Source organism: Streptomyces sp. NPDC086080 (assembly GCF_044540255.1).
Taxonomy (GTDB): Bacteria; Actinomycetota; Actinomycetes; order Streptomycetales; family Streptomycetaceae; genus Streptomyces.
On record NZ_JBITRU010000042.1, the window covers coordinates 1 to 51,730 of the forward strand.

Annotated in this window: 45 protein-coding genes, 1 tRNA gene, 2 pseudogenes and 1 riboswitch; of the genes and pseudogenes, 23 read left to right on the top strand and 25 right to left on the bottom strand. The window is 72.5% G+C overall.

What is annotated here, in order from left to right:
• Positions 1-155 precede the first annotated feature (155 nt).
• Positions 156-2,903, bottom strand: a complete 2,748-nt coding sequence (aceE, locus tag ACIF9R_RS33380) for a pyruvate dehydrogenase (acetyl-transferring), homodimeric type (protein WP_399986162.1) — start codon at positions 2,901-2,903, stop codon at positions 156-158.
• Between the two features lie 405 nt (positions 2,904-3,308).
• Here aceE and ACIF9R_RS33385 point away from each other — a divergent pair, with 405 nt between their 5' ends.
• The 6 genes from ACIF9R_RS33385 to ACIF9R_RS33410 all read left to right on the top strand — a co-directional run bounded on the left by ACIF9R_RS33385 (position 3,309) and on the right by ACIF9R_RS33410 (position 7,796).
• Complete coding sequence (locus ACIF9R_RS33385; protein ID WP_181007479.1) at positions 3,309-3,746, top strand: DUF3052 domain-containing protein; 438 nt, start codon at positions 3,309-3,311, stop codon at positions 3,744-3,746.
• A 109-nt stretch (positions 3,747-3,855) separates the two neighbouring features.
• Positions 3,856-4,314, top strand: coding sequence for a peroxiredoxin (locus ACIF9R_RS33390; RefSeq protein ID WP_399986163.1), 459 nt, complete (start codon positions 3,856-3,858; stop codon positions 4,312-4,314).
• Positions 4,315-4,426: 112 nt separating this feature from the next.
• Positions 4,427-5,002: a calcium homeostasis/redox stress adaptation protein gene (locus ACIF9R_RS33395; protein ID WP_399986164.1), complete on the top strand. Its 576-nt coding sequence runs from the start codon at positions 4,427-4,429 to the stop codon at positions 5,000-5,002.
• Between the two features lie 133 nt (positions 5,003-5,135).
• On the top strand, positions 5,136-5,711 hold the full coding sequence (locus tag ACIF9R_RS33400; protein ID WP_399986165.1) for a TerD family protein: 576 nt from the start codon (positions 5,136-5,138) through the stop codon (positions 5,709-5,711).
• Positions 5,712-5,782: 71 nt separating this feature from the next.
• On the top strand, positions 5,783-6,922 hold the full coding sequence (locus ACIF9R_RS33405) for a DUF475 domain-containing protein (RefSeq protein WP_399986166.1): 1,140 nt from the start codon (positions 5,783-5,785) through the stop codon (positions 6,920-6,922).
• A 136-nt stretch (positions 6,923-7,058) separates the two neighbouring features.
• Entirely contained in the window at positions 7,059-7,796 is a 738-nt protein-coding gene (locus ACIF9R_RS33410; RefSeq protein ID WP_399986167.1) for a Tellurium resistance, read from the top strand.
• A 39-nt stretch (positions 7,797-7,835) separates the two neighbouring features.
• On the opposite strand, the gene ACIF9R_RS33415 is transcribed toward ACIF9R_RS33410, so the two are convergent.
• Positions 7,836-8,777, bottom strand: a complete 942-nt coding sequence (locus tag ACIF9R_RS33415; protein ID WP_399986168.1) for a TerD family protein — start codon at positions 8,775-8,777, stop codon at positions 7,836-7,838.
• A gap of 172 nt (positions 8,778-8,949) precedes the next feature.
• Here ACIF9R_RS33415 and ACIF9R_RS33420 point away from each other — a divergent pair, with 172 nt between their 5' ends.
• Genes ACIF9R_RS33420 through ACIF9R_RS33430 form a run of 3 tightly spaced genes read left to right on the top strand, consistent with a single transcriptional unit; the run spans position 8,950 to position 13,888 of the window.
• Positions 8,950-10,119, top strand: coding sequence for an HpcH/HpaI aldolase/citrate lyase family protein (locus tag ACIF9R_RS33420; RefSeq protein ID WP_399986169.1), 1,170 nt, complete (start codon positions 8,950-8,952; stop codon positions 10,117-10,119).
• Positions 10,120-10,124: 5 nt separating this feature from the next.
• Positions 10,125-13,076, top strand: a complete 2,952-nt coding sequence (locus ACIF9R_RS33425) for a phosphoribosyltransferase (protein ID WP_399986170.1) — start codon at positions 10,125-10,127, stop codon at positions 13,074-13,076.
• A complete protein-coding gene (locus ACIF9R_RS33430; RefSeq protein WP_399986171.1) occupies positions 13,076-13,888 on the top strand; it encodes an HAD family hydrolase in 813 nt (270 codons plus the stop codon). Before ACIF9R_RS33425 ends, ACIF9R_RS33430 begins: the two co-directional genes overlap by 1 nt.
• 281 nt (positions 13,889-14,169) lie before the next feature.
• Here ACIF9R_RS33430 and ACIF9R_RS33435 read toward each other — a convergent pair whose 3' ends face one another.
• The 4 genes from ACIF9R_RS33435 to ACIF9R_RS33450 form a co-directional block, all read right to left on the bottom strand.
• Positions 14,170-14,970, bottom strand: a complete 801-nt coding sequence (locus ACIF9R_RS33435; protein ID WP_399986172.1) for a DedA family protein — start codon at positions 14,968-14,970, stop codon at positions 14,170-14,172.
• Between the two features lie 88 nt (positions 14,971-15,058).
• A complete protein-coding gene (locus ACIF9R_RS33440; protein ID WP_399986173.1) occupies positions 15,059-15,277 on the bottom strand; it encodes a zinc ribbon domain-containing protein in 219 nt (72 codons plus the stop codon).
• Positions 15,278-15,314: 37 nt separating this feature from the next.
• Complete coding sequence (locus ACIF9R_RS33445) at positions 15,315-16,760, bottom strand: hypothetical protein (RefSeq protein ID WP_399986174.1); 1,446 nt, start codon at positions 16,758-16,760, stop codon at positions 15,315-15,317.
• 71 nt (positions 16,761-16,831) lie between these two features.
• A complete protein-coding gene (locus ACIF9R_RS33450; RefSeq protein ID WP_399986175.1) occupies positions 16,832-17,638 on the bottom strand; it encodes a DUF4097 family beta strand repeat-containing protein in 807 nt (268 codons plus the stop codon).
• A gap of 241 nt (positions 17,639-17,879) precedes the next feature.
• Here ACIF9R_RS33450 and ACIF9R_RS33455 point away from each other — a divergent pair.
• A tRNA-Val gene (locus ACIF9R_RS33455) sits at positions 17,880-17,951 on the top strand.
• 77 nt (positions 17,952-18,028) lie between these two features.
• On the opposite strand, the gene ACIF9R_RS33460 is transcribed toward ACIF9R_RS33455, so the two are convergent.
• Positions 18,029-18,382, bottom strand: a complete 354-nt coding sequence (locus tag ACIF9R_RS33460; RefSeq protein WP_399986176.1) for a hypothetical protein — start codon at positions 18,380-18,382, stop codon at positions 18,029-18,031.
• 109 nt (positions 18,383-18,491) lie between these two features.
• Here ACIF9R_RS33460 and ACIF9R_RS33465 point away from each other — a divergent pair, with 109 nt between their 5' ends.
• Entirely contained in the window at positions 18,492-18,722 is a 231-nt protein-coding gene (locus ACIF9R_RS33465; RefSeq protein ID WP_399986177.1) for a DUF2277 domain-containing protein, read from the top strand.
• 303 nt (positions 18,723-19,025) lie between these two features.
• Here ACIF9R_RS33465 and ACIF9R_RS33470 read toward each other — a convergent pair whose 3' ends face one another.
• From ACIF9R_RS33470 to ACIF9R_RS33485, 4 genes are all read right to left on the bottom strand, one after another.
• The gene (locus ACIF9R_RS33470; protein ID WP_399986178.1) at positions 19,026-19,634 is read right to left on the bottom strand and encodes a DedA family protein; all 609 of its coding nucleotides are present in this window, start codon (positions 19,632-19,634) and stop codon (positions 19,026-19,028) included.
• A gap of 263 nt (positions 19,635-19,897) precedes the next feature.
• Positions 19,898-20,353 carry a DoxX family protein gene (locus ACIF9R_RS33475; protein WP_399986179.1) on the bottom strand — a complete coding sequence of 152 codons (456 nt, stop codon included), beginning with the start codon at positions 20,351-20,353 and terminating at the stop codon, positions 19,898-19,900.
• 251 nt (positions 20,354-20,604) lie between these two features.
• Entirely contained in the window at positions 20,605-22,257 is a 1,653-nt protein-coding gene (locus ACIF9R_RS33480; RefSeq protein ID WP_399986180.1) for an alkaline phosphatase D family protein, read from the bottom strand.
• Between the two features lie 91 nt (positions 22,258-22,348).
• Entirely contained in the window at positions 22,349-22,993 is a 645-nt protein-coding gene (locus tag ACIF9R_RS33485; protein WP_399986181.1) for an HNH endonuclease family protein, read from the bottom strand.
• A gap of 448 nt (positions 22,994-23,441) precedes the next feature.
• On the opposite strand from ACIF9R_RS33485, the gene ACIF9R_RS33490 reads away from it, so the two are divergent.
• Positions 23,442-24,023 carry a TMEM165/GDT1 family protein gene (locus ACIF9R_RS33490; protein WP_399986182.1) on the top strand — a complete coding sequence of 194 codons (582 nt, stop codon included), beginning with the start codon at positions 23,442-23,444 and terminating at the stop codon, positions 24,021-24,023.
• 205 nt (positions 24,024-24,228) lie between these two features.
• On the top strand, positions 24,229-24,891 hold the full coding sequence (locus ACIF9R_RS33495; RefSeq protein WP_399986183.1) for an HAD family hydrolase: 663 nt from the start codon (positions 24,229-24,231) through the stop codon (positions 24,889-24,891).
• 57 nt (positions 24,892-24,948) lie between these two features.
• Here ACIF9R_RS33495 and ACIF9R_RS33500 read toward each other — a convergent pair whose 3' ends face one another.
• On the bottom strand, positions 24,949-26,169 hold the full coding sequence (locus tag ACIF9R_RS33500; RefSeq protein WP_399986184.1) for a peptidoglycan-binding protein: 1,221 nt from the start codon (positions 26,167-26,169) through the stop codon (positions 24,949-24,951).
• A gap of 160 nt (positions 26,170-26,329) precedes the next feature.
• Between ACIF9R_RS33500 and ACIF9R_RS33505 the strand changes: the two genes are divergently transcribed.
• The gene (locus tag ACIF9R_RS33505; protein ID WP_399986185.1) at positions 26,330-28,417 is read left to right on the top strand and encodes a DHA2 family efflux MFS transporter permease subunit; all 2,088 of its coding nucleotides are present in this window, start codon (positions 26,330-26,332) and stop codon (positions 28,415-28,417) included.
• A 192-nt stretch (positions 28,418-28,609) separates the two neighbouring features.
• Here ACIF9R_RS33505 and ACIF9R_RS33510 read toward each other — a convergent pair whose 3' ends face one another.
• The gene (locus tag ACIF9R_RS33510) at positions 28,610-29,122 is read right to left on the bottom strand and encodes a GNAT family N-acetyltransferase (protein ID WP_399986186.1); all 513 of its coding nucleotides are present in this window, start codon (positions 29,120-29,122) and stop codon (positions 28,610-28,612) included.
• Positions 29,123-29,361: 239 nt separating this feature from the next.
• Between ACIF9R_RS33510 and ACIF9R_RS33515 the strand changes: the two genes are divergently transcribed.
• Together ACIF9R_RS33515 and ACIF9R_RS33520 are read left to right on the top strand one after the other, a co-directional pair.
• Positions 29,362-30,051 carry a hypothetical protein gene (locus tag ACIF9R_RS33515; protein ID WP_399986187.1) on the top strand — a complete coding sequence of 230 codons (690 nt, stop codon included), beginning with the start codon at positions 29,362-29,364 and terminating at the stop codon, positions 30,049-30,051.
• Between the two features lie 6 nt (positions 30,052-30,057).
• Entirely contained in the window at positions 30,058-30,651 is a 594-nt protein-coding gene (locus tag ACIF9R_RS33520; RefSeq protein WP_399986188.1) for a hypothetical protein, read from the top strand.
• Here the strand turns inward: ACIF9R_RS33520 and ACIF9R_RS33525 are convergent.
• Positions 30,640-31,109, bottom strand: a pseudogene (locus ACIF9R_RS33525) (DUF1992 domain-containing protein). The gene ACIF9R_RS33520 and the pseudogene ACIF9R_RS33525 overlap by 12 nt on opposite strands.
• Before the next feature lie 142 nt (positions 31,110-31,251).
• Between ACIF9R_RS33525 and ACIF9R_RS33530 the strand changes: the two are divergent.
• Positions 31,252-31,644 carry a hypothetical protein gene (locus ACIF9R_RS33530; protein WP_399986189.1) on the top strand — a complete coding sequence of 131 codons (393 nt, stop codon included), beginning with the start codon at positions 31,252-31,254 and terminating at the stop codon, positions 31,642-31,644.
• A gap of 395 nt (positions 31,645-32,039) precedes the next feature.
• Here ACIF9R_RS33530 and ACIF9R_RS33535 read toward each other — a convergent pair whose 3' ends face one another.
• Positions 32,040-32,717 carry an O-methyltransferase gene (locus ACIF9R_RS33535; protein ID WP_399986190.1) on the bottom strand — a complete coding sequence of 226 codons (678 nt, stop codon included), beginning with the start codon at positions 32,715-32,717 and terminating at the stop codon, positions 32,040-32,042.
• Between the two features lie 354 nt (positions 32,718-33,071).
• On the opposite strand from ACIF9R_RS33535, the gene ACIF9R_RS33540 reads away from it, so the two are divergent.
• Positions 33,072-35,126, top strand: a complete 2,055-nt coding sequence (locus tag ACIF9R_RS33540; RefSeq protein ID WP_399986191.1) for a phosphatase PAP2 family protein — start codon at positions 33,072-33,074, stop codon at positions 35,124-35,126.
• A 102-nt stretch (positions 35,127-35,228) separates the two neighbouring features.
• On the opposite strand, the gene ACIF9R_RS33545 is transcribed toward ACIF9R_RS33540, so the two are convergent.
• The 8 genes from ACIF9R_RS33545 to ACIF9R_RS33580 all read right to left on the bottom strand — a co-directional run bounded on the left by ACIF9R_RS33545 (position 35,229) and on the right by ACIF9R_RS33580 (position 44,361).
• Positions 35,229-35,648 (bottom strand): transglycosylase SLT domain-containing protein, encoded by a 420-nt coding sequence (locus ACIF9R_RS33545; RefSeq protein WP_399986192.1) that lies wholly within the window; start codon positions 35,646-35,648, stop codon positions 35,229-35,231.
• A 311-nt stretch (positions 35,649-35,959) separates the two neighbouring features.
• Positions 35,960-36,820 carry an ECF transporter S component gene (locus tag ACIF9R_RS33550; RefSeq protein ID WP_399986193.1) on the bottom strand — a complete coding sequence of 287 codons (861 nt, stop codon included), beginning with the start codon at positions 36,818-36,820 and terminating at the stop codon, positions 35,960-35,962.
• The gene (locus tag ACIF9R_RS33555) at positions 36,817-38,484 is read right to left on the bottom strand and encodes an ABC transporter ATP-binding protein (RefSeq protein ID WP_399986194.1); all 1,668 of its coding nucleotides are present in this window, start codon (positions 38,482-38,484) and stop codon (positions 36,817-36,819) included. The genes ACIF9R_RS33550 and ACIF9R_RS33555 overlap by 4 nt, the downstream gene beginning before the upstream one ends.
• The gene (locus tag ACIF9R_RS33560) at positions 38,481-39,599 is read right to left on the bottom strand and encodes an energy-coupling factor transporter transmembrane component T (protein ID WP_399986195.1); all 1,119 of its coding nucleotides are present in this window, start codon (positions 39,597-39,599) and stop codon (positions 38,481-38,483) included. Before ACIF9R_RS33560 ends, ACIF9R_RS33555 begins: the two co-directional genes overlap by 4 nt.
• 103 nt (positions 39,600-39,702) lie before the next feature.
• Complete coding sequence (locus ACIF9R_RS33565) at positions 39,703-40,344, bottom strand: SCO2322 family protein (RefSeq protein WP_399986196.1); 642 nt, start codon at positions 40,342-40,344, stop codon at positions 39,703-39,705.
• Positions 40,341-41,564: a prenyltransferase/squalene oxidase repeat-containing protein gene (locus ACIF9R_RS33570; RefSeq protein ID WP_399986197.1), complete on the bottom strand. Its 1,224-nt coding sequence runs from the start codon at positions 41,562-41,564 to the stop codon at positions 40,341-40,343. The genes ACIF9R_RS33565 and ACIF9R_RS33570 overlap by 4 nt, the downstream gene beginning before the upstream one ends.
• A gap of 131 nt (positions 41,565-41,695) precedes the next feature.
• Positions 41,696-41,767: riboswitch (cobalamin riboswitch) on the bottom strand.
• Positions 41,768-41,959: 192 nt separating this feature from the next.
• The gene (locus tag ACIF9R_RS33575) at positions 41,960-43,396 is read right to left on the bottom strand and encodes an endo-1,4-beta-xylanase (protein ID WP_399986198.1); all 1,437 of its coding nucleotides are present in this window, start codon (positions 43,394-43,396) and stop codon (positions 41,960-41,962) included.
• 257 nt (positions 43,397-43,653) lie between these two features.
• Positions 43,654-44,361, bottom strand: coding sequence for a TetR family transcriptional regulator (locus ACIF9R_RS33580; protein WP_399986205.1), 708 nt, complete (start codon positions 44,359-44,361; stop codon positions 43,654-43,656).
• Between the two features lie 317 nt (positions 44,362-44,678).
• Here ACIF9R_RS33580 and ACIF9R_RS33585 point away from each other — a divergent pair, with 317 nt between their 5' ends.
• The 3 genes from ACIF9R_RS33585 to ACIF9R_RS33595 all read left to right on the top strand — a co-directional run bounded on the left by ACIF9R_RS33585 (position 44,679) and on the right by ACIF9R_RS33595 (position 48,153).
• A complete protein-coding gene (locus tag ACIF9R_RS33585; RefSeq protein ID WP_399986199.1) occupies positions 44,679-46,205 on the top strand; it encodes a glycosyltransferase family 4 protein in 1,527 nt (508 codons plus the stop codon).
• On the top strand, positions 46,199-46,945 hold the full coding sequence (locus ACIF9R_RS33590) for a methyltransferase domain-containing protein (RefSeq protein ID WP_399986200.1): 747 nt from the start codon (positions 46,199-46,201) through the stop codon (positions 46,943-46,945). Before ACIF9R_RS33585 ends, ACIF9R_RS33590 begins: the two co-directional genes overlap by 7 nt.
• 137 nt (positions 46,946-47,082) lie before the next feature.
• Positions 47,083-48,153, top strand: a complete 1,071-nt coding sequence (locus tag ACIF9R_RS33595; protein WP_399986201.1) for a prenyltransferase — start codon at positions 47,083-47,085, stop codon at positions 48,151-48,153.
• A 9-nt stretch (positions 48,154-48,162) separates the two neighbouring features.
• Here ACIF9R_RS33595 and ACIF9R_RS33600 read toward each other — a convergent pair whose 3' ends face one another.
• Both ACIF9R_RS33600 and ACIF9R_RS33605 read right to left on the bottom strand, forming a co-directional pair.
• Complete coding sequence (locus ACIF9R_RS33600) at positions 48,163-48,456, bottom strand: hypothetical protein (protein WP_399986202.1); 294 nt, start codon at positions 48,454-48,456, stop codon at positions 48,163-48,165.
• Positions 48,457-48,556: 100 nt separating this feature from the next.
• Positions 48,557-49,339, bottom strand: coding sequence for a DUF2249 domain-containing protein (locus ACIF9R_RS33605; protein WP_399986203.1), 783 nt, complete (start codon positions 49,337-49,339; stop codon positions 48,557-48,559).
• 74 nt (positions 49,340-49,413) lie between these two features.
• Here ACIF9R_RS33605 and ACIF9R_RS33610 point away from each other — a divergent pair, with 74 nt between their 5' ends.
• Positions 49,414-50,112: a helix-turn-helix transcriptional regulator gene (locus ACIF9R_RS33610; protein WP_399986204.1), complete on the top strand. Its 699-nt coding sequence runs from the start codon at positions 49,414-49,416 to the stop codon at positions 50,110-50,112.
• Positions 50,109-51,730, top strand: a pseudogene (locus ACIF9R_RS33615) (hypothetical protein); the annotation flags it as partial. The gene ACIF9R_RS33610 and the pseudogene ACIF9R_RS33615, both read left to right, overlap by 4 nt.

The window sequence follows — 51,730 nt, forward strand, 5'->3', positions numbered from 1 at the left end:
CCCGGCGCCCCCCCGGGCCCGTGAGGGCGGCGGGGCGGGCGCCCGCGCGCCCGGGGGAGCGCGGCCGGGGTGCCCGGGGCCGCCCGGGGGGCGGGGGCGCCGGCGCGTCGCCGGCGCCCCCTCCCGCCTGTGCGCTTCCCGCCCCCGCCGGAGCGTTACGCGTCGCCGCCCGCCGCCCCCGGGTCCGCCGCGGCGACGTCAAGGAGCTGGTACCGGTCGATCGCCTGCTTCAGCACCGACCGGTCCACATGCCCCTCCCGGGCCAGTTCCGTGAGGACCGCCACCACGATCGACTGCGCGTCGATGTGGAAGAACCGCCGGGCCGCCCCGCGCGTGTCGGCGAAGCCGAAGCCGTCCGCGCCCAGGGACTGGTACGTCCCCGGCACCCACCGCGCGATCTGGTCCGGCACCGACCGCATCCAGTCGGACACCGCGACCACCGGCCCCCGGGCGGCGGCCAGCTTCCGCGTCACGTACGGCGTCCGCTGCTCCTCCTCCGGGTTCAGCAGATTGTGCCGCTCACAGTCCACGGCCTCGCGCCGCAGTTCGTTCCAGGAGGTCGCCGACCAGACGTCGGCCTTGACGTTCCACTCCTCGGCGAGGATCTTCTGCGCCTCGACCGCCCACGGCACCGCGACCCCGGACGCCAGGATCTGCGCCGGAAGCGAACCCGCCGTGCCCTCGCTGAAGCGGTACAGGCCCTTGACGATGCCCTCGGCGTCCACGTTCTCCGGCTCGGCCGGGTGCTGGATCGGCTCGTTGTAGAGGGTCAGGTAGTAGAAGACGTCCTCGCCGTGCGGGTGCTCCGCGTCACCGCCGTACATCCGGCGCAGCCCGTCCTGCACGATGTGCGCGATCTCGAACCCGAACGCCGGGTCGTAGGCGACACACGCCGGGTTGGTGGACGCCAGCAGCTGCGAGTGGCCGTCCGCGTGCTGGAGACCCTCGCCGGTCAGTGTCGTACGCCCCGCGGTCGCACCCAGGACGAAACCGCGCGCCATCTGGTCGGCCATCTGCCAGAACTGGTCGCCGGTGCGCTGGAAGCCGAACATCGAGTAGAAGACGTACACCGGGATGAGCGGCTCGCCGTGGGTGGCGTAGGCCGACCCTGCGGCGATCAGCGAGGCCGTGCAGCCGGCCTCGGAGATGCCGTCGTGCAGCATCTGGCCGTTCGGCGCCTCCTTGTAGGCGAGCAGCAGCTCCCGGTCCACGGACTCGTACTGCTGTCCGAGCGGGTTGTAGATCTTCGCGCTCGGGAAGAACGAGTCCATGCCGAACGTGCGGTACTCGTCCGGCGCGATCAGTACGAACCGCCTGCCGAGCTCCTTGTCCCGCATGAGGTCCTTCAGGAGCCGGACAAAGGCCATGGTGGTCGCGATGGACTGCTGGCCGGAGCCCTTCTTCACGGTCGCGTACGTCTTGTCCCCGGGCAGTGTCAGGGGCTTCGACCGCACCAGCCGCGTCGGCACATAACCGCCGAGCGACTTGCGGCGGTCGTGCATGTACTGCATCTCCTCCGTGTCCGGGCCCGGGTGGTAGTAGGGCGGCAGACCGGACTCGAGGTCCTTGTCGGCGATCGGCAGGTGCAGCCGGTCCCGGAAGTGCTTGAGGTCGTCGACCGTCAGCTTTTTCATCTGGTGCGTGGCGTTGCGGCCCTCGAAGTTCGGGCCCAGGGTCCAGCCCTTGATCGTCTTCGCGAGGATCACCGTCGGCTGGCCCTTGTGCTCCTGGGCCGCCTTGTACGCCGCGTAGATCTTGCGGTGGTCGTGGCCGCCGCGACCCAGGTGCAGGATCTGGTCGTCGGTCATGCCCTCGACCATCGCGCGCAGCCGGTGGTCGTCGCCGAAGAAGTGGTCGCGGATGTACGCGCCCGACTCGGTGGCGTACGTCTGGAACTGGCCGTCCGGCGTGGTGTTCATCCTGTTGACCAGCACACCGTCGCGGTCCTGGGCCAGCAGCGGGTCCCAGGTGCGGTCCCAGACCAGCTTGATCACGTTCCAGCCGGCGCCCCGGAAGACCGACTCCAGCTCCTGGATGATCTTCCCGTTGCCGCGCACCGGACCGTCGAGCCGCTGCAGGTTGCAGTTGACGACGAAGGTGAGGTTGTCCAGGCCCTCGCGCGCGGCGATGGTCAGCTGGCCCAGCGACTCCGGCTCGTCCATCTCCCCGTCGCCGAGGAACGCCCAGACGTGCGACCTGGACGTGTCCGCGATGCCGCGCGCGTGCATGTAGCGGTTCATCCGCGCCTGGTAGATCGCGGCGATCGGGCCGAGGCCCATCGACACGGTCGGGAACTCCCAGAAGTCCGGCATCAGCCGCGGGTGCGGGTACGACGACAGCGTGTACGGCGCCTTCGACTTCTCCTGGCGGAAGCCGTCCAGGTGCCGCTCGCTCAGCCGGTCCAGCAGATACGCGCGGGCGTAGATGCCCGGCGAGGCGTGGCCCTGGAAGAAGACCTGGTCACCGCCGTCGCCCTCGTCCTTGCCGCGGAAGAAGTGGTTGAACCCCACGTCGTACAGCGACGCGGAGGACGCGAAGGTGGCGATGTGGCCGCCGACGCCGATGCCCGGCCGCTGCGCGCGCGAGACCATCACCGCGGCGTTCCACCGGGTCGCGTTGAGGATCTTGCGCTCGATCTCCTCGTTGCCCGGGAAGAACGGCTCGGCCCGGGTCGGGATCGTGTTGACGTAGTCCGTGCTGCGCATCTCGGGAACCGCCACGCGCCTCGCGCGAGCACGTTCGATCAGCCGCAGCATCAGATAGCGGGCCCGCTCCCGGCCGCGCTCGTCGACCGCGGCGTCGAGGGAGTCGAGCCACTCCTGCGTTTCCTCGGGGTCGAAGTCAGGAACCTGACTCGGGAGGCCGCCAATGATGATCGGGTTGCGATCGGATGCGGAAGCCACGCTGTTCCTTACCTGTCGGAGGGCCGTGAAGGGCCGCCGTTACGCTGCCACGGCCCAGTATGCGCCGCTCCCCATGGTCCACCCCGGGACCGCCGGCGTCATCTCTACCGGGAGGTAAACCACGCGCGCGGCCAGTACGGTGTGTATGGGGCTCGTCCATTCGAGTCTTCGTACACAGAGACGGTTCCCACAGGGCCAAACGGGACACAAAGGTGTGGTCTGCGTCACTGCGGGCCATGATGATGTGCTGGAGTTGCGGTGACCCGGCCAGGATCGTCACCGTTTCGGCGGTCTGCACGGCCGGGTACTTGCGCGATCCGTCCCGCCCGTGTGGACTACGGCCAGCGCCGCGCGCACACGCGCGTGGCTGAGTTGTTCCCAAGACACATGATCAGGAGGCAACCCGTGAGCGCGACCGCGGACCACGCGGAGGAGCGGACGAACCCTGCCGCCAGGCTGGGGTTCCAGCCCGGGCAGGTGGTCCAGGAGATCGGCTACGACGACGACGTCGACCAGGAGCTCCGCGAGGCCATCGAGGGCGTCATCGAGAGTGACCTGGTCGACGAGGACTACGACGACGTGGCCGACGCCGTTGTGTTGTGGTTCCGCGACGACGACGGCGACCTGACGGATGCGCTGGTGGATGCCGGCACGTACATCGAAGAGGGCGGCGCGATCCTGCTCCTCACGCCGAAGACCGGCCGTTCGGGCTATGTCGAGCCGAGTGACATCTCGGAAGCCGCCACCACGGCGGGACTGACGGCGGCCAAGAGCGTCAGCGTCGGCAAGGACTGGAGCGGCAGTCGGCTCGCCACCCCGAAGGCGGCGAAGTCGAAGCGGTGAATCGTCACCGGACGGGCCGGCCGCGTTGTGCGGCGGCCCGTCCGTCGGCCTGTCGTACATCCTGCGTAGGGTGGTCGGAGCGAACCACCCCGAAGGGATGATCACGACGATGGCGATCCAGGTCGGCGACAAGGCCCCCGATTTCGAACTGAAGGACAACCACGGGGCCACCGTGCGGCTGTCCGACTTCCGCGGGCACAAGAACGTGGTGGTGCTGTTCTACCCGTTCGCCTTCACCGGCGTGTGCACCGGAGAGCTGTGCGAGGTCCGCGACAACCTGCCGCGGTTCTCCGACCGCGACACCCAGGTGCTCGCCGTCTCCAACGACTCCATCCACACCCTGCGCGTCTTCGGCGAGCAGGAGGGCCTGGAGTACCCGCTGCTCAGCGACTTCTGGCCGCACGGCAACGTCTCGCGCGCCTACGGCGTCTTCGACGAGGACAAGGGATGCGCGGTGCGCGGCACCTTCATCATCGACAAGGAGGGCGTCGTGCGCTGGACCGTGGTCAACGGTCTGCCGGACGCCCGTGACCTCGACGAGTACGTGAAAGCACTCGACACCCTGTGATTCTTCGTTTCCAGGGACTGCGAGCTCCGGGAACCCCTCACTAGGATCGACTCGTTGATCCGACATCCGACGCACTACGGGGCACCCCGCCCCTGGACACCAAGGAGGACTCGTGGGAGTCAGCCTCAGCAAGGGCGGCAACGTATCGCTGAGCAAGGAGGCGCCGGGCCTGACAGCGGTCATCATCGGGCTGGGGTGGGACATCCGCACCACGACCGGCACCGACTTCGACCTGGACGCCAGCGCCCTGCTGCTGAACAGCTCGGGCAAGGTCGGCAGCGACGCCAACTTCATCTTCTTCAACAACCTCAAGAGCCCGGACGGCTCGGTCGAGCACACCGGTGACAACCTCACCGGTGAGGGCGAGGGTGACGACGAGCAGATCAAGGTCAACCTCGCCGCCGTCCCCGCGGACATCGAGAAGATCGTCTTCCCGGTCTCCATCTACGACGCCGAGAACCGCCAGCAGTCCTTCGGCCAGGTGCGCAACGCGTTCATCCGCGTCGTCAACCAGGCCGGCGAGGCCGAGATCGCCCGCTACGACCTGAGCGAGGACGCCTCCACCGAGACCGCCATGGTCTTCGGAGAGCTGTACCGGCACGGCGCGGAGTGGAAGTTCCGTGCCATCGGCCAGGGCTACGCCTCGGGCCTGCGCGGCATCGCGCAGGACTTCGGGGTGAACGTCTGAGACGGTCACCCGGGCGGCGACGCCCGCCCCGGCCGCTGTCCGTGGCCGCACCGCCCGGCGCCGCACGGTTTACGTGCGGCGCCGGACGCGCACTACCACCCTGAGAAACACCAACCGGAGGGGGACCAGCATCATGGGCGTCACGCTTGCCAAGGGAGGGAACGTCTCCCTGTCCAAGGCCGCACCGAACCTCACCCAGGTGATGATCGGACTCGGCTGGGACGCGCGCTCCACCACCGGAGCCGACTTCGACCTCGACGCCAGCGCGCTGATGTGCAGCGGCGGCCGGGTCATGGGCGACGAGTGGTTCATCTTCTACAACCAGCTCACCAGCCCGGACGGCTCGGTGCAGCACACCGGTGACAACCTCACCGGTGAGGGCGACGGCGACGACGAGTCCCTGCTGGTCGACCTGCCCAAGGTGCCGCAGCAGTGCGAGAAGATCGTCTTTCCGGTCTCCATCCACATGGCGGACGAGCGTGGCCAGACGTTCGGCCAGGTCAGCAATGCCTTCATCCGCGTGGTGAACCAGGCGGACGGCCAGGAACTGGCCCGCTACGACCTGAGCGAGGACGCCTCCACCGAAACCGCGATGATCTTCGGAGAGCTCTACCGCTATCAGGGTGAGTGGAAGTTCCGTGCGGTGGGGCAGGGGTACGCGTCGGGACTGCGCGGCATCGCTCTAGACTTCGGAGTCAACGTTTCGTAAAGCCGACTGCGGCATCCGTACAAGCCGACTACGGCAGCGGGGGATACCCGTACACACACCTGGGGTAGCCAGTGGTTCTGAAAACCTTCGGCTGGTCGTTCGCGGTTACCGCGCTCGGCCTGGTCGCGGCGTTTCTCTTCGGGGGGTGGACCGCCTTCGGCATCGTGGCGATCCTCTCCGTCCTGGAGATTTCGCTGTCCTTCGACAACGCGGTGGTCAACGCCGGGATCCTGAAGAAGATGAATGCCTTCTGGCAGAAGATCTTCCTCACCGTCGGCATCCTGATCGCCGTCTTCGGTATGCGGCTGGTCTTCCCCGTCGTCATCGTCGCCGTCAGCGCTCAGCTCGGCCCGATCGAGGCCGTCGACCTCGCGCTCAGCGACAAGGACCGTTATCAGGAACTCGTCACCGACGCCCACCCGGCGATCGCCGCGTTCGGTGGCATGTTCCTGCTCATGATCTTCCTGGACTTCATCTTCGAGGAGCGGGAGATCAAGTGGCTGGCGTGGCTGGAGCGCCCGCTGGCCAAGCTCGGCAAGATCGACATGCTGTCGGTCTGCATCGCGCTGATCATCCTGCTGATCTCCGCCGTGACCTTCGCGACCCAGGCCCATCAGCACGGCGGCGCACACGTCGACAAGGCCAGCACGGTCCTGCTCTCCGGTATCGCCGGTCTGATCACCTACATGATCGTGGGCGGTCTCTCCGGCTTCTTCGAGGACAAGCTCGAAGAGGAGGAGGAGCGCGAACACGAGGAGGAGGAGAAGGCCGAGCGGGAGGGCAAGCCCCGCTCCGCCATCGCCCTGGCCGGCAAGGCCGCGTTCTTCATGTTCCTCTACCTCGAGGTGCTGGACGCGTCCTTCTCCTTCGACGGTGTCATCGGCGCCTTCGCCATCACCAACGACATCGTCCTGATGGCGCTCGGCCTCGGCATCGGCGCCATGTACGTCCGTTCGCTCACGGTCTACCTGGTCCGCCAGGGCACCCTGGACGACTACGTCTACCTGGAGCACGGCGCGCACTACGCGATCGGCGCCCTGGCGATGATCCTGCTCGTCACCATCCGGTACGAGATCAACGAGATCGTCACCGGTCTCATCGGCGTCGTCCTGATCGGCGCCTCCTTCTGGTCGTCGGTGCGCCGCAACAAGCGGCTCGCGGCGGCCGAGGGGGAGGACCCCGTGAAGACAGAGGTCTCCTCCGGGGTGTGACAGCCCTCCGGACGAGGAACGCTCTCGACGGGGCGGCTCGCAGGACCAGTCCTCGAAGCCGCCCCGTCGGCCGTCCGGCACCCAGGGGTGCCCGTCGGCCGGTGGCGGGGTTCGGACAAGCGGACTTGGGGCGGGAATGGGTTTCCTGGACGGACTGTGGCGCGGACGCGAGAGCGCCTTCGACTCGGGCAGCGCGGCCACCAACGCCATCGAGCTGACCAAACGGCACGGGCAGGTGTCCCTGACCAAACAGGGCGCGGCCACCGGGCATCTGCGGATCAATCTGAGCTGGCGGATGCGCACCTCCGACTTCGGCGGCTCCCAGCGGGAGAGCCTGCTGCGCCACCCCTTCAAGGCGCTCAAACCGCCGGAGGTCGTCGCCCACAGCCAGTCCATGGTCAACGTCGACCTCGACCTGGGCTGTCTCTACGAGCTCCAGGACGGCACCAAGGGCGTCGTCCAGCCCCTCGGCGGCTACCTCGGCGACGTCAACGCGCCGCCGTACGTCAAGCTCAGCGGCGACGACCGGTTCGGCTCCGCCTCGGGCGAGACGATCTACGTCAACCTGGACCAGCGCGAGAAGATCAAGCGCCTGCTGGTCTTCGCCTACATCTACGACCAGACGCCCGCGTTCGACCGGACGCAGGCGGTCGTCACGCTGTACCCGAGCAACGGCCCGCGGGTCGAGATCAACCTCGACGAACGCCAGCCCCAGGCCCGCTCCTGCGCCGTGGTGATGATCGAGAACGTGAAGAACGAGATCATCGTCCGCCGCGAGGTGAAGTTCGTCTACGGCTTCCAGGCGGAGCTGGACCGGCTCTACGGATGGGGCCTGCAATGGGGCAGGGGCTTCAAAACGAAGGTCGAGCGGTGAGAAGCCCCTGGTTCGCGTTCGCGTGGCCCGCGTCGGGCGCTAACGCCCGATGAACTGAGGTCCCTGCGGCGGCAGCCGGAAGTCGGGGTCGGGGGACGCGGAGGTGGCGGGGGCCGGCGGCGGGAAGCCGTACCCGGACTGCGCGGCGGCTGTGGCGGGCGCGGGCGGGTAGCCGTAGGCGGGCCGGCTCGCCGGATGCGGATACCCGTAGGCGGGCTGGGTGGCCGGCGGCTGCTGCGGCGGGTAACCGTAGGCCGGCTGGGTGGGTACGCTCGCCGGCTGCTCGGGCGGCAGCGGCCGGGACACCTCGGGGACGAGCGGGGCCTGCAACTGGGTCAGGGCCTCGGAGGAGGGCTGGCCGGGGGATCCGTCCGGCGTCCGCGTCATGGCGGGCGGCTGCTGGGCGCCGCCGTCGGCGCCGGACTCCGGCAGGGCCTCCGACTCCTCCACCGAGATGCCGAAGTCGGTCGCCAGGCCCTCCAGCCCGTTCGAATAGCCCTCGCCGAGCGCCCGGAACTTCCAGCCGTCCCCGCGCCGGTACAGCTCCCCGCAGATCAGTGCGGTCTCCTGGCCGGTCTCCGGCTTGATGTCGAAGTACGCCACCGCGTCCCCGTCGGCGTCCTGCGCGTCGTACAGCAGGATGCGCAGCCCTCGTACGCGGTCGAAGGTGACGCCGTCCGCCGACGCGACCAGCAGAATCCGGCCGACGCCGGACTCGACACCTGCGAGATCCGTCTGGATCGTGTCGGTCAGGTGCTCGGCGACGCGCTTCTTGCCGAGCCGCCACACCTGTCCGGAAGGGTGCCGGGGCTGGTTGTAGAAGACGAAGTCCTCGTCGGAGCGCACACGGTCGTCGAGGCCCAGGAGCAGCGCGGAGGCGTCGACGTCCGGTACCCCCTGCCCGGGCGACCAGCGCAGCACGGCGCGTACGGTGGTGACCTCGAGAGGGACGTTCGACCCCTTCAGCATCGCGTGCGTCATGTGGTCATCCTGCCTTCTCCGTCCTGGTCACGACAACGCGGGGGGTTGGCTCGCCACGGCAGGGTTACCTGAAGTTCATGCCCGGCGGGAACCGCCGACATGGAGATCTACGTACTATTACCGGCCACCTTCCGACATTCCACTGATTCCACTGAAACCACGGGGGAGCTCAATGCGTCATTTCGGTCACATCGCCCCTGCGGTGCGGAAACGTCTCTTCTACCAGGAGCCCGGCGAGTTCACGCCGGACTCCCCGGCACGGCTGCTCTCCGCCGCCCTCGGCGCCACGCTCTACAGCCCGGCGACCAGACCCCGGCTCGCCGACGACATCGTCAAGCAGGGCGCCCGGGGCGTGGTCTCCATGGTGCTGTGCCTGGAGGACTCCATCGACGACGCCGATGTGACCGCCGGCGAGGAGAACCTCGTACGCCAGTTCGCCGACCTGGCCGGGCGGCGTCCCGCGGCGGATCTGCCGCTGCTGTTCATCCGCGTCCGGGTCCCCGAACAGATCCCCGACCTCGTCCGCCGCCTCGGCCCCGCCGCCTCGCTGCTGTCCGGATTCGTCCTGCCGAAGTTCACCTCCGAACGCGGCCTGCCGTTCCTGGAGGCCCTGACCCTCGCCGAGGCCGAGAGCGGCCACCGGCTGTTCGCCATGCCGGTCCTGGAATCGCCCGAGCTGCTCTACCGCGAGTCCCGCGTGGAGACCCTGGAGGGCATCTTCCGCGTCGTCGACAAGTACCGCGACCGCGTGCTCGCCCTGCGCCTCGGCGTCACCGACTTCTGCTCCTCCTACGGGCTGCGCCGGGACCCCGACATGACGGCGTACGACATCCAGGTCGTCGCCTCCGTCATCTCCGACGTGGTGAACATGCTCGGCCGCGCCGACGGCACCGGATTCACCGTGACCGGACCCGTCTGGGAGTACTTCCGGGCCCAGGAGCGCATGTTCAAGCCACTGCTGCGGCAGAGCCCCTTCCACGAGGTCCAGGCCGTCGCCCTGCGCCAGAAGCTCATCGAGCACGCCATGGACGGCCTGCTCCGCGAGATCTCCCTGGACCGGGCCAACGGCCTGCTCGGCAAGACCTGCATCCACCCCTCCCACGTCCTGCCCGTGCACGCGCTGTCCGTGGTCAGCCACGAGGAGTTCAGCGACGCCCAGGACATTCTCCGGCCGGAACGCGGCGGCGGGGGTGTACTCAGGTCGGCCTACACGAACAAGATGAACGAGGTGAAGCCGCACCGCGCCTGGGCCGAGCGGACGCTGCTGCGGGCCGAGGTCTTCGGCGTGGCGAACGAGGACACCGGCTTCGTGGAACTGCTCGCGGCGGGCCTGGCGGACTGACGGGGATGGAGAGGGCGGAGAAGGCTGTGAACGAGGGGGTGCACCACGACCCGGTGCGTCGGACGGCACCGGCGGGCGAGGACATATGGTCCGGCAGCTGGGTCACACGGCGGCTCGGCGTCGAGCTGGCCGGCGACGAGACGCTGCCCGGTCTGCTGGGACTGGCGCTGCGCCGCAACCCCAAACGGGCCCACCTGCTGGTGTCCAACGTCCTCGGCAAGCACGTCCCCCAGTCGCCGTCGGTCGTGTACGGCCACGGCGTCGAGCTCGGCCGCAGGGTGCGGGAGCTGCTGGGCGCCTCGGCGGAGGGCGCGGTCGTCCTCGGCTACGCCGAGACCGCGACCGGACTCGGCCACTGTGTCGCCGACGGTCTGGGCGTCGCCCCCTACCTGCACTCCACGCGCCGCCCCGTCGCGGGGACGGCCACGGCCGGGGGCTTCGAGGAGTCCCACTCCCACGCGACGTCCCACCTGCTGCTCCCGGAGGACCCGTCCCTGCTGGCCGGGGACGGCCCGCTGGTCCTCGTCGACGACGAGTTCTCCACGGGCAACACTGTGCTGAACACCGTCCGTGCTCTTCATGCGCGGTATCCGCGGGGGCGGTATGTGATCGTCGCCCTCGTCGACATGCGGTCGGCCGCGGACGCCGGGCGGCTGGACGCGTTCGCCGAGGAGATCGGGGCACGCATCGACCTGGTGACGGTCGCCTCGGGCACGGTGCGGTTGCCTGACGGCGTCCTGGAGAAGGGGCAGGAGCTGGTCGCGCGGTACGAACGCGGGGCGGGGGGTGGCGCGGCGGGTGCGGGTGCGTCGGGGGCGGTCGCGCAGTTCCCCGCGCCCCTTGAGGGTGTTGCCGGTGCGGTCGGCTTGGAGGCGGAGGGTGCGTCGGGGGCGGTTGCGCAGTTCCCCGCGCCCCTTGAGGGTGTTGCCGGTGCGGTCGGCTTGGAGGCGGAGGGTGCGGCGGGGGGTGGCGCGGCGGGTGCGGGTGCGTCGGGGCCGGTCGCGCAGTTCCCCGCGCCCCTTGAGGGCGCTGTCGGTGCCGTCGGCTTGGAAGCTGAGGGTGGGGGTGACTCCCCAGGGGCGCGGGGAACTGCGCGATCAACCCACGGCGGGCCGCGGCCGAGTGACGGGCTCACGCGTGCGGAGTCGCACCGGCCTGCTGGTTCCGCGTCCCTGGAGGGTGACTCCCCAGGGGCGCGGGGAACTGCGCGACCAGCCCACGGCGGGCCGCGGCCGAACGGCGGGCTCACCCGCGTGGAGCTGGGCTGGCCCGCCGGGCTCCCCGACGGGGGACGTCACGGCTTCACCCCCGCGCACCGCGCCCGCATCGAGCGCGCACTCCCCGACATGGCCGCCCGCCTCACCGAAGCACTGCCGGCCGGCGCACGCCGCATACTCGTCCTCGGCTTCGAGGAGCTGATGTACGCCCCGCTGCGTCTCGCGGGCGAGCTGGAGCGGGCCACCCACGCCGACGTGCGCTTCTCCACCACCACCCGCTCACCCGTCCTCGCCGTCGACGACCCCGGCTACGCGATACGCACCCGCCTCGTCTTCCCCGCCCACGACGACCCCGCCGACGGACCCGGCGACCGCTACGCCTACAACGTCGCCGGCGGCGGGTTCGACGCCGTCGTCGCCGTGGTCGACTCGGCCGCCGACACCCCCGCGCTGCACGCGCCCGGCGGCCTGCTCGCCCGGCTCGCCGAGCACACCCCGCAGATCCTCCTCGCGGTCGTACCGTCGTACGTACCCGCTTCCGCGCCCGCATCCGCCCAGGACGCCCCCGAAAGGCCCGCCACCATGCTGCCCGCGCCCCTCAGAGGCCCCGCCTTCTCCTCGTACGCACCGGAGGAGGTCGGCTGGCTGCTCCAGGACCTCTCCGACGTGACACTGGAGGCGCCGACCGAGGAGCGCGAGGAGGCCATCCAGAGCGGCGGCGCCCACTACGCCGAGTCGCTGCCCGTGGAGTACCAGCCCAGCGAGCAGTACCAGGCACTGTTCCACGCCGCCCTGGACGAGTCGGCGGCCCGCCTCGCCCACGCCGTGGGCGTGGTCACCGAGACCGTCCTCGCCGAGCGGTCCCCCCGCCCGGTGCTCGTCTCCCTGGCCCGCGCCGGCACCCCCGTCGGCGTCCTGATGCGCCGCTGGGCCCAGCACCGCCACGACCTCGACCTCCCGCACTACGCGGTCTCCATCGTCCGTGGCCGGGGCATCGACGCCAACGCGCTGCGCTGGCTGGCCGCCCACCACGACCCCCGGGACGTGGTGTTCGTCGACGGCTGGACCGGCAAGGGCGCCATCACCCGCGAACTCGCCCAGGCGGTCGAGGAGTTCGAGAAGACCGAGGGCGTCACCGGCTTCGACCCGGAGATCGCCGTCCTCGCCGACCCCGGCTCCTGCGTCCGCACCTACGGCACCCGCGAGGACTATCTGATCCCCTCGGCCTGCCTCAACTCGACCGTCTCCGGCCTGATCTCACGCACCGTGCTGCGTGCCGACCTGGTCGGCCCGGACGACTTCCACGGCGCCAAGTTCTACCGCGAACTCGCCGCCGCCGACCTGTCGGTGGCCTTCCTGGACGCCGTCTCCGCCCGCTTCCCGGAGGTCACGGACGCGGCCTGCGCCCAGGCCAAGGAACTCCTCTCCACCGACCGCACCCCCACCTGGGAGGGCTGGGCCGCGGTCGAGCGGATCAGTGAGGAGTACGGCATCCACGACGTGAACCTCGTCAAGCCCGGAGTCGGTGAGACCACCCGGGTCCTGCTGCGCCGGGTGCCCTGGAAGGTGCTGGCCCGGACGGGAGCCGGCAGCGACGTCGAGCACGTCCGCCTGCTCGCCGAGCAGCGGGGCGTCCCCGTCGAGGAGGTCGACGGACTCCCGTACACCTGCGTGGGGTTGATCCACCCCAGATACACGCGGGGCGCGACCGGCGCCGACGGCAAGGCGGTGACCCGCTGATGCCCGCCGTCGTCGCCAGCGACCTCGACCGCACCCTCATCTACTCCGCCGCAGCCCTCGCCCTGACCATGCCCGACGCCCGGGCACCGAGGCTGCTGTGCGTGGAGGTCCACGAGAGCAGGCCCCTGTCGTACATGACGGAGACGGCGGCCCAGCTCCTCACCGACCTCGGCGACGAGGCCGTGTTCGTCCCCACGACGACCCGTACCCGCAAGCAGTACCAGCGCATCAACCTCCCCGGACCGCAGCCCACGTACGCGATCTGCGCCAACGGCGGCCACCTCCTCGTCGACGGCGAGACGGACCGGGACTGGCACGCGCGGGTGCTCGCCCGGCTCGCCGACGAGTGCGCCCCGCTGTCCGAGGTGCAGGAACACCTGCTGCGGACCGCCGACCCGGTGTGGGTGCGCAAGCACCGCGTCGCCGAGGACCTGTTCGCCTACCTGGTCGTCGAGCGCGAGCTGCTCAGCGAGGAGTGGGTGAAGGAACTCGCGGTGTGGGCGGAGAACCGCGGCTGGACGGTGTCCCTCCAGGGCCGCAAGATCTACGCCGTGCCCAAGCCGCTCACGAAGAGCGCGGCCATGCGCGAGGTCGCCCGCCGCACCGGCGCGGATCTCACCCTCGCGGCCGGCGACTCCCTCCTCGACGCCGACCTGCTGCTCGCCGCCGACCGGAGCTGGCGCCCCGGGCACGGCGAACTCGCCGACGCGGACTGGACGGCCCCCGCCGTCAGGGCCCTGCCCGAGCGGGGGGTACTGGCCGGGGAGCGCATCCTGCGCGACTTCCTGCGAACGGTCCGCGCACCCCGCTGACCGCGAAGGACCGCGACGTCTGCCCCCCGCCCGCGCGGGGCGCATGCAGGGTCCGCCGACGTCGCAGCCCACTACCGCCGTCCACCCCCGCCCGCGAGGGGCGCATCCCGTCACGGTTCGGTGGGAGCGTTTCTCCCGGCGTGGCGGCCGCTCATCCGGTGTTCCGCCGGGAGGAACGCTCCCCTCCGTCGAGCCGGGGTGGTGCCCGGCGGCCGTCGATTCGCCGGCAGCATCCCGCGCGGAGACGGCCGCGCGGGCCGGCCGCTCCGGGAGAACCGCTCTCAGCGCGCCGGGCGGTCCTGCCCCCGGCCGGTGACCTCGTAGGGGTCCGTGGCGCGGAGCCGAGGGCCGGGGCGGTCCTCCGGATGGTCCTCCTCCAGGGTGTCCGACGGGCGGGTCTCTCCGGAGTTCTGCTGCCCCTCGCGCCGCCGGCTCCCGCCCCCCGGCCGCCGCAGGCGCATGACCACGAATACCAGCACCGCCGTCGCGGCCGCCCCGAGGGCCACGTTCGAGTACGCCGTGACGACGGTCGTCACCTGCTGCCAGTTGTCGCCCAGCGCGTACCCCGCGAGCACGAACACGGTGTTCCAGATCGCGCTGCCCAGCGTGGTCAGACCGAGGAACACCGGCAGCCGCATCCGCTCCACGCCGGCCGGTACGGAGATGAGACTGCGGAAGATCGGGATCATCCGGCCGAAGAACACGGCCTTGGTCCCGTGCCGCAGGAACCACGCCTCCGTCTTCTCGATGTCGGAGATCTTCACCAGCGGCAGCCGGCCCGCGATCGCCACGGTGCGGTCCCGGCCGAGCAGCGCGCCCACCCCGTACAGGGCGAGCGCGCCGATCACCGAGCCGAGCGTGGTCCACAGCAGTACCTCGAACAGCCCCAGCCGCCCACTGCTCGCGGCGAACCCCGCCAATGGCAGGATCACCTCGCTGGGCAGCGGCGGGAAGAGGTTCTCCAGCGCGATCGCGAGGCCGGCCCCGGGGGCGCCCATGGCGTCCATGAGGGTGTTGACCCACTGCGGCCCGGCGTCCCCGATCCCGGCCGCCGTGTGCGTGAGCGCTGCGATGGCTGTCATGGCTCCACGCTAGGAACACGAAGCTGAAGGGACCCTGAAGGCGACACCCTGGAGGCGGCCCGCCGGCCGAAGCGCCTGACGGGGTCCATCAGCCGCAGCAGCCTCCGCCGCAGCAGCCGCCACCGCCGCTTGCGGACGGTGCGGGGGTCGTGGCGGTCGCGGTGCCGCCCACCGCGACCGTGGAGAGGAGCTTCACGGTGTCGTCGTGGCCCCCGGGGCAGGCCGCCGGGGCGGAGGACTCCGCCATGGGCCGGCTCAGTTCGAAGGTGTCGCCGCAGGTCCGGCAGCGGTACTCGTAACGAGGCATGGGCCCAGGTTAACCGGGACGCCCGGCAGCGCGCCGGTCACGGGGCGCCGCCGCCCCGCTCTTCGCGGATCAGGGCCACCACACGGCCCACCGTCGCCCGAACTGCTTCCGTCTCCGTCAGGAAGTGCCAGTAGTCGGGGTGGCGCCCCTGAAGTCCGGTGACCGCCCGCTCCAGCCGGGCCACGGCGTCGTCCAGGGGACGGGCGTGGCGAGGGTCGGGGGTGTTGCGGCCCGCCATCGCGAGGCGCTGGGCGTCCCGGATGGCGAAGCGGGTGCGTTCGATCTCCTGCTCGGGGTCCTTCTGTACGGCGTTCAGCCGCCGCAGCCGGTCACCCGCGGCCGACACGGCCTCGTCCGTCGTGTTCAGCAGCGCCCGCGCGGTCGCCAGCAGCGCGGTCGCGTCCGCCCAGCGCTGCTCCTCGCGGGCGGCCCTGGCCTCGGCGAGCCTGCTCTCGGCCCGGCCCACGTTCTCCGCGGCCTCGTCGGGGACGTTCTGCAGGTCCTGCCAGCAGGCGGCGGTGAAGCGGCGGCGCAGCTCGCTGAGGACCGGTTCGACCTGTCCGGAGCGGGTGGTGAGGGCCTGGGCGCGGGTGCGCAGGGAGACCAGGCGGCGGTCGATCTCGGCGGCCCGCTCCGGCAGCCGCTCGGCCTCCACGCGTACGGCCTCGGCCTCGCGCGTGACGCGCTCGGCCCGCTCCAGGGTTCCCGGCACCCCGTGCTGTCCGGCGCCCTGGTTCAGCTTGGTGAGTTCCGGGGAGAGCGTGGCGAGCCGGGTGGCGAGGTCGTCGGCCTTCAGCCCGGAGCCGCGGGCGGTGTCGAGGGCGTTCGAGGCGGCGAGCAGTGCCTGCCGGGCCCGTTCGACGGTGGGCGCGAGCCGGGCCAGCTGGGTCTCGGCCTTGCCGAGCAGCGGGCCGAGCCCGTCGGTGAACCGGTCCAGCTCCTGCTTGACCCGCCCCAGTTCCTCCTTGGCCGCCGTGAGCTCGGCGCGGGCCTGGGAGGCCGCCGACGCCTCCAGATCGTCCCGGTCCAGGTCATGGGCGTCCACGGCATTGATGTAGCGGTGGCTGGCCTCGTCGATCCGCCGGCCCAGCGCCTCGAAGTCGGACACCGCGCGGCGGGCGGCCGGGGAGGCGTCGACCGCGGTGATCGTCTCGATGGAGATCCGCAGATCGCGCTGGGCGGTGTCGAGTTCGTAGAACGCGGCCGCCGCCGCGTCCTTCGCTGCCTGCGCCTCCGCCCGCTGGTTCTCCGCCCGCCCGCCGAACCAGCGCCGGGTTCCGCCGCCGGCGAAGGCGGCGGGCAGCACCAGCGCCGCGACCAGGGGCAACGCCGCGAGGGCGAGTGCGTCCCGCAGGGCTCCGGGAGTCCGGCGTGGGCGGCGTCCCGGCGGGAGGAGAGAGCGTACGGCGCGACGCGTACGAGGCACACGCGTCCTTGACGGCGAGTACGGCCGCGCTGGTGTCGTCGCCGTCACGAGGTGCATCCCTCTCCCGTACTGTCGTCCGCCTGCCCGGTGTCATTCTCCCACCGGTGAAGGACGAACACACGGGCCCGTCAGTTCGCTGTGCGGAGCGTGAGTTTCCCGTCGCCGGTGCGGGCGGTCACCCGGTGGGAGCTGGAGTCGTCGCGCGGCACGGACACGTCCTCGGCGCCGTCACCGGTCCCGGTGTCCACCCGGTAGGTGGCCCGGGGCAGTTCGACGGTCAGGGATCCGTCGCCGCTGCGGGAGTCCACCAGGTCCGGTACGGCGCCGAGTTCGAGGTGGATCGAGCCGTCACCGCTCCGGGCGCGCACCGTGCGGGAGGAGACCTCCGCGCGCACGGATCCGTCGCCGGTGCGCAGCTCGAGGGGACCGGTGGAGTCGGTGACATGGATCGAGCCGTCCGTGGTGCGGATGCTCAGCGCGTCGCGGAAGCCCATGGCCCGCACGCTGCCGTCCTTCTCCTCGACCTTGACGGCCACCCCGTGGGGCACCTCGATGCGGTGCCTGGTCGAGCAGTCCGCGACGACGCCCGAGCACTTCTCCCGCAGCACCAGCCGGTCGCCGTCCATGGACCAGGTGGCTTTCGCGTCCGAGCCCATGACGACCGTGCCCTGGAACCAGCGGGTGACCTCGATCCGGCCCGGCGGGTTGTCGTCCGCCGCGACGATCTCGAGGGCGGATTCGTCGGAGTCGATGGTGAGGGTGCTGCCCGGCAGATCGAAGGAGCGGAGGTCGGGATCGTCGTCGTCGGCGGCCGACGACCCGCAGGCGCTCAGGCCCGCGAGCAGCACCGCGGTGGCCCCGGCGAGGGCGAGGGCACGGGCACGCCTCCGCGTGGTACGGGTCATCCGGGGCGCGGTGCGGGACGTGCGGGTCATGACGGTCTCCCCCTGGGACGGACGGCGGCGCGCGGCAGCGTGTTCGAGCGTTCTTCGAGCGTAAGGACGGGGGGTCCGGCGGGGGATCCGGGCCACTACCGGATCCGGGGTGGGGATATCCCCCGGGGGAACCCTGAGAGGGTCGCCGTCCGGACCCCCGCGGGAGCCGGCTCGGGTGTGCCGGTCCCTGCCACGGGCCATGTAGGCTGTCGACTCGACCTGGGCACGTGGCCCGGGTCCCGGGTGCGTAGCTCAGGGGTAGAGCGCCTGCCTTACAAGCAGGATGTCGGCGGTTCGAAACCGTCCGCGCCCACCGCGCCCGACGGCCCCCGGAGACGGACTCTCCGGGGGCCGTCGTCGTCCTGTCTGCCGCCCTGCCGCCCTGCCGCCCTACGGGGACTCCTCCGCGTCCGGTGCGGCGTCCTCGTGGGCGTGCTTGAGCCGGGAGCGGGCGTGGATCCTGTCGTGGCCGGTGACCGTGGCCCAGTAGCGGTGGGTGCTGACGAACACCGCGAGCTCGTGCTCCCGCCGTCTGAGCTTCTCCACCTCGGCCTGTTCGTCCTCGGTCCAGCCCGGCGAGGCGGGGCGCTCGATCTTGCGCCAGCCGGTGTCGTCGCTGAACCCGTCAAGGGGTTCGACCGACCAGGGGAGCCGCTTCAGCAGGGCCGACAACTCGGCCCTGACCTGATGCAGTTCCTCCTGACCGGCGAGGAGGTCACTCGGAAAGTCATAGGTCGCAGCCACGGTGCAATGATACGCCTGTTCGATTTTGAGTGGCGAGTTACCCGTGGGTGTTCCGCCGGGATTCATTCGTCCGTGGCCGTCCGCGGGCCCCGCGCGTCAGACTGGGGGCATGTGCCGGAGTATCAAGACCCTGCGTCCGCCCGTACAGCCGGAGGAGGCCACGGAGGAGGAGATCCGGGCCGCCGCCCTGCAGTACGTGAGGAAGGTGTCCGGCTTCCGGGCGCCGGCCGCGCACAATCGCGAGGTGTTCGAACGGGCGGTGGACGCGGTGGCGGAGGCGACCGCGGAGTTGCTGGCGGGGCTGGAAGTACGCGGGAGCGCTGCGCGGCAGGCAGGGTAGTCGTTGCGGAGCCGGAGCCGGAGCCGGAGCCGGAGCCGGAGCGAGCCCGAGCCCGGACCCGAGCCCGAGCCCGAGAGCCCGAGCCCGTTGGGCTGGGCGGGGGGTGTTGCGCAGCCCGGCGTTTGCGGGGTGCCGCCGCGCCCACCCGTGCCGCCCCAGCGGCACGACTGCCCGCGGTCGGGCGGACAGGGTGCCTGCGGTCGGGTGGGCAGGGTGCCTGCGGTCGGGTGGGCAGGGTGCTCGCGGTCGGGTGGGCAGGGTGCCTGCGGTCGGGTGGCAGGGTGCTCGCGGGTGGGGCGGGGGCTAGGAGGCTTCTGAGGGGTGGGGGAGGGGGCGGCGGCGCATCAGGAAGCCCGCGCCCGCGCCCGCCGCGAACAGCGCGCCCACCGATACCGCCGTGGCCAGCCAGGTCGCGCCCAGCCAGGCCGCGCCGAAGTAGCCGAGAGCCACGCTGTACCCGGCCCAGGACAGCCCCGCCAGCGCCGACCAGGGCAGGAAGTCGCGGGCGCGATGACGGGCCGCGCCGGCGCCGAGGGAGACCACCGAGCGGCCGGCCGGGGCGAAGCGGGCGAGGACGACCAGGGCGCCGCCGCCCCGGGCCAGCGCCGCGCCGAGACGTTCCTGCGCCCTGGTCAGCCGCCGGCTGCGGGCGATGGCGCGGTCCAGACGGGCGCCGCCGCGCCAGGCGAGGCGGTACGCCACCAGGTCGCCGAGGACGGACGCGGTGGCGGCGCAGAGGGTCAGCACCAGAATGTCGGGTACGCCGGCCGCCGTGCCGGCCGCCGCCGCCGTGGCCGCGGTGATCACCAGTACGCCGCTGGGCAGGACCGGGAGGAACACGTCGAGCAGGACCGACAGGGCCACCACCACGTAGATCCATGGGCTGCCCACCAGCGACCCCACACTTTCCACCCGAAACTCCCCGTAGCGCCCCCGTGCGGCCGGCCCCGGCCGCGCTGTCGCGGAGGGGGCGGCAGGAGTGGCAGAAGTGTGGCCGATGACAGCCATACAGCGTACGCCCGGTAAGTGACGGAAAGGTCACGGGGGGTCCGTGCCCCCGATACCCGGAGTTTCCGCTCGCGTCGTCACCCGTCCCGTGAGGTGACGAGCGGTGCCCTCCCCGGCGTGATCGGGGGGAGGGCACCGCACGGTCGGTCAGGGACGGCCGGTGTCGGTCAGGCCGTCACCGGCGTGTGCTCCGCCGGCCGCGAGGCGTCCGGGGACGACGGGCGCCTGGCGAACAGGCGGTCCAGGCCGAAGGCGCCGGAGCCGGTGAACACCAGCAGGAGCATGGCCCAGCAGTACATGGCCGCGCCCTCGCCGTTGTTCTCGATCGGCCACAGTGCCTCGGGCTGGTGGACCTTGAAGTACGCGTACGCCATCGCGCCGGACGAGATGAACGCCGCCGCCCGGGTGCCGAGGCCGAGCAGGACCAGGCTGCCGCCGACGAGTTCGATCACGGCCGCGTACCAGCCCGGCCAGGTGCCGGTCCCGACGGTGCCGCCGTTGCCGTCGACGCCGCCGAGCAGGCCCAGCAGGGACACGGCGCCGTGGCAGGCGAAGAGCAGGCCGACGACCATGCGGAACAGTCCCAGCGCGTACGGCTGGGCGCTGTTGAGCCGTCCAGTCATGTGGGGGTCTCCTTCGGTCAGGCCGGCCCCCGGACGGGGCCGGTCCGGGGGACGGAACCGAGTCGGATTCCCACGCTAGGAGCGCCTCACTCTTACTTGCAAGTTCAACATTCGGCCACGGGTCGGAGCCCTTCAGGCTGTGCGAACGCCCGCCAGTCGCACGTCAGTGCGGCCCTCGTCACGCCCCCGTGCCCGAGGGCGTGACCGAATCCGCACCTTGCTGCACAGGTGCCTCACAGGTGCCTTCGGACTCATCGGCTCAGCCGGGTCTCCGACACCGTCCCGAGCCGTGCCCCGGTCTCCTCCCGCCGCGCGTGCTCCAGCCGCAGCACCGCCGAACGCCCGTGTGCCGTCAGGGTCATGAGCTGGTTGCCGAACCACGGCCCGCCCGTCCTGCGCCAGCCCACCGCGGGACGGCCCAGTCCGCCGTGCCGTGCGAACACCCTTCCGAGTCCTCGCGCGGCGGCGCTCCACCCGAATCGGAAGCCGAGCTTGATCGACAGCGGAATGGAGTTGTGCACCGGGGAACAGGTCAGCTGCACCACCCGGGCGTCCGGCACCGTACGCCCGGGCCAGCTCGGCTCGGCGACATAGGCGTGGTGGACGTCTCCGGAGAGCACGCACACCGTCGCCGGCGCCTCCGGCCCCGTACCGGCCTCGGCGATCAGCTCCGCCAGTGCGTCGAACGACTCCGGGAAGGCCGACCAGTGCTCCAGGTCCGCCGCGCGCCGCAGCTTCTCGCCGAACCGTGCCCAGCGCGGGCCCTTGTCGCCCCGGCACAGCGCGGAGCACCATGCCTCGGCGTCGTGCACCAGAGGGGGGAGCAGCCAGGGCAGCGACGTACCGATCAGCAGATGGTCGTAGGAGCCGCGCCCGTCGAGTGCCTGGTCGCGCACCCAGGCGGCCTCGGCCGGGTCCAGCATGGAGCGCCGGCCCTCCTCCAGGACGCGGGCCGCGCGGCTGTCCACCATCACCAGGCGCACCCGGCCGAAGTCGCGCCGGTAGCTCCAGCGCACGGCGGTCGCGTCCGCCTCGGCCTCGGAGGCGAAGGCGCGCAGCGCGTCGGTGCCGTCGGGGCGCTCCCGTACGGCGGCGTAGAGCGGGTCGGCCTCCAGTTCGGCGGGGGAGAGGTTGCCGAGGTGCTGGTGCACCCAGTACGACATCAGCCCGCTGAGCAGCCGCTCCCGCCACCACGACGTGGCGCGCATGTCCTCGACCCAGGAGGCCGAGGTGTTCCAGTCGTCGATCACGTCGTGGTCGTCGAAGATCATGCAGCTGGGCACGGTGGACAGCAGCCAGCGCACCTGGGGATCGAGCCAGGACTCGTAGTAGAGGTGCGTGTACTCCTCGTAGTCGGCCACCTGGATGCCCGGCGGTACGTCCAGGTCGCGGCGGGCGGCGAGCCACCGCTGCGTGGCGTCGGACGTCTCGTCGGCGTACACCTGGTCCCCGAGGAGCAGCAGGACGTCGGGCCGCTCACCGGCCGGGTCGGCGGCGATGCGCCGGGCCAGGGCGTCCAGCGCGTCCGGGCCGACGGGATCGGGCTCCCCGGTGGGCGGGGAGGCCCAGCGGCAGGAGCCGAAGGCCACACGCGTCCGGTCGTCCGGCCCCGGGGTGGCGATCACGGAGGGCGGGAACGACGGGAAGGGGTCCTGGGGCAGCGGCCACACCCGTGTGTCGTCGAGGAAGACCTCGTACGGGGTGGCCGTGCCCGGGGTGAGGCCGGTGACCTGGACGAGGGCGTAGTGGTGCCCCCCGACCTGGAAGGTGCCGGACCTCCCGCCTGCCCCGTTTCCGCCGGGGCAGCGCACCTCGACGGTGCCCGGGCGGGCGGTCTCGACCCAGACGGTCGCTGACGAGCCGTCGACGTACCTCAGCAGTGGTCCGAGCCGCAGTCCGGCCATGATGACCCACCCCTTCCTCCGTCGCCCCGTACGGTACGCAGCGACGGAGGCCGCCGGGGAGATTTGTGCACCCGGCGGTGCGCCCGGCGGGTCAGCAGTTGGCCAGGTACCCCTGCAGGGCGGACTTCTCGGACGAGTCGACCGACAGGTCGTAGTAGTACTTCACTTGCACCCAGGCCCGGACGTACGTGCAGCGGTAGGCCGTGCGCGACGGCATCCAGGTGGCGGGGTCCTGATCGCCCTTGGACTGGTTGACGTTGTCGGTGACGGCGAGGAGCTGCGGGCGGGTCCGGTCGTTGGCGAAGGCCTGGCGCTGCGACGTGGTCCAGGAACCGGCACCGGAGTCCCAGGCCTCCGCGAGCGGCACGAGGTGGTCGATGTCGACGTCGGAGGCGGCGGACCAGGTGGCGCCGTCGTACGGGGAGTACCAGCTGCCGCTGGTGGCGGCGCAGGAGGAGTTGGTGACGACGTTCGTGCCGTCCCGCTTGAGGATCGTCTCGCGGGTGTTGCAGGTGCCGCTGACGGTGATCCAGTGCGGGAACAGGTCACGGTCGTAGCCGGTGCGGCTCTCGGTGCGCACGGGCAGGGCGGCGAGGTAGCTGCGGGCGGTGGCGGCGCTGACCGGGGTGGGGAGGGCGGCGGAGGCGGCCGGGGCGTTGAACAGGCCGACGGAGGCTATGAGTCCGGTGAGCGCCGCGGCTATGCTGAGCCGTCGACGCGCGTAGAACTTCGACATGCGAACTCCCTTGTGGAGTGGGGCCGTTGGCGTGCGAGCAGGGGAATGCTCGCCGCGCCGCGTTGCGGGGAGGGGTGGATCCGGTAAGAAGTTAATGACGCGGGCATGACACGTCTATGGTTCGGGTGTGAATCTTCCGCGCACGAGGGGGCGTACGCGGTAGCCGCGGTGGCCGGCGCGGGTGTCACGGAGGTCGGTGCGGGTGTCACGTACCATGGACGGCGCAGAAGGGGAGTAGCCCTACGCCGGACCGTCGACATACTGCTCAGCCCGCCTGGGCCGGCGCCCGGAGGCAGGCCTCACAGGGTGGGGCAGGCCGGCGAGACCTTCGGCAAGCAGTGCACGCCCGTGTCCGACGGCACGGGCGCCGTGTGTGCTGCCGTGCCGAGGTGTCCCGCGCGATCGCACCGCACTCTCGGTGGGGCAGTCCCGACCGATTGAGGAACCGTTGATCAGCCTGACCGTGACGGCCGTCGTCTTCGGCGTCGTCTTCCTCGCCGAACTGCCGGACAAGACCGCCCTCGCCGGCCTCGTCCTCGGCACCCGCTACCGCGCCTCCTACGTCTTCGCCGGTGTCGCCGCCGCCTTCGCGCTGCATGTCGCGCTGGCGGTGGCGGCCGGCAGTGTGCTCACGCTGCTGCCGCAGCAGATCGTGCACGCCGTCACGGGCGTGCTCTTCCTGGGCGGCGCGGCGATGCTGCTGCTCAAGAAGGACGAGGACGAGGAAGAGGTCCGCAAGCCGGAGAACCAGAGCTTCTGGAAGGTCTCCGGGGCGGGTTTCATGCTGATCCTCGTCGCCGAGTTCGGCGATCTGACACAGATCATGACGGCCAACCTCGCCGCCCGCTACGACGACCCGCTCTCCGTCGGTCTGGGCGCGGTGCTCGCGCTGTGGTCGGTGGCCGGGCTGGGCATCGTCGGCGGGAAGGCGCTGATGAAGCGGGTTCCGCTGAAGCTGATCACGCAGATCGCGGCGCTGCTGATGCTGGGGCTCGGGGTGTGGAGCCTCTGGGAGGCGGTCACCGCCTGACGTCCGCCGTCCCGGGCCCGGAACGGGTCACGGCGGGCCGAAGTGCCGGTGAACGCTCGGCGAAGGCGGTGGCGGGAACCCGGCCCCGTTTTGTACCGTGGATGAACAAAGTGGCTCCCGCCCGTTCTCCCTGACCGGCGGGCGGGGCCGCCTTGGTCCCCGCCCCGTACCCGGGGGCACGTCCCGCACCGCCTTGGAGTTGCCGATGACGGCCACCGCCGTACTCACCGCCCGCGCCCTCCTGCTGGACATGGACGGCACCCTCGTCAACTCCGACGCCGCCGTCGAACGCGTCTGGCGGCGCTGGGCCGACCGGAACGGGCTCGACGGCGACGAGGTCATGAAGGTCGTGCACGGCCGCCAGGGCTACGCCTCGATGGCCCTGCTGCTGCCCGACCGCCCCATGGAGCAGAACCACGCCGACAACGCCCGCATGCTCGCCGAGGAGACCGCCGACACCGAGGGCGTCGTCCCGATACCGGGCGCCCGCGACTTCCTCGCCTCCCTCACCGGCCTGCCGCACGCCCTCGTGACGTCCGCCGACGTCGCCCTGTCCACGGCACGGATGGCCGCCGCCGGGCTGCCCCGGCCCGACGTCCGGGTGACGGCGGAGTCCGTCGGCGCGAGTAAGCCCGACCCTGAGGGTTTCCTGAAGGCCGCGGCCGAACTGGGCGTCGCGCCGGCCGACTGCGTGGTCTTCGAGGATTCCGGCGCCGGCATCGCGGCAGGCCGGGCGGCCGGCATGCGCGTCGTGGGCATCGGCCCCCGCGCCGGCTTCCACGCCCCGGACGCGGTCGTACGCGACCTGACCCAGGTACGGGTGGACCCCGCCCCGGACGGCACGATCCGCCTGCGTCTCACGCGGTAGGCAGGCGGGGACGGGGAGCGCTTGGAGCCGGGGCCCGGGGCTCGCGCTCCCCGTGAACTACGCTCCCCCGGTCTCCGCTTCCAGCCGGGCCCGGGTCTGGGGGCCGTACACGCCCGGTTCCTCGTGGATTCCGCGGTACCACTGGAAGTGGCGCACGGCGTCTTCCACGCGGCGGGTGAAACGGCCGTGGATGTCGTCGTGGTACAGGTACACCTGCTGCAGACGCTGCTGGAGTTCGACGACCTCCGGGCCGCTGTCCCCGCGGCGCAGCACCGGGGCGACGCCGCCGGGGTCGTCCCCGTCCGTGTCCTCGGGGGGACCCGCGGCCGGGGAGGGTGGCGTCGTCGCCGGGGACGGCTCGGCCGGGGCCGACGGGGTCGGCGAGGTGCTGGACTCCGAGGGCGACGGCGAGGCCGACGTGTTCGCGCTCGCGCTCGCGGACGGGGAGTCCGACGGCGAGGCGGACGCCGTCGGTGAGGCGGCGGACGACGCACTGGCCGTCGGCTCCGCGGACGGGGCGCCGGACGACGCGTCCGGAACGCCCGCCCGCACCTCCTCCGGTGCCGCACCACTGCGGGTCGGCGTCTCGTAGGAGAACATGCCGCTCGCCCACCCGGCCGCCCCCACCACGGTGACGACGGCCCCCGCGACCGCGAACAGCACCCCGCGCCGCCGCCGGCGCGCCGCCGCCCCGCCGGGATCCCCCGCCCCCGGGCCCGCGGACCCGGGCCCCGGCGCGCCGGGGACGCGCCCGATCGGCCGGGTTCCGTCGAACAGGTTCAGGTCCGTGGTGCTCGGCGGGGTCGCCCCCGCACCCAGGGGCGTCGGCAGGACGGACGTCGCGTCCGCCCCCTCGGGTGCCGCCTCCGGCGGGAGGGCGCGCAAGGCCATCGTCTCGTCGGGTGACGCCTCCGCCGGGAGGGCGCGCAACGCCATGGTCTCGTCGGGTGCCCCCTCCGGCGGGACGGCGCGCAAGGCCATCGTCTCGTCGGGCGCCCCCGAGGCGCCTTGCCCCTCCGCGGACGGGCCGGTGTCCGCGGGCGCGCCCGCATCCGGCTGCTCCCGCACCCCGTCCGGCGTACTCCGCGTGCTCTTCCCGTCGAGTTCGACATACGGCCGGATGCGCAGCGGATCGAAGTCCTCCGCCGCCGCGGCCTCCGCCGTACGGGCGTCGCGCAGGGCTTCGGACGCACGCAGTGTGCAGGCGCAGGACGGCGTGTTGTCCCGGTGCCTGGGCGCACCGCACTCCGGGCACGGGTTTCCGTTCGGCTGTTCCACGTGTGGTCCCTCCCCTCGCGAACTCCAGAGATTATGCAGATCTTCTTCACAGCCCGGTCCGCGCGCCCCCGGAATACGAACTTCCGTCAGGAACTCAACAGGCCATAACAGGTCACACCGATCACGATGGTGGTGGAAACGAGAACCTGTGGAGGTCTTCATGGCCGGCGACGCGCACGGTACGGGGCCGAAGGCGAGCGACGCGCAGCCCGCACTCCGCGCCGGACCGCCGGCCGCCGGCGGCGGCCGCGACCAGGTGTCGGGCAACGTCCTCTTCTCGATCGGCGCCCTGCTGCTCGGCCTGCTGCTCGCCGCCCTCGACCAGACCATCGTGTCCACTGCCCTGCCCACCATCGTCAGCGACCTGGGCGGCCTGGAGCACCTCTCCTGGGTGGTCACCGCCTATCTGCTGGCCTCCACCGCCGCGACCCCCCTGTGGGGAAAGCTCGGCGACCAGTACGGACGCAAGCGCCTCTTCCAACTCGCCGTCGTCATCTTCCTGGTGGGGTCCGCTCTGTGCGGCGCCGCGCAGGACATGCCGCAGCTGATCGGCTTCCGCGCGCTCCAGGGACTGGGCGGCGGCGGGCTGATCGTGCTGTCGATGGCCATCGTCGGCGACCTCGTACCACCCCGCGAACGCGGCCGGTACCAGGGCCTGTTCGGGGCCGTGTTCGGCACGACGAGCGTGCTCGGGCCGCTGGTCGGCGGACTGTTCACCCAACACTGGAGCTGGCGCTGGGTGTTCTACATCAACGTGCCCGTCGGCATCGTCGCGCTCGCCGTGATCGCGGCGGTGCTGCACATCCCGCGCAGGTCGGCCAAGCACGTCATCGACTACCTCGGTACCCTCCTCATCGCCTCCGTCGCCATCTGCCTGGTGCTGGTCGCCTCCCTCGGCGGCACCACCTGGGCCTGGGCATCGCCGCAGATCATCGGGCTCGCGGTGCTCGGGGCCGTCCTCGTCGTCGCCTTCGTGGCCGTGGAACGCCGGGCCGCCGAGCCCGTCCTGCCGCTGAAGCTGTTCGGGGTGCGCACCTTCACGCTGTCCGCCGTGATCAGCTTCGTCGTCGGCTTCGCCATGTTCGGAGCGCTGACGTACCTGCCGACCTTTCTCCAGGTGGTCCACGGGATCACCCCCACCATGTCCGGCGTGCACATGCTGCCGATGGTGGCCGGCATGCTGCTGGCGTCCACCGGCTCCGGACAGATCGTCAGCCGCACCGGCCGCTGGAAGGTGTTCCCGGTCACGGGCACCGCCGTCACCGTCGTCGGACTGCTGCTGCTCCACCAGCTCGACGCGAACAGCTCCACGGCGGTGATGAGTGCCTTCTTCTTCGTCTTCGGCTTCGGACTCGGCCTGGTGATGCAGGTCCTGGTGCTGATCGTGCAGAACGCCGTCTCCTACGAGGATCTGGGTGTCGCCACCTCCGGCGCGACCTTCTTCCGCTCCATCGGCGCCTCGTTCGGTGTCGCCGTCTTCGGCGCGATCTTCGCGAGCGGCCTCGGTGACCAGCTCACGGCCGCCTTCCGCGGCGCACAGCTCCCGCCCGGCGTCTCCATCGAGACGCTGGAGGCCGACCCGCGCAGCATCGCCGCCCTGCCGCCGCCACTGCGGCCCCCGGCGCTCGACGCCTACTCGACCGCCATCACCGACGTCTTCCTGTACGCCGTACCGTTCGCCCTGGCCGGCTTCGTGCTGGCCTGGTTCCTCAAGGAGGACCGGCTGCGCGCCTCGGTCACCGCGCCCGACGTGACCGAGACCCTCGCCAGCAACCCCGTGGAGCGTTCCTCGTACGACGAGGTGTGCCGTGCGCTGTCGGTGCTCGGCACCCGCGAGGGACGGCGCGAGATCTACCGGATGATCACCGATCGTGCGGGCTACGACCTGCTGCCCGCGGCGAGCTGGCTGCTGCTGCGGATGCGCAGACACGGTTCGGTCGAACCGGCCCGGCTCGCCGAGCGCCACCCGGTACCGCTGAACGTCGTCCTGGAGGCCACCCGCCAGGTCGAGATCCGGCACCTCGCCGTGCGCAGGGGGCTCGACATGGTGCTGACCGACGAGGGCCGCGAGGTGAGCGAGCGGCTGGCGCGTGCCCGTGAGGAGTCCCTGGCCGAACTGCTGGGCGACTGGTGGGGACCGGACCGTCCGACCGACCTGGTGCGGCTGGTGCACGAGCTGAACGACGAACTGTGCGGATCGAACGGCGAACGCCCACAGGACGAACGCGCGGCGACCCCCACGGGCTGAGCCGGGACCCGCATGGCCTCGGCGGGGGCGGTGTGTGGGCTTGGCGGGGATCCCGCAGGGGCTGAGCCGGGACCCGCACGGCCTCGGCGGGGGCGGTGTGTGGGCTTGGCGGGGATCCCGCACGGGTTGAGCCGGGACCCGCACGGCCTCGGCGGGACCCCTGCACGGCCTCAGCGGGACCCCTGCACGGCCTCAGCGGGACCCCGTACGGCCTCGGCCGAGTCGCTTGGCGAACCAACGCTCGGCGTACGGCTTTGCGTTGTGCGGCTCGGTCTCGGCGTACCCCAGCCGGGCGTACAGCGCCCGTGCCTCGACGAGGTCCTCGCGCGTGTCGAGGACCATCCGGGCCGCGCCCGCCGCACGGGCCGCCTCCTCGGCCGCCCGCACCAGCAGCCCCGCGCCGCCCCTGCCCCGCATCTCCCGGTACAGGAACACCCGGGTCAGCTCGGCGGTCGCCTCGTCCAGCAGCCGGAAACCCGCGCTCCCGGCCGGCTCACCCGCGTACCGCGCGACCAACAGCCCCCCGCACGGCGCCGTGAGGCCGCCCTCCGCCCCGGCGGCGATCTCCCGCTCCAGCTCGTCCGGGTCGGTCCGGCGCCCCTCGTGCAGCAGATACCAGCGGTCGCTGACCTCGGTGTAGTACGCCCGCCAGAGCGCGACGGCAGCGGGCGAGTCGTACGGTTCCGGGGCAACGGTCCAGGTCATGCCGGGCATTCTCACCGGTCCGGGTGAAGGGTGCGCAAGCGGTTATGGCCGGTCGCCGAGGGCCGGGGCCGCGGTGGCCGCCGCGCCGGGGTCCAACTCTTCCCCGGAGGAACGGCGTTCGGCCGGTCTTCCGGGACGCGTCCGGGTCGCGCAGTTTGCGTGCCGGGTGACGGGCAACCCGGAAGGGACGAACCGGCCCGCGAGGAGTGCCGGTTGGGCCGAGAACCCGGAAGGCATCCATGTCCACTGGCCTGATCATTGCGTTGATCGTGATTGTCGCGGTCGTTGTCGCCGTAGCGGCCGTGCTGACCCTGCGTACCCGTGGCCCGAGGCACGGTACGAGCCTGAAGCGCCGCTTCGGGCCCGAGTACGACCGTGCCGTCGCCCGCCACGACGGGGACACCAGGGCCGCCGAGCGGGAACTCGCCGAGCGCGTGGAGCGCCACGGCGACCTGCGTGCACGGCCGTTGGAGTCCGCCGAGCGCGAGCGGTTCCAGGCGCGCTGGACGGCCGCCCAGGAGCGGTTCGTCGAGTCCCCGCGCGACGCCGTCGCCGAGGCGGACCGGCTGCTCGCCGAACTCGCCGGCGTCCGCGGCTTCCCCGCCGGCGAACACTACGAGGACCAGCTCTCCGCGCTGTCCGTGCACCACGCCCACCATGTCGAGGGCTACCGGCGTGTGCACCGCGTGGCCCAGGCGCGCGCGAACGGCGCGCAGGACGGCGGCGCCGGCACCGAGGAGATGCGCGAGGCCATGGTCGAGGCCCGCGCCCTGTTCGAGGAGCTGATCCGCCCGTCCCGGCACGACGGCGGACGTCACCGCCCGGACGCCGGACACCACCGCACCGACGGGGACCGCACGTCCGCGGCCGCCCGACGCGGCCACCACACGCCGTCCCTGCTCCACCGGCGCCCGGCGAAGGAGAGCTGACCCGACATGACCGACGTGACCCGACGCCCCGGCGGCACCCCGCTCACCGAGGGCACCCCCCGCACCAGCCCCGAGACCACCCCCGAGACCACCCCCGAGACCACCCCCGGGGCCACCCCCGAGACCACCCCCGAGACCACCCCCGAGACCGGCCGCGGGACCGAGAGCCCGCTGGTCGCCGCGCACCCGCAGTCCGGCGACACCGCTCCCGGCACGGATGCCGGAACGTCCGTCCCGACGACGAGCGGCACCCCCACCCACGACGAGGGGCACGGCGCACACCACCGTCTTCTCCAGCACGACGACACCGGCCCGCTCGCCGACCGGTTGCAGCACGCCGTGGCCGGGTTCGTCGACGCGCCGCGTGATGCCGTACAGGAGGCCGATCACGTACTGAGGGAGCTGACGGAGCGCCTCGCGGACGCCATGACCGAGCGGCGCCGCACCCTGCGGCGGTCCTGGCAGAGCGCCGACACCGCCGACACCGCCGGTACCGCGGCTCCCGGCGACGGGCGGGCCGCCGCGGCGACCGACACGGAGCAACTGCGTCTGGCCCTGCGGGACTACCGCGAGCTGGCGGAACGGCTGCTACACGTCTGAGCCGGGGCCCGCCCCGCCCGCCGCCGCCCGGCGCTCCCGCCACTGCCGTACGACGTCCTCGACGTCGTACGGCTTCCTGCCCAGCGGGGGGCCGGGCGGCGGCTTGAACATCATGTCGCTGATCCGGGCGTTGATCTCCGTGAGGATCGTGCGGACGATCCGCTCCGAGGGAGCCGCGAGAGCCGCCTCCAGCGCGTCCTCGGCCTCCTTGCGCAGGGCCGGCGTCGGCGGTAGCACGGAGAAGCCCTCGCGGGCCATTTTCCGCTTGACCCACCACATTTCGTCGTAGGCGCCCTCGACCTCGCGGGGGAGCGGCTTGCCCACGCCCTCCAACTGCTCGAACTCCCCGCGCGCGTCGGCGTCGCGGATCTGCTTGTCGACCCTCCCCACTCTCAACTACGTTCGAGCGGGGGGACCCCCACCTCGAAGTCGACTCCGGCTGGCTTTCGCTCGGTCATGAATCCAGTGTGCCGGACGCCACGCGGCCGGGCGTTTTATCATTCGGCGGCGGCGAGCCGATCCGGCCGCCGTGCACGACCGTTCCGGCCACCGCCGGGCCCGGGCCCTCCTCGGCCCGCAGGAGTCTCAGGAGGAGCACAGGTGCTCGAACTCACCATGGCCGCGGTGTCCGCGGCGGAAGCGGGTGCCACGGCGGGCATGCTCATGGCCGACGCGCCCAGCCAACCGGGCGCCCTGCTGAGGGTGGGCCGGGACCCGTCGCTGTGCCGGCTCTCGACGCCGGACGACTGGCTGTTCGTCTCGCGGGTCCACCTGGAGTTCGGCTGTACGCAGGACGGCACCTGGCAGCTGACCTGGCTGCGCGGCTCCCTGCCCGAGCCGTCCTCCGAAGTGCGGCTGACCATCGGGGAGTACGCCCAGCCGGTCACCTACGGCGGCACCGTCGCGCTGCCCCGCGGCGGCAGCGGCGAGGTCGTCATCCAGGACCGCACCGCCCCGCGCAGCGTCAACGTGGGGTTCTACCACGACGTTTGAATCCTCCCCCAGCTGAAGCAGGGGGATTCCTGGCTCACGCCGCCTGCGGGTCAGCGACCTGACAGGTCTTCCGCGATCAGCACCAGCCGGGTTGAAACCAGCCCGGGGTCATACGGCAAAGCTCGGAGGTGCATGTGCTGTCCTGGTTCTCGGTCAGCACGACGTACGCGCTTGGTTCTCGCAACGTACGGTATGCAGTTTACCCGGCCGGGTGGGCGGTCTTTCGCCTTGACGGCGAAACCCCGTTTCCTGCCCTGCTTCGCAGGGGTCCGATTCTCCCCCGCAAGCGGGAGGTACCCCCACCCCGGCCCGAAGGCCGGGGCATCCTCGGGGGAGCCAGGCGAATCGCGCGGGTGCGGCGCCCGGACTCACGCGTACCGGCATGACGTCCCGGCTCACGCCAGTACGCGGGCCAGCGCGAAGCCGTCGTGGCCCTTGGCGCCGACCGTCTGGATCGCCGTACCCGTCAGCCGGGGGTGGCCGCCGATCATGTCGAGGGCGGCGCGGGTGCCCACCACATCCGGATCGGTGACGTCCGGATCGGCCACCCGCCCGCCCCGCACCACGTTGTCCAGCACGATCAGACTCCCCGCGCGGGTCAGCCGGAGCGCCCACTCCAGGTAGTGCGGGTTGTTCACCTTGTCCGCGTCGATGAACACCAGGTCGAACGGGGGCGGGTTCTCGTCGGCCAGCTCGGGCAGCGAGTCGAGCGCGGCGCCCACCCGCACCTCGACCAGCTGGTCGAGTCCCGCGCGGGCGATGTTGCGGACGGCCACCTCGGCGTGCCGCGGGTCGTACTCCAGGGAGACCAGCCGCCCGTCGGGCGGGAGGGCGCGGCCCAGCCAGATGGTGCTGTAGCCGCCGAGCGTGCCGATCTCCAGGATGCGGCGGGCGCCCTGCGCCTGGGCGAGGAGCTGGAGCAGCTTGCCCGCCAGGGCGGACACGGCGATCGGCGGCAGCCCGGCGGCGTCGCTGTCGCGCAGGGCGGCCGCCAGGGCGTCGTCGGGGGCATCGGTGAGGAGCCGGTCGGCCAGGTCGTCGTCCACTGTGTGCCAGAGCTGCGACTCGCCCATGAACCTGTACCTTCCGTACGGTTGGTTGGCATCCCTGACGGAGATCGCCACCGAAGATACGCCGTCCTTCCGCCCCCGGCAGGCCTTTCCCGGGCGTGTCCCGAAGGCATCCGGCGCCGACGGTGACCCCGGTGGCGGGGCATCCCGCCGACTCGGGGACCGGTCCACCGCGACTCCGTGCCCGCCCACCCGTCGAACTGTCGTCATCCGGACGGAGTAATCGGCCGACGGGCGGCGTCGCGGCTCCAGACATCACTTTGCGCAGCGGTACGAACGCATAGGGTGAGAGAAGGGTGGAGCGAATCCCCATGCAACGGGATGTGGGGAGCGAAACGGGCTGGAGGCCGACGGGGCGTGGGGAACGCGGAGCAGGGTGGGCGGCCGGCGGAGACACTCGGGGCGACGGCGGTCGGCGGCACCCGGGCACGGCTGCGCGTGGCGCGCCTGGGGCTGTGGCTGCTCGCCGCCGTCCTGGCCGTGCGCCAGCTCGCCGCCGTCCTCACCACCCCCAGCGGGCAACGGCTGACCGCGCTGGAGACCTGGGTGGGCCCCGGGGGCGTGCTGCACGTCAGCGGCGACCTCTACGACTCCACCCGGTTCACCGGCACCCCCTTCGGCGGACTCGTCCTCAAACCCCTGACCCGGCTCGCCGAACAGGCCCTCGGCTGGGGCTGGACCTTCGGCACGCTGCTGCTGGTCGCCGCCCTCGGTGTGATCGCCGCCCGCGCACTGCCCCAGCCGATCGGCCGCCGCACCGCGATTCTCGCCGCCCCCGTCGTCGTCAGCCTGTTGATGCTGTCCCTGCCGGTGCGCACCACCTTCTGGCTCGGGCAGACCAGCATCATCCCGGTCCTGCTCGTCCTGCTGGGCTGCTTCGTCGCCCGGGGCCGGCACGTCGGCGGTGCCCTCATCGGTGTCGCGGCCGCCCTCCAGCCCACCCTCCTCCTCTTCGCCCCGCTGCTGTGGTTCACCGGCCCCCGCCGGGCCGCCACCGCCGCCGGAGTCACCTTCGCCGCCGCCACCGCGCTCGCCTGGGCCGCGCTGCCGCACGACTCCTTCACCTACTGGGTGCACCACCTGGCCGGCACCGGCCTCGGCGGCCCCGCCGACGACCTCACCAACCAGTCCCTGCACGGCGCGCTGCTCCGCCTCGGCCTCGAAGGCCCGCTGGAGGTCGCCCTCTTCTTCCTGCTCGGCGGCGCCGTCGTGCCCGTTGCCCTGCGTCGCGCCGTCCGCTACGCCCACGACGGCCAGTTGCTTCTCGCGGTCGCCGTCACCGGCTGCGCCGCCATCGCCGTCGCCCCGACCGCCTGGCAGCACCAGTTGCTGTGGGTGTTGCTCGCCGCCGTCGGCCGGGCCGGCAAGCGTGCCCGCGACCGCCCGGTGTGGCCCGTCGCCGTCGTCCTGGTGATGACGCTGCCGGCCGGGATGATGCTGCCGAACATGATGTTCCTGCACCCGGTGCGCGACAACGTCGTCCTCCTCGCCGCCCTGGCCGCCGCGACGGCGGTCCCCTTCCTCCTCTGCGGTTCGCCGTACTTCCGCACACCGATCCCCACCCGGTACGCGCCCCCCGTCCCGGCCCGCTTCGCCTTCGTCCCCCTGCTGCCCTTCCTGCGCCGTGTGCTCATCCGCCCGAACCTCTTACTGGAACTCCTGCTGATCCGCGTCACCTACGCCGCGTACGCCCAGGTCCGGCTCGCCGCGACCGGCGGCAGCAACTCGGCGGGCCGCGTCCGCGCGGAGGAACACGGGCAGCAGATCCTCGACCTCGAACGTCTGCTCCGCCTCGACGTCGAGCGCGCCGTCAACCACGCCGTGGTGGAGATCGGCTGGCTGCGGGAGTCCTTCGACTTCTACTACACGTCGTTCCACTTCATCGTCCCGCTGACCGTCCTCGGCCTGCTCCTCTGGCACCGGCCCGTCGACTACCGCTGGGCCCGCTCGGCCCTCGGCTTCGCCACGGTCCTCGCCCTGGTCGGCTTCTGGCTCTACCCGCTGGCCCCGCCCCGCCTCATGCCGGGCTTCGGGGTCATCGACACGGTCCACGGGGTCCAGGACTTCTCCCGGCCCGACTACGGCACCCTGACCCAACTCACCAACCAGTACGCGGCGATGCCCTCCCTGCACTTCGGCTGGTCCCTGTGGTGCGGACTGGTCATCGCGATCGTCGCGCCGAAGCCGTGGATGAAGACTCTCGGCCTCTTCCACCCCCTCTTCACCGCCGCCGCGATCGTCGCCACCGGCAACCACTGGATCCTGGACGCGGCCGGCGGCGCACTCGTCGTCGGCGCGGGCTTCGGCCTGACGTACCTGTTGCAGGGCCCGCGCGCCCGTCCGACGGTGCCGACGGCCGCCGAACCCCGCAGTATGCCGTCGACGCCGGCGAGGAACCGTGCTCCGAGCTGATCCCGCGGTACGCGGACCGCGCTCGCGGTGGCGGGACGACGAAGGCGGCGGCCCCGGGGATCGTGGGGTCGCCGCCTTCGGTATGGGGGGTGTCCGGGTGAATCAGTACCAGTTGTTGGCCTGCCAGAAGGACCAGGCGTCACAGGCGCTGCCGTAGCGGTCCTTCATGTAGTCCAGGCCCCACTTGATCTGGGTGGCGGGGTTGGTCTTCCAGTCGGAGCCTGCCGACGCCATCTTCGAGGCGGGCAGGGCCTGGACCAGGCCGTAGGCGCCGCTGGAGGGGTTGGTGGCGGTGTGGTTCCAGCCGCTCTCGTGCTGGACGATGTTCGAGAAGCACTGGTACTCGGCCGAGTTGCCGATCATCTTCTGCGCGGTCGCCTGGGCCGAGGTGGCCGTGCCCGTGGTGGCGGCCTGGGCGGGCGCGGCGGCGATCAGGGTGCCGCAGGTGGCGGCGGCCAGGGTGGCACCGGCGAGGGCCTTCTTGGGGGTGGCGACGGTGCGGAGGAAGGAAACGGCGGACACAGGCGGCCTTTCGTCGGGGAGTGGGTCGGTCGCCCGCAGGTGCCGGATGCCGCGGTGTGCGGCGGGGGCATGCGTCGGCGCCGCGACCCCGTGTGGGGCGTTGGCGCCTGGCGACTGCTCCACAGAAACAAATCCGTGGATTGCCCGCAAAGGTCCCTTTTACTACCGAAGGCCGGAGATGCGGCGGATCGAGTGCGCGGGGAGGCCTGTTCGTGGGGTGGTGGGCCGCGCACGGCTACGGTGCCGGGTCGTATGTGACGCGGGTCATGTGGGGTGCTTCACCGACGCGGGCACGCGGTGCGTGCGAGCGGTTACCGAGGGGAGTCCTCGAATGTGACCGGCGCCTCGAAAGCCGCCCTGCGGGTGGCCCGGCGCAGCGCCTTGAGGAGGGGGGTGCCCACGGTGAGGGTCAGGGTGACGGTGACCAGGGCACGGCCCAGGTCCCAGCCCAGGGACGTCGCCAGGCAGTACGCCAGGAAGCGGGCCAGGTTGGTGGGGAGGGACGCGTCGGGGGAGAAGGAGATGTTCGAGGCCAGCGCCGACATGAAGGGCCAGCCCGCCATGTTCATCACCGTGCCGTAGGCGAAGGCGGCCAGGAAGCCGTACCCGGCGAGCATCCCGACCTCGGCGCGGCCACGCAGGCGGTCGGCGCCCGGGAGGAAGCCGGCGCCCATCGTGAACCAGCCCATCGCCAGCATCTGGAACGGAAGCCAGGGGCCGACCCCGCCGGTGAGCAGCGCGGACGCGAACATCGTCACCGAGCCGAGGACGAAGCCGAAGCCGGGGCCCAGCACCCTGCCGCTGAGGACCATGAGGAAGAACATGGGTTCCAGCCCGGCCGTACCGGCGCCGATGGGGCGCAGGGCCGCGCCCGTCGCCGCCAGGACGCCGAGCATCGCCACCGCCTTCGGGCCGAGGCCCGACTCGGAGATCGTCGCCGCCACCACCGCCACCAGGAGGACCAGGAGGCCCGCGAAGAGCCACGGTGCGTCCTGGGCGTGCGCGTTCAGCGTGGAGGTGGGCGGGGCGAGGAAGGGCCAGCCGAAGCCGGCCACCCCCACCGCGCTGACCAGGGCGAGGGACAGCCAGGAGCGCGGGCCCAGGCGGATGGCCCGGGCCTGGCGGTCCGGGCGTCGTCCGGTGGCGGAGGGGGTGGGGGTGGGGAGGGTCATCGGTTCAGCGCCTCCCGGACCTGGGAGACGGTGAGCCAGCGCTGCGGGGCCAGGATCTTCGCCACCTGCGGGGCGAAGGACGGCGACGCCACGACCACGTCCGCCGACGGGCCGTCCGCGATCACCTCGCCCTCGGCGAGCAGGACGACCCGGTGGGCGAGTTCCGCCGCGAGTTCCACGTCGTGCGTGGCCATGACGATGGCGTGGCCCTCGCCCGCCAGCCCCCGCAGGATCGTCACCAGCCGGGCCTTCGCCGCGTAGTCCAGGCCCCGGGTCGGCTCGTCGAGGAGGAGCAGGGGCGGACGGGCGGTCAGGACGACCGCCAGGGCGAGGGTCAGGCGCTGGCCCTCGGACAGATCGCGGGGGTGGGTGTCGTCGGCCACCGACGGGAGGAGTTCCGTCAGCAGCGCGCGGCAGGTGCCGGGGGGTGCCTCCGCGTCCCGGTCCGCGGCAGCGCACTCCGCCGCGACCGTGTCCGCGTAGAGGAGGTCGCGGGGTTCCTGCGGGACCAGGCCGACCCGGCGGACCAGGTCGCGGGGGCGGGTGCGGTGGGGGACCGTGTCGCCGGTGCGGACCGAGCCCGAGGAGGGGGGCACGAGGCCCACCAGTGCGCTGAGCAGCGTCGACTTTCCGGCGCCGTTGCGGCCCATGAGGGCGATCGTCTCGCCGGGGGCGACCGTCAGGTCGACCTCGCGCAGGGCCTCGACGCGGTCACGGCGCACGGCGAGGGAGCGGACCTCGGCCACGGGGCGGGCGGCGGTGGTGGTGTCGTCCGGCTTCGCGCGCTTGAACAGGCGCCGGGCGGGAGACGCGGGTGTGGGTACCGGGTCGGTCTGTGGCGGCCGCAGGCCGGCCAGGCGGTCGCGCAGCCCACCCGCCTCGCGGCGGGCGTCGCGGACCGTGAGGGGCAGGGGCGACCAGCCGGCCAGGCGGCCCAGGGCGACCACCGGGGGGTGGACGGGGGCCACCGCCATCACCTCCGACGGGGTGCCCAGCCACGGGCGCTCGCCGGGGCCCGGCAGCAGGGCCACCCGGTCGGCGTACTGGATGACGCGTTCCAGGCGGTGCTCGGCCATGAGGACCGTGGTGCCCAGGTCGTGGACCAGGCGCTGGAGGACGGCCAGGACCTCCTCGGCCGCCGCCGGGTCAAGGGCGGACGTCGGCTCGTCCAGGACCAGGACCCGGGGGTGCGGAGTGAGGACCGAGCCGATGGCCACGCGCTGTTGCTGGCCGCCGGAGAGGGTGCTGATGGGGCGGTGACGGAGGTCGGCGAGACCGAGCAGGTCCAGGGTTTCCTCGACCCTGCGGCGCATCACGTCCGGGGGCAGGCCCAGCGATTCCATGCCGTAGGCGAGTTCGTCCTCCACCGTGTCCGTCACGAAGTGGGAGAGCGGGTCCTGGCCCACCGTGCCCACGACATCGGCGAGTTCACGGGGCTTGTGGGTACGGGTGTCACGGCCGGCGACGGTGACCCTGCCGTGCAGCGTGCCGCCGGTGAAGTGGGGGACCAGACCGCTCACCGCGCCCAGCACCGTCGACTTGCCCACGCCGGACGGGCCGACCAGGAGGACCAGTTCGCCCTCGGGTATCTCGAAGTCGACGCCGTGGACGGCGGGTCGTGTCGTTCCGTCGTAGGTCACCGACACGTTCTCGAAGCGGATCACGTCGTCGGCTCCTTGCGGGTGTACGACGCCTCGGGGGCGGGGGTGATGAAAGCGGGGAGGAGGCCGATCAGGACGGCCGCCGCCGGCCACAGGGGGAGGGTGGGGGCGACGAGCGGGACCACACCGGGGTTCAGGGCCGCCGGGTCGCGGGAGGCGGCGAGGGTGAGCAGCGCGGCCACGGCGGCTCCGGAGGCGGTGACCAGCCAGGCCCGGGTGTCCCAGGCGTCCGGGCGGTAGCGGGTGCGCAGGGTGCGGCGGCCGCCGAGCCAGAGGCCCGCGAGGGCGGCGGCGAGGCCGGCGAGAAGCACGGGGACGCCGTAGGTGCCGCCCTCGGCGGTGAGGAGTCCGTACGTTCCCGCGCAGACGCCGAGCAGGCCGCCGAGGGTGAGGGCGGAGGTGGTACGGCGGACGGTGGGCGGGACGTCGGCGGTGCGGCCGTATCCGCGCGCGTCCATCGCGGCGGCGAGGGCGACCGAGCGCTCCAACGCGCCTTCCAGGACGGGGAGTCCTACGTGCAGGAGACCGCGTATGCCCTTGTCCGGGCGGCCGCGCAGGCGGCGGGCGGCGCGGAGCCGCTGGACGTCGGCGATGAGGTGGGGGGCGAAGGTCAGCGCCACGACCACCGCCACGCCCATCTCGTACAGGGCGCCGGGGAGGGACTTGAGGAGACGGGAGGGGTTGGCGAGGGCGTTCGCCGCGCCCACGCAGATCAGGAGGGTGGCCAGGCGCAGGGCGTCGTAGAGGGCGAAGGTCAGGGCCTCGGCGGTGACCTCGCCGCCGAGGCGGATGCCCTGGGCCCAGTCGGGGAGGGGGAGTTCGGGAAGGGTGAGAAGGGTGTGGGTGCCAGGGATGGGGGAGCCGAGGACCACCGCGAAGGCGAGGCGGATGACGATGACCGCGGCGGCGAGTTTGACGAAGGCGCCGTAGGAGCGCGACCAGGGGGTGTGGGGGCGGCGGGTCGCCACGACGTAGGCGGAGGTGGTGACGAGCAGGGCGAGGAGGAGGGGGTTGGTGGTGCGGGTCGCGGCGGTGCCGAGGGCCAGCGCCCAGAGCCACCAGGCGCCGGGGTGCAGGGACGCGCGGGCGCGCCGGTGGGCGGGGGTGGGTTCGCCCACCGGCGCTGACGGCGCCGACGGGGTGCCGGTGCGCCCGCCGGTGCCGCCCCGGGGGTGCCTCCCTGGCCCTTTCGGGCCCTGGGGGAGGCCCGACTGCCCGCCCTCAAGCACGGCGGCGTACCTGCCAGATGGCCGCTGCTCCGAGCAGGGTCACTACGGCGATCCCGGCGACCAGGCCGACCGAGGGCCCCGAGTCCTCCGACTCGGTCCTCTCCTTCGCCGGCGCCGGGGCCCTGTCCGTGTCCGTGGAGACCTGTTCTCCGCAGCCCTTCTCCGGGTAGCCCGCTATCGCGCACAGCAGGGCATTCGTGTCGTAGCGCAGGGGCCCCGCGACCGCGGCCAGGGCCTCGGCGGTCGAGGCGTCCTCGGCGACCTGGGCGCAGGCCGTGCGGCCGGCCGGCGGGGTTTCGCCGGACGGGGCGTCGGCGGGGATACCGAAGTCGATGACCAGGGCCACGCGCTTCGTGCCGTCCCGCGCCGGGGTCTTCGCGCAGATGGTGGCGAAGTCGGCGGTGCCCCGGGGCTTCGCCGCGTCGCCGGAGTCCTCGCTGACGGAGAAGCGGAAGCCGTGGACGTCGCCGTCGGAGGGGCGGGCGAGGGACGGGCCCTGGGTGGCGTACGTCCAGGCCGTGCCGTCCTGCTCCCAGAAGGACCAGTAGCGGTAGCCGGCGGCCTGGGCCTGGCCGGCGCCTGCCAGCAGGGGCAGGAGCGCGGCCAGGAACAGTACGGTGACCCGGCGGATCACGGCTGCCGCTTCTTCGCGCGGCCGCTGAACAGGAAGCCGATGCCGATACCGGCGACCAGGCAGACGCCGACGAACCACCAGACCCCGAAGCCGGAGTCTTCCTTGTCCTCCGCCTCCTTCGTGTCGTCGGACGCCCGGGTGGCCTTCTCGGGGGCCGGGCCCGTCGCCGTCAGCCGCTCGACCAGGTCCGTGCCGCCGAACGCGCGCGGGTCGGCGCCCGTCGCGTGCGCCGCGAAGATCAGCTGGGCGTAGGCGGCGGGACCGCTCTGGGCGGCCCAGCCGGCGGCGTTCTTCTCCAGCCAGGCCGCGGCCGTGCCGGCCTGCTCGGTGGAGCCCTGCGCGGCGAGGGCGACGACCGCGTCGGCGGTGTTGCCGTAGTCGGGCTGGTCCTCGGAGCCGGGCAGGGCGGAGACGAGGTGGCCGCCTTGGGCGAGGGCGTCCGTGAGGTAGGCGGCGCCGTTGGCGGCGGCCTGCCCGGGGCTGTCCGCCTTCTCGCAGCGGGCGCCCGCCCGACCGCTCTTGCCGGGTCCGGCGGCCAGGCCGGCGCCGACCGCGCCGAGCACGCCCGCCGCCGTCGCGTCCGCGTTGGCGATCAGCTCGCCCTTCTTGTCCGGCTGGAAGGCGAACGCGCCCGCGCCGTCGCCCTCGCAGGGCAGCGCGAGCCCCAGCAGGGCGTCGTAGGGGGACTTGCCGTCCTTCCTCACCTCGGCGGGCTTCTCACCGGCGGCCGCGAGTGCGCCGATGACGACCGAGGTGGAGTTGGTGTCGCTGGCGCCGCCCGCGGTGTAGCCCCAGCCGCCGTCCTTGTTCTGCACGGACTTCAGCCAGCCGACGGCCTTGTCCGTCACGGCGTCGTGGCCGCCGAGCGCGGCCAGGGCCTGTATCGCGGCGGCGGTCTGGTTGGTGTCGACCATCGACTTGTCGTCGCACGCCTTCGTGGTGTCGGCGCGGTACGGGGCGAAGGCGCCGTCGGCGCACTGCTGCCCGGCCAGCCAGTCGACGGCGGCCTTCGGCGGCGCGACGCCGGCCGTGTGCTGGGCGAGCAGGGCGAGCGACTGGCGCCAGACGCCGTCGTACTGGGGGTCGCCGTCGCCGTACAGGGCGGCGGGGAGCGCCGGCTGGGACGGTGACGGGGACGGGGACGAGTCGGCGGTGGCCGGTGCGGCGGCGCCGATCACGGCGACGGCGGCCAGTACCGCTGCGCTGCGGCGGACATTCATGATCGGCGGGTGCCTCTCCCTGAAGAGGGCCGGGCAGCACGGGACACCCCGGGCGGCTCGGCTCCGTATACCTCGACGGTGCCCGTGCGCCGGCGGGCTGCCGGGCACGTGAGCCGGTCACGATCCGTGCGGGGCAGTCCGGCTCACCGTCCCTGGGACGGCTCACGGTTGCGGGTCAGCGCCGGAATTGCACCGGCTTCCCCCCGTACGGGTGTGATGACGACGCGGCCACTCTACCCGCCTGCCGGGGGCTGGTCAGGAGGCGATGCCCAAGGTACGAGCGGGAGCCGTCCGGGGGTGACCGAGGTCACGGCGGTGAGGAGACATGGCTCGCACCCGCACTCCCCGGGGAAGGGGGGTGCGGGTGCGAGCCGATGCGGGCGGGGTGGACCGGGTCAGGACGCCGTGCAGGCGCCGACCTGCGGCGCGGGTGCGTTGCCGCCGTTCACGGTGAAGCCGAAGCTGGTGGACGCCCCGGCCGCGAGGGAGCCGTTCCAGCTGGAGCGGACGGTCATGACGTTGCCGCTGCCGTCCCAGGTGGGTGAGCCGTTCCACACGGAGAGGACCTTCTGCGGCGGCGTCATGGTGACGTTCACGCTCCAGCCGCTGATCGGCGCGCTGCCCGCGGTGATCGTCACCTTGCCGTTGTAGCCGCCGTTCCACTGCTCCGCCGTGGTGTAGGTGGCGGTGCAGGCCGCGTTCGGGTCGCCGGGGTCGCCCGGATCACCGGGGTCGCCCGGGTCGCCGCCGCCGGGGGTGCCGCCGAGGGCGCCCAGTACGGCGTCGTACGCGGGCTTCTTGTTGTAGTTGTCGTCGAACAGCAGGGGAGTGCCGCTCGACCGCCACGAGTACTTGTCCGGGATGCCCCACACCGTGATGCCGGTGCAGCGGGTCACGGCGAGGCAGGCCCGTACGACATTGCCGTAGTTGGCCGCCTGGGCCTGGCCGGAGCCCTCGATGTCCAGTTCGGTGATCTGCACGTCGACGCCGAGGTCGGCGAAGCGCTGGAGGTTGGCCTGGTAGTCGGAGGGGACGGGGGAGTTGGGGTTGAAGTGGGACTGGAAGCCGACGCAGTCGATCGGCACGCCGCGGGACTTGAAGTCCCGGACCATGGCGTAGACGGCATTGCTCTTCGCGTTGACGCCGTCGGTGTTGTAGTCGTTGTAGCAGAGCTTGGCGTCCGGGTCCGTCGCGCGGGCCGTGCGGAAGGCCTCCTCGATGAAGCCGTCGCCGAGCCTGTCCTGGAAGGGCGAGCTGCGCCGGGCGCCGCTGCCGCCGTCCTGGAAGGCCTCGTTGACCACGTCCCAGGAGTGGATCTCGCCCTTGTAGTGGGTCATGACCTGGGTGATGTGGTTGTTCATGGCCGAGCGGAGGTCACTCGCGCCCAGGCCGGAGACCCAGCCGGGCAGTTGGGAGTGCCAGACCAGGGTGTGACCGCGGATGTCCATGCCCTGGCTCCGGGCGTGGTTCACGATCTGGTCGGCGCGGCCGAAACCGAAGGAGCCGCGGCTCGGTTCGAGGGCGTCCCACTTCATCTCGTTCTCGGGGGTCACCGAGCTGAACTCGCGGTTGAGCGTGGCCGCGTACTGCGCCTCGCCGAGGTGGTTCGCGGCGACGGCGGCACCGAAGTAGCGGCCCTTTTCGGCCGCCGCCGCGCCCAGGGTGTCGGCGGCGTGGGCGGTGGTCTGGGGGAGTGCGGCGAGGGCCGTGACGGTGAGCAGGGCGGTGGTGGTCGCGCCGAGGGCGGCGCGCAGCCGGCCTCGGGTGCGGCGGGCGGCGCCTTTGGCTCTCGTCCTCGTTCCGTCTCGCCTTCGCTCTCGCTGTCCAATCATGCGCATGTCATCCCTTCTCCGGTGGGGGTGCCGTGATGCCGTTCGGCGGGAATGTCGTGCTGGTGCTGGTCGAACGAAAGTTTCGGACTCGGCTCCGAATTGCTGCGGTGACGATACGGATGGTGAGGGGGCGGGTCAACCATTCGTGCACGACGGGACGGGAGTTGACCGAGAGGCGGTGTGGGTGAGGGTCCGTCACCAGGGTGAACGGAAGGGCGCCGAAAGTTTCGGTCGGGTGGTGCCGGTCCGGTCAGGGTTCAGGGAGTGTCGGCGATCTTCGGGGCCGTCGCGTCCCTCGGGGCCGTCAGGTCCACCAGCCGGCAGGCCGTCTCGATGTCGATCCCGACCTGCGCGATGGAGGCGCGGCCCGAGAGCCAGGTGATCAGGGCCGAGTGCCAGGTGTGCTCGATGACCCGGACGGCCGAGAGCTGGTCCGGCGTCGGGTCGGTGAGCTCCATGGCGTCCAGGATGATCATCGTGGTCTGCCGGGAGACCTGGTCGACCTCCGGGCTCACGCTGCGGTCCGCGAAGGTCAGGGCACGCACCATCGCGTCGGCCAGCTGCGGCTCGCGCTGGAGCGCGCGGAAGGCCCGCATCAGGGTCTCCGCGACCCGCTCGGCGGCCGACTCGCCGCGCGGCGGCTGCTTCCGCAGCGTTGTGTGCATGTGCTCCAGCTGGTCCTGCATCGTGGCGACCAGCAGATGGATCTTGGACGGGAAGTAGCGGTACAGCGTGCCCAGCGCCACCTGGGAGGTCTCCGCGACCTCGCGCATCTGCACCGCGTCGAAGCCACCCCGCCCGGCCAGCTGCGCGCACGCCTGCAGGATGCGCCGCCGGCGGGCCTCCTGACGCTCGGTGAGAGGGGAGGCCGGGTGGTCGGTGCGCGGGGTGGTGGAGGCGGCGCGCGGGGCGCCGGCTTCCGGCCGCGCCGCCCGGCCGGCCGCCTCGACCCCGGCGGCCTTCACTGCATCGGCCGCATGGGCTGTACCGGCCGTATGGGCTGTGCCGGTCGCAGGGGCCGTACCGGCCCGATCGGCCGCGCCGGCCGCCCTGATCCTGTTGGCTTCCGCGGACATGGGTCCCGTCCGTGACACTCGGTGAGGGTGGATGATCGGACAGCATGGCACGCCGTCGGCCGTGGCGTGAATCACCTGATCCACTGCTCACAGCGTCCCTACCTGCCGGTAGATTCAGTTCCTCCGGACGATCAACTCTGAAACTTGTTCTAGGTTAGCGTCCCGGCGTAACCTCGCGGGACAGTGCAGGGAGAAGGGGGCCCAGAGTGACCGCTGAGGCCAGTCAGGCCGGGCCCTCGGCGGGCCCCGCATCCGACGGCTTGCGACCGCTCCGGATCGCACTCCTCACGTATAAGGGAAACCCGTTCTGCGGTGGCCAGGGCGTCTATGTGCGTCACCTCTCCCGCGAGCTCGCCCGCCTCGGACACCGCGTCGAGGTCATCGGTGCCCAGCCCTATGCCGTACTCGACGAGGGCTACGACGGGCTGAGCCTCACCGAGCTGCCCAGCCTCGACCTCTACCGTCAGCCCGACCCCTTCCGTACGCCGGGGCGCGGCGAGTACCGCGACTGGATCGACGCGCTCGAGGTCGGCACGATGTGGACCGGTGGTTTCCCCGAGCCGCTGACGTTCTCCCTGCGTGCCCGCCGCCATCTGCGCGCCCGGCGCGGCGACTTCGACGTCGTCCACGACAACCAGACACTGGGGTACGGCCTTCTCGGTGACGTCGGTGCCCCCCTGGTGACGACCATTCACCACCCCATCACCGTCGACCGGCGCCTGGAACTGGAGGCCGCCGAGAACTGGAAGCGGCGGTTCTCGGTGCGCCGCTGGTACGGCTTCACCCGGATGCAGAAGCGGGTGGCGCGCCGGCTGCCGTCCGTGCTCACCGTCTCCGGCACCTCGCGCCAGGAGATCATCGAGGATCTCGGGGTACGGCAGGACCGTATCCACGTCGTCCACATCGGCGCCGACACCGACCTGTTCGCGCCCGATCCGTCGGTGGCGGTCGTGCCGGGACGGATCGTGACGACGTCCAGCGCGGACGTGCCGCTGAAGGGGCTGGTGTTCCTCGTCGAGGCGCTGGCGAAGGTACGGGCCGAGCAGCCCGGCGCCCATCTCGTCGTGGTCGGCAAGCGGCCCACGGAGGGGCCCGTCGCGCAGGCCGTGGAGCGGTTCGGCCTCGAAGGCGCCGTCGAGTTCGTCAAGGGCATCTCGGACGCCGAACTGGTCGACCTGGTGCGGTCGGCGCAGGTCGCGTGCGTGCCGTCGCTGTACGAGGGCTTCTCCCTGCCCGCCGCCGAGGCCATGGCCACGGGCACCCCGTTGGTCGCCACGACCGGCGGGGCGATCCCCGAGGTCGCCGGGCGGGACGGGGAGACCTGTCTGGCCGTACCGCCCGGTGACCCGGGAGCGCTGGCCGCCGCGCTGACCCGGCTGCTCGGGGACCCGGCGCTGCGCGCACGGCTCGGGGCGGCCGGACGCGAGCGGGTGCTGCGCAACTTCACCTGGGCACGCGCGGCCGAGGGCACGGTGGCCCGCTACCGCGAGGCGATGGCCCGGGCGGGCCGGGACACGGGCACCGGCCGGGAAGCCGGTACCTTCCGGCACACGGACGCCGTCCGGCACACGGACGCCGTCCGGCACACGGACGCGGCGCGCGCGGCGGAAGCGGCTCCCCGCCACCCGGCGCCGGCCGGCCCCGATGTCCTCCCCGACACCCCCGCGGACCCGGGCGCCACACCCGTGACCGCAGCCGACACCTCCGACCGCGAAAGCAGGGCCACGTGCTGACCGTCGACTTCTCCCGGTTCCCGCTCGCCCCGGGCGACCGTGTCCTGGACCTCGGCTGCGGGGCCGGACGGCACGCCTTCGAGTGCTACCGGCGCGGTGCGCGGGTCGTGGCGCTGGACCGCAACGGTGAGGAGATCCGTGAGGTCGCCAAGTGGTTCGCGGCGATGAAGGAGGCCGGGGAGGCGCCCGCCGGGGCCACCGCCACGGCGATGGAGGGCGACGCACTCGCCCTGCCGTTCCCCGACGAGTCCTTCGACGTCGTCATCATCTCCGAGGTGATGGAGCACATCCCCGACGACAAGGGTGTGCTCGCCGAGATGGTGCGGGTGCTCAAGCCCGGCGGGCGGATCGCCGTCACCGTGCCGCGCTACGGTCCGGAGAAGGTGTGCTGGACCCTGTCCGACGCCTACCACGAGGTCGAGGGCGGCCACATCCGCATCTACCGGGCGGACGAACTGCTGGCGAAGATCCGTGAGGCGGGTCTGCGGCCGTACGGCAGTCATCACGCGCACGCGCTGCACTCGCCGTACTGGTGGCTGAAGTGCGCGTTCGGCGTGGACAACGACAAGGCGCTGCCGGTGCGGGCGTACCACAAGCTGCTGGTCTGGGACATCATGAAGAAGCCGCTGGCCACCCGGGTCGCCGAGCGGGCGCTGAACCCGGTGATCGGCAAGAGCTTCGTGGCGTACGCGACCAAGCCGCACCTGCCGCGTGCCGCGGTCGAGGCGGACGCCACGTGACGTCCCCCAAGTCCCCGCGCACACCCGGCACTTCGACCACCCCCGGTACGACGACCACCCCTGGTACGGCGACTACCCCCGGCGTTCCCGTCACCCCCGGCGTTCCCGTCACCTCCGCCGCCCCTCGGGGCCCGCGTGTGTCCGTACCCGAACACCTCGTCCTGAGCGGTGTCCTGACGGCCGAGCAGGCCGCCGCCACCGTCGCCGGCATCCTCGCCGTGCAGCGGGAGGACGGCGCGATCCCGTGGTTCCGGGGACATCACCTCGACCCGTGGGACCACGTCGAGGCCGCGATGGCATGCGACGCGGCACGGGAGTACGAGGCGGCCGAGCGGGCCTATCTGTGGCTGGCCCGGCACCAGTTGGAGGACGGCTCCTGGTACGCGGCGTACGCCGACGGCGACCCGCTCGACATCACCGACCGGGGCCGGGAGACCAACTTCGTCGCCTACATCGCGGTCGGGGTGTGGCACCACTACCTCGCCACCGGTGACGACACCTTCCTGGACCGCATGTGGCCGGTCGTGTGCGCGGCGGTGGAGTTCGTGCTGCGGCTGCAGCAGCCCGGCGGGCAGATCGGCTGGCGGCGCGACGACGACGGCACGCCCACCGCGGACGCGCTGCTCACCGGCTCCTCGTCCGTCCACCACGCGCTGCGCTGCGCGCTGGCCATCGCGGAGCAGCGGGAAGAGCCGCAGCCAGACTGGGAGTTGGCGGCGGGCGCGCTGCGGCACGCGATCCGGCACCACCCGGAGCGGTTCCTGGACAAGGACCGCTACTCGATGGACTGGTACTACCCGGTGCTCGGTGGGGCGCTCACCGGCGCCGAGGCCAAGGCTCGTATCGAGGAGGGCTGGGAGCGGTTCGTCGTGCCCGGTCTCGGGGTGCGCTGTGTGGTGCCCAACCCGTGGGTGACCGGCGGGGAGTCGGCCGAACTCGCCCTGGCCCTCTGGGCGATGGGCGAGTCCGACCGGGCGCTCGAGGTGCTCCAGTCGATCCGGCATCTGCGCGATCCGGAGAGCGGCCTGTACTGGACGGGGTACGTCTTCGACGACGACGCCGTCTGGCCGCGAGAGCTGACGACCTGGACGGCCGGCTCGCTGCTGCTGGCGGTCGCCGCCCTCGGCGGGCACGAGCCCACCTGCGCGGTCTTCGGCGGCGACCACCTGCCGAGGGGTCTGGACCCGGACTGCTGCACGCTCGACTGAGCCCCGGGCTCAGTGCCGGCGCAGGCGGCCGGCGATGGCGTGGCCGATGAACAGGTAGACCACCGCCGCGAGTCCGTAACCGGCGACGACCCGGGCCCACTCCTCGTCGAACGTGAACAGATCACGTGACCAGGCCGCGAGCCAGTTGGCCGCGTCATGGACGAACCTGACCAGATCATTGGCCCGGTTGGCGTCCAGCAGGTACATCAGAATCCACAGTCCGAGAATGACGGCCATGATGTCCGCGATCACCGCGATGACCGTCCCCGCGGAGGTGGAACCAGAGCGATATCGAGGGGACATGCTTTCCGACTGGCCCCGAACGTCCGGTTGAAACCTGGGACGTTCGGGGTTGGGGCTCCGCGTCGGCTCAGCGCTGGGTCAGCGCTGGGTCAGTGGTGGGTCAGCGGTGGGTCAGCAGCAGTCGCCACGCCTCCGGGCCGCGCTCCCGGTACTCCACGGAGAAGACACCGGGGTGCCGGTCCTCGATCTGCCGCAGCAGCGGCAGCGGGTCGTGCGGTGCCACGAGCACCATGGCCCGCCCGGCCGGTACGGCACCGAGCGCGCCGAACACCGTCGCGTGACGCAGGGCGTGCGGGACCTCCCGGACGTCGAGCTCGGGCACCTCCACGTCGTCCGAACCGCCGCAGCCGCACGTGCCGCCGCAGCCGCCCCCGGCGGACTCGTCCCCGGCTTCCTCCTCGCCGCCGAGCAGTTCGTGCATGCCCGCGAGGAGCCCGGCGAGGGAGATGTCCGGGGCTCCGGCGAGCACCGGCAGGATCAGGTTGTTCTCCTTGTCGAGGTGTTCCTCGAAGAGGACCTGGAGCGCCCGCGCGTCGGCCGCCGCCCGCACGGCCGAGTCCGACTCGCGCAGCGCGTCGACCAGCGCCACGAGCCTGCGGTGCTCGGCGAGCATGCCGTCGATCAGCAGCCGGGCCTCGGCCGTCTCACGGGCGGCGGGGTAGAGGGTGCCCTCTTCGGCGATGGCGTGGGGGAGCAGGTCCCGGTCGCAGAAGGCGACCAGTCCGGAGCGGACCTCGTCGGCCGAGGCGGGGTCGCGGTCCGCGGCGGCGATCAGCATGGCCACCCGCCCGGCCAGCTCACCGGCCAGCTGGGCGTGATGTGCCTCGACGGCTTCGACGGCCGCCGCGTCCTTGGGGTCCGATGCGAGGGTGAGAGTGCTCATCAGGGGGCCGTTCCTTCCAGCCGTGGACAACCCGTCCGAACGGACCGGGTCGGTACCTGCAATATAGTACGGACATGACCGTGGAAAATAACGGACCGCTTCCCGGCAGCGGAGCACCGCGCGTTCCGCTGTCCCGGCAGCGGAGCGGTGTTCTGCAACATCTGCGCGGCCGGACCGTTCCCGTCACCGCCGGCGCCCTCGCCCAGGAGTGCGCGCTGCACGTCAACACCGTCCGGGAGCACCTGGACGCCCTGGTGGAGGACGGTCTGGCGGCCCGCGAACGGTCCGCCCCCGCCGGACGCGGCCGTCCCGCCTGGCGCTACCGGGCCCTCCCGCCGCAGGAGTCCCCCGCCCGGGTGTACGCCGGGCTCGCCGCCGTACTCGCCGGGCGGATCGCCCGTACGAGCGCCGATCCGCACGGGGACGCCGTTGCCGCGGGTGAGGACTGGGGACGCGTCCTGACCACCGGGCAGGAACCGTCGGCGGATCCGCGCGAGGCACGGAACCGCCTGCTGGACCTGCTCGGCGAGATCGGCTTCGCGCCGGAGGCGGACGAGGAGGCGCGCCGGGTCCGGCTGCCGCGCTGCCCCTTCGTCGAGACCGCCCGCGAGCACCCCGGCGTCATCTGTGGCGTCCATGAGGGGCTGGCCAGATCGGCCCTCGCCGCACTCGGCGAGAACCCTCAGGAGATAGAACTCCTCCCCTTCGCCGAGCCCCATGCCTGCCGTCTCCACCTGGACACCGGCAGCCGACCGTCCGGAGAGTCCCGATGACCCTCGCCGCCCGGCGCGCCGGCGCCCGCCGCGCACCCCTGCTGCTGGCCGCCGGTCTCTGCCTGCTCGCCGGACTCGACGCCGCCCTCCTCCTGCTCGGCCTCCCCGCCCCCGTGACCAGTGACCGCCTGCCCCAGGTGCACGGAGTGCTGCTGGTGCTGGGCTTCGCCGGCACGCTGGTGGCGCTGGAACGCGCGGTCGCCCTGGGCAGCCGGTGGGGCTACCTCGCCCCCGCGGGGCTCGGCGCCGGGGGCCTGCTGCAGCTCACCCCCGTGAGCCTCACCGTCCCGCGGCTGCTGCTCGTCGCCGGAAGCGTCTTCCTTGGCGCCCTGTACCTACGCTTCTGGCGCCGTCAGCCCAGTGCCGCCCTGCTCGCCCAGGCCGCGGGCGCGGTCTCGGCGATCGGCGCGGCGCTGCTGTGGCTGGGCGGACTCGACATCCCGCGCCTGCTGCCCTGGCTGGTCGCCTTCCTCGTCCTGACCATCGCGGGTGAGCGACTGGAACTCGCCCGCGTGGCCGTCCTGACCCCGCACGCCGAACCCACCTTCCTGGCCTGCGTCGCCGCTGTCCTCACCGGCGTCGCCACCACCCTGATGTGGCCGGGGGCCGGCACGCTGCTCCTCGGCGTCGCCCTGCTCGCCCTGGTCGCCTGGCTCGTCGCGCACGACGTGGCCCGCCGGCTGCTGCGCTCCACCGGACTGCCCCGGTTCACCGCCGCCTGCCTGCTCGCCGGGTACGCGTGGCTGGGCCTCGCCGGCGCGCTGTGGCTGCTGGGCGGTCCGGTCGCCGAGGGGCACCGCTACGACGCCGTGGTACACGCCGTGTTCCTCGGCTTCGTGATGTCGATGATCATGGCGCACGCCCCGGTGATCCTGCCCGCCGTGCTGCGCCGCCCCCTGCCCTACCACCCCGGGCTCGCGGTGGCGGCCTGGCTGCTGCACCTCTCCCTCGCCCTGCGCGTGGTGGTCGGTGACCTGCGGGAGATCCACGGGGCGTGGCAGCTCGGCGGGGCGCTCAACATCGTCGCGGTGCTGCTGTTCGTCCTCACGGCCGCGACCTCGTCGGTGGCGGCCACCCGACGCACGGACGCCGGCGCGTCCCGCCCGGCGACCCGCACCACCACCACCGCGGCCCCGCCCGCGCCCGACGTGCCGTCCGCGTCGCCTGCCTCTGCCGCGTCCGCTCCGCCCACGGGATCGGCCGTGCCTGCCGCGTCGTCCGCGCCTGCGACGTGCGCTGCGCCTGTGGCATGGTCCGGGCCGGCGGCGTCGTCTGCGCGCGCCGTGTCGTCTGCTCCCACGGCGTCGGCTGTGCCAGCCACATCTGCCGCGTCGTCCGCGCCTGCGGCGCCATCAGCCCCCGCGGCGTCCGCTGAGCCGACGGGATCGTCCGAGCCGACGGCACCATCTCCGTCTGCCGCGTCCTCCGAGCCTGCCGCTCCGTCCGCGCCCGCCGTGTCCCCCGTGCCTGCGGCACCGCCCGGTCGTGCCGCGCCGTCCGTCTCTGAGGTGCCGTCCGGCCTTGCCGTGTCCCCCGTGCCTGCGGCACCGCCCGGTCGTGCCGCGCCGTCCGTCTCTGAGGTGCCGTCCGGCCTTGCCGTGTCCCCCGTGCCTGCGGC

What these genes read in the sequence shown, in the direction of transcription:
- ACIF9R_RS33495 (WP_399986183.1), top strand. Translation starts at nt 24,229, where the DNA reads ATGACGGCCACCGCCGTACTCACCGCCCGCGCCCTCCTGCTGGACATG.
- ACIF9R_RS33445 (WP_399986174.1), bottom strand. Translation starts at nt 16,760, where the DNA reads ATGCACCTCGTGACGGCGACGACACCAGCGCGGCCGTACTCGCCGTCA.
- ACIF9R_RS33415 (WP_399986168.1), bottom strand. Translation starts at nt 8,777, where the DNA reads ATGACGCACGCGATGCTGAAGGGGTCGAACGTCCCTCTCGAGGTCACC.
- ACIF9R_RS33550 (WP_399986193.1), bottom strand. Translation starts at nt 36,820, where the DNA reads ATGACCCTCCCCACCCCCACCCCCTCCGCCACCGGACGACGCCCGGAC.
- ACIF9R_RS33400 (WP_399986165.1), top strand. Translation starts at nt 5,136, where the DNA reads ATGGGCGTCACGCTTGCCAAGGGAGGGAACGTCTCCCTGTCCAAGGCC.
- ACIF9R_RS33505 (WP_399986185.1), top strand. Translation starts at nt 26,330, where the DNA reads ATGGCCGGCGACGCGCACGGTACGGGGCCGAAGGCGAGCGACGCGCAG.
- ACIF9R_RS33480 (WP_399986180.1), bottom strand. Translation starts at nt 22,257, where the DNA reads ATGGCCGGACTGCGGCTCGGACCACTGCTGAGGTACGTCGACGGCTCG.
- ACIF9R_RS33570 (WP_399986197.1), bottom strand. Translation starts at nt 41,564, where the DNA reads ATGAATGTCCGCCGCAGCGCAGCGGTACTGGCCGCCGTCGCCGTGATC.
- ACIF9R_RS33520 (WP_399986188.1), top strand. Translation starts at nt 30,058, where the DNA reads ATGACCGACGTGACCCGACGCCCCGGCGGCACCCCGCTCACCGAGGGC.
- ACIF9R_RS33440 (WP_399986173.1), bottom strand. Translation starts at nt 15,277, where the DNA reads ATGCCTCGTTACGAGTACCGCTGCCGGACCTGCGGCGACACCTTCGAA.
- ACIF9R_RS33450 (WP_399986175.1), bottom strand. Translation starts at nt 17,638, where the DNA reads ATGACCCGCACGTCCCGCACCGCGCCCCGGATGACCCGTACCACGCGG.
- ACIF9R_RS33390 (WP_399986163.1), top strand. Translation starts at nt 3,856, where the DNA reads ATGGCGATCCAGGTCGGCGACAAGGCCCCCGATTTCGAACTGAAGGAC.
- ACIF9R_RS33485 (WP_399986181.1), bottom strand. Translation starts at nt 22,993, where the DNA reads ATGTCGAAGTTCTACGCGCGTCGACGGCTCAGCATAGCCGCGGCGCTC.
- ACIF9R_RS33410 (WP_399986167.1), top strand. Translation starts at nt 7,059, where the DNA reads ATGGGTTTCCTGGACGGACTGTGGCGCGGACGCGAGAGCGCCTTCGAC.
- ACIF9R_RS33425 (WP_399986170.1), top strand. Translation starts at nt 10,125, where the DNA reads ATGGAGAGGGCGGAGAAGGCTGTGAACGAGGGGGTGCACCACGACCCG.
- ACIF9R_RS33515 (WP_399986187.1), top strand. Translation starts at nt 29,362, where the DNA reads ATGTCCACTGGCCTGATCATTGCGTTGATCGTGATTGTCGCGGTCGTT.
- ACIF9R_RS33600 (WP_399986202.1), bottom strand. Translation starts at nt 48,456, where the DNA reads ATGTCCCCTCGATATCGCTCTGGTTCCACCTCCGCGGGGACGGTCATC.
- ACIF9R_RS33510 (WP_399986186.1), bottom strand. Translation starts at nt 29,122, where the DNA reads ATGACCTGGACCGTTGCCCCGGAACCGTACGACTCGCCCGCTGCCGTC.
- ACIF9R_RS33435 (WP_399986172.1), bottom strand. Translation starts at nt 14,970, where the DNA reads ATGACAGCCATCGCAGCGCTCACGCACACGGCGGCCGGGATCGGGGAC.
- ACIF9R_RS33420 (WP_399986169.1), top strand. Translation starts at nt 8,950, where the DNA reads ATGCGTCATTTCGGTCACATCGCCCCTGCGGTGCGGAAACGTCTCTTC.
- ACIF9R_RS33605 (WP_399986203.1), bottom strand. Translation starts at nt 49,339, where the DNA reads ATGAGCACTCTCACCCTCGCATCGGACCCCAAGGACGCGGCGGCCGTC.
- ACIF9R_RS33535 (WP_399986190.1), bottom strand. Translation starts at nt 32,717, where the DNA reads ATGGGCGAGTCGCAGCTCTGGCACACAGTGGACGACGACCTGGCCGAC.
- ACIF9R_RS33465 (WP_399986177.1), top strand. Translation starts at nt 18,492, where the DNA reads ATGTGCCGGAGTATCAAGACCCTGCGTCCGCCCGTACAGCCGGAGGAG.
- ACIF9R_RS33430 (WP_399986171.1), top strand. Translation starts at nt 13,076, where the DNA reads ATGCCCGCCGTCGTCGCCAGCGACCTCGACCGCACCCTCATCTACTCC.
- ACIF9R_RS33575 (WP_399986198.1), bottom strand. Translation starts at nt 43,396, where the DNA reads ATGATTGGACAGCGAGAGCGAAGGCGAGACGGAACGAGGACGAGAGCC.
- ACIF9R_RS33610 (WP_399986204.1), top strand. Translation starts at nt 49,414, where the DNA reads ATGACCGTGGAAAATAACGGACCGCTTCCCGGCAGCGGAGCACCGCGC.
- ACIF9R_RS33475 (WP_399986179.1), bottom strand. Translation starts at nt 20,353, where the DNA reads ATGACTGGACGGCTCAACAGCGCCCAGCCGTACGCGCTGGGACTGTTC.